Raw genomic sequence first — 57,671 nt, 5'->3', positions numbered from 1 at the left:
GGGAAATCCGCTACATAACATCGACGCCGGTTCGCCCAACCATGATGCGAATGGCAGAGGCGTCCAGTGTTGCATCAAGCTACGATGACGCAGAAATCACTATCCGTGATCAGGTGGAAGTGGTTTATGCGTTAGGGGAATAAATGCCTGTCGTTAGCAAACCATAAATAGAAAAATGGCCGCTATTGCGGCCATTTTCCTTTCTGGGATAGACATTTGTTAGGGGGAACAAATCGTCAATCAATGGAGTATACGAGCGCGAAGGGTACCTTCGATCGCTTTGAGTTTCTCCAATGCTTTTTCAGAGTGCTCGGTTTCGACGTCGATCACAACGTAACCGTACTCGGAATTGGTTTGCAGGTACTGACCAGCAATGTTGATACTTTCTTCTGCGAAGATGGTATTGATTTTGGTCAGGATACCTGGCTTGTTCTGGTGAATGTGCAGCAGGCGCGACGTGCCAGTGTGCTCAGGCAACGATACTTCTGGGAAGTTCACAGAAGACAGGGTTGAACCATTGTCTGAGTACTTCACCATCTTACCAGCCACTTCGATGCCGATATTTTCCTGTGCTTCCTGAGTTGAACCACCGATGTGTGGTGTCAGGATCACGTTATCAAACGCTTGCAGCGGAGAAGTAAATGGGTCGCTGTTGGTTTTCGGCTCTGTTGGGAATACGTCTACTGCCGCACCGCCAATGTGACCGCTTTCCAATGCGCCACACAGCGCATCGATATCAACCACTGTACCGCGCGCGGCGTTGATGAAGATCGCGCCCGGCTTCATGCGCGCAAACTCTTCGCTACCCATCATGTCTTGGGTTGAGTCGGTTTCCGGCACGTGAAGGGTGATCACGTCACTCTTGTTCAGAAGCTCTGACATTGACGCCACTTGCGTCGCATTACCCAGTGAAAGCTTGTTTTCAATGTCGTAGAAGAAAACACGCATACCCAGGTTTTCCGCCAGAATACCCAGTTGGGTACCGATGTGACCGTAACCAATGATACCCAGGTTTTTGCCACGTGCTTCGAACGAACGGTCCGCTGACTTCATCCACTCACCGCGGTGAGCCATAGCGTTCTTCGCTGGAATGCCACGAAGCAGAAGAAGAATCTCGCCAAGAACCAGTTCGGCAACACTACGGGTGTTTGAGAAAGGTGCGTTAAATACTGGGATACCGCGCTTCGCTGCCGCAGTCAGGTCAACCTGGTTGGTGCCAATACAGAAACAACCCACTGCTACCAGTTTTTGCGCTTTCGCAAACACTTTCTCAGTCAGTTGGGTGCGGGAACGAATGCCCACGAAATGCGCGTCAGCAATTGCCGCTTCAAGCTCTTCACCGGCTAGAGAGCCTTTGTGATATTCAATATTGCTGTAACCTGCACCCTGAAGAACTTCCAGTGCAGTTGGGTGAACACCTTCAAGGAGAAGGATTTTTATTTTGTCTTTTTCAAGCGACACTTTAGCCATTGCAGTTCTCATCCTTAAAAAAAAACCTGTCGTTAAATTCGGTTTCCGTCTTCCAGACGTCAAAGGCCGCTTTTTGATAGGATTATGTCGGCCTTGTACAATTAGTGACTAAGGTAACAAAAATTTATTTGCATGGGTAAGAATATTACGTAATAAGTGCGAAAAAAAACGGCGCCATGAAGGCACCGCTAACTTATTGAGTTACTTATACGCAAACGTTTGGCTTTTGCTTCAAAAAAACTGAAGTGTTAACCCATTAACGCTTAACTGTTTTTAGCTTTTTACTACACCGTTTGCAGTACCTTCCAGCACTACATCTGCGCCACGGTTTGCAAACAGGCCAACAGTCACTACGCCCGCAATCGCGTTGATCTTGTCTTCCAGTTCTTTGGCATTGGTGATTTGCAGGTTGTGCACGTCCAGAATCACGTTGCCATTATCGGTGATACAACCTTCGCGGTAGCAAGGATCGCCGCCCAGTTTGACCAGTTCACGCGCCACGTAAGAACGCGCCATTGGGATCACTTCCACTGGCAGAGGGAATTGACCCATCACATCCACTTTCTTGCTGTCGTCGATGATACAGATAAATTTCTCGGAGATCGCCGCCACGATTTTTTCTCGCGTCAGTGCAGCACCACCGCCTTTGATCATTTCGTTGTTTGGATTTATCTCATCCGCACCATCAACATAAATGTCCAGACTCGCCACTTCGTTTGCATCAAAGACCGGAATGCCAATCTTCTCCAGACGCTCGGTAGATGCAACTGAACTCGACACTGCACCTTTGATTTGCTCTTTCATGGTTTCGAGGGCATCGATGAAGTGATTAACGGTGGATCCAGTGCCAACACCAACGATGCTGCCTTTGGTCACGTATTCCAACGCAGCCCAACCAGCCGCTTTTTTCATTTCATCCTGAGTCATGAGGATCTCCTGGGTAAATAGGGGTAATTCGCGACGCCGATTATACAGATCTGATTTTAGAGCGGGCAGATTTTTATAAACGCAGATCCCGTTATTCGGGATCGATACAGATCAGGTTAGATCGCCCACTTCCAATGCCTAGATGGCGTCAAAATCTCTGGTAAAGGCACGTCCCACGCTTCAACAGGAAGGTCATCAACCTGCTGGCAATCATGAGCGATACCAACGGGTTTTGCTCCCCGTCCTGATTCATACCAAGGTGCCAGTGTGCGATCGTAATACCCGCCGCCCATACCCAGGCGCTGCCCGCTTTTATCGAACGCCACAAGCGGTGTACAAATCGCATCAAGTTGCTGTGCAGGCAATACATCAAGCACGCTAAGTTTCGGCTCTAGAATACCGTAGCGGTTTGGTACCAAGGTGGACTTAGGATGATAGTGCAGGAACAGCAAATGCCCTTTGCTGAAAGGATGAATCACCGGCAAATAAACATCTTTCCCCTCTCGCCAGCAATGCTCAATCAGAGGCTGGGTGTCCAGCTCACCATCTACTGACAAATAAAGCGCAATTCGCTGAGCGTTGAGGATGCTGTCAGCTTGCTGAAAATGGGAAAGAAGGTTTGTCGCCGCATGACGCTGTTCGTCATCAGTCAGAGATTGCCTTTTGGCTCGGGTCGTTTTTCGCAGTTCATTGCGAAGAGAAGAAGTGTTCGCTTGCATCGGCTGTCCTTGCCGCAAAGCTAATGGGGATTGGCCCCGGAGTGCCGTTGGGATCTTTTGCCCTTGAACCCTGCGGTTCAAGGCGGATGAGAAGAACATACCGTAGGCTTCTCGGTACAAGCCGAGCCTGCTCAAAAGCATGTAACATCCCACCCTTAGATGTGCTTATCGGCTCAGGGACGCGGATCCGCTGACGCACACTCCAGGGTCAAACTGGTTCGGAAGGCTTATGCTTCCTTCGACGCGCTGTGTTTTAACAACGCCTCTTCAATCGTTTGCTGCAACAGCACAATTCGCTGTTCCATATCATTCTTATCGTCGGTGTTTTGCTGTCTTTCTGCACGCAATTCGTAGCAGATATTCAGGGCCGCGATAGTGAGCAGTTGCTCTGTATTCGTTACTTTAGTGCGCTCAGACAATTCGTGCAACCGTTGATCAAAGTCGTCTGCCGCTTCTTTCAGCGCTTGTTCCTGACCTGCCGGACAGTTAACACGCATTATTTTGCCAAGGATCTGAATTTCAACAGCTTGCGTAGTCATATTCTTTTCTGAGCTCCCTTCAAAGCGCGGTGTCGCACCCTGACGTCACGGGCGCAAACTATAGAAAATGGCAGATTAAACTTCAAGTCTATCCTATCGCGTATTGTCTCTCGACGGACTAAGCAGACGAAAAGTCGTCAATGTGATGAAAATCAGAGCTATCGTGAACCTGATTCTCGCTTTTGCTTTCTTCTATCGTGAAGAGAGGTTCAGTGACTTAGGACTAACTGGTAGTATACGGACAAGACAATTTCGGTACCCAAGGTGACCCCGTGACCCAAGTAACTTTACCTGAATACAGCAACATGGTTTCCACGCTTCGTGCTGACTCTCTGGCCGTAACGCCAGCAGAAATGCATGGCCTTCTGGCGGGAATGTTGTGCGGTGGACTAGACCCTGAGCTGGGTAACTGGATGCCGATGCTTTATGACTACACCAATGATGGTGCAGGCTGGCCACATGAGTCGAAAACACTGGCGGCAACCAGCGTTGGTCTGGCGAGCCAGCAACTCACTGGTGGTCAGATGGATTTCGAAGTGCTGTTGCCGGATGAAAGTGAATCTTTGCTTGATCGTGGTGATGCGCTGTCTGAGTGGGTAAGTGCTTTTATCGCAGGTATTGGTTTAGTCGGTATCACTGCAGGCAAACTGTCTGATGACTCCAAAGAAGTGCTGGCAGACCTGACGGAAATTGCCCAGCTTGGTATTGACGAGGACGATGATATGGAAGAGCAGGCATTGCTTTTCGAACAAGTCATCGAGCACGTCCGCGTCTGCGCAATGACGCTGCATGCCGAGCTTGGCATCAAGCCGCAGACCGAAGAAAAACCAACCCTGCACTAACAGATCACTGTCGGAGACTGACGCAGAATGGATGCTGAGCCATCAACACAAAATTTTGATGTCGTCATTGCCGGTGGCGCAATGGCAGGTGCCACTTTGGCATTGGCCATTGAGCAACTGACACAAGCAGGCTTGTCCGTGGCGGTGGTGGAAGCCGCCATTCCGGACAACAGCCACCCTGGCTATGATGCCCGAAGCATTGCCCTTTCCTATGGTAGCTGCCAGTTGCTCGATAACATTGGTGTGTGGAAAACCTTGTCACCATTTGCCACACCGATTAGCAAAATTCATGTTTCCGACCGTGGCCACTTCGGCCTAACCGAGATGAATGCCCGTGATGAAGGTCTGGATTACCTCGGTAATGTGATTGAGCTTGCCGACGCCGGGCGCGTTTTTCACCAAGCGTTGGGTAAAGCCAAAAACATCTCGCTGTTTTGCCCGGCTTTTGTCACTGATATCAAGCGCGAAATCGACAATGTCACTCTGACGCTCAATGATGGAAAAGCGCTGACAGCCAAGCTGGTAGTTGCCGCAGACGGCGCACTATCATCTTGCTGCGATATGGTGGGGATTGAACGCCATGAGCATGACTTTGAACAGGTTGCGCTGATAGCGAATGTCACCACAGAACTCGCGCATCAAGGCCGTGCCTTCGAACGTTTTACCGAAACCGGCCCTGTCGCCTTATTGCCGATGTCTGAAGGCAGAAGCTCACTGGTATGGTGCGTCAAACCTCATGAAGCGCCGGCTATGCTTTCCATGTCTGACGATGAGTTTGCACAAGCACTGCAACAGGCTTTCGGGTGGCGCTTGGGAAGGCTACTGCATGTTGGTCAGCGTGGCAGCTATCCGTTGATTCTGCGTCAGGCAACCCGTCTTATCAGTCACCGCTTTGCTGTAGTCGGGAATGCGGCACAAACGCTTCACCCCATTGCGGGACAAGGCTTTAACCTAGGCCTTCGCGATGTGGTATCGCTTGCAGAAGAAATCGCCAAAGCGCACGCTGATGGCAAAGATTGCGGTCAAATGCCTGTGCTTCAATCATACCTCGCACGACGAGAACCAGACCGCGATACCACAGTCGCCACGACATCAGGTTTGGTTCACGGCTTCTCCAACACCACAGCACCACTGATTCTGGGACGAAATCTGGGACTGGCAGCAATGTCGGTCTTTAGCGAATTGAAAGCACCATTGCTGCAACGTGCAATGGGCTTGGTAGAACGATAATGAAAATGACAAATGTAGACATCGCCATTATCGGCGGTGGCATGGTTGGCCTAACACTCGCAGCTGCACTGGCAGACAGCGGTCTTCGCATCGCAATCATCGAAGGCAAAATGCCGGAGCCTGAACTCTCTCCCCTGCCCGACCTTCGCGTTTCTGCGTTGAGCCGCGCCAGTGAGCGTATTCTGAAAAACGTCGGCGCGTGGGAAGGCATTCAATCCCGCCGCTCAAGTCCATATCAAAAAATGTCGGTATGGGAACAAGACAGCTTCGCCGCAATTGATTTCGATGCGATGGATTTGGGTCAACCCAACCTTGGTTACATCGTTGAAAACCGCGTTATTCAGCTGGCACTGTTTGAGCGCGTAAAGCAGCAACACAATGTCACCCTATTCTGCCCAGACCGCTGCGCCAACATGATGTTTGGTGAAACAGAAGCCTGGCTAACCCTTGAATCGGGCAGCGCCATTACCGCAAAACTCGTGGTCGGTGCTGATGGTGCAAACTCCTGGGTACGCAACCAGCTATCGATTCCATTAACCCATTGGGATTATGGACATAGTGCACTGGTCGCCAATATTCGGACCGAAGAGCCACATGATGGTGTCGCACGTCAGATTTTCACTCCGGATGGCCCGCTGGCTTTCCTGCCGCTGTCTGAACCAAACCTGAGCTCGATCGTTTGGTCGCAATCACCGGAAAATGCCGATGCTCGTTGCTCCATGCCTGAAGACGAGTTCAACAAAGCCTTGAGCGCTGCATTCGATCTCCGCCTCGGCCTTTGCTCGGTTGAAGGTGAACGTGCGTCCTTCCCGTTGAAGATGCGTTACGCGAGAGACTTCGTGGTCGAGCGCGTCGCCCTGATTGGCGACGCCGCCCACACTATTCATCCGCTAGCGGGTCAAGGGGTGAACCTGGGTCTTTTAGATGCCGCCACCCTGGCGCAAGAGCTGATTCGCTTAAGTGATGAAGGCAAAGATATTGGAGAGAAAACCAACCTCCGCGCTTTCGAACGCTGGCGTAAAGCTGAAGCCGCGCAAATGATTGCGGCAATGCAAGGGTTCCGCGATTTGTTTGCAGGCGAAAACCCAGCAAAGAAACTCATTCGTGGTATTGGTCTAATGGCAGCCGCCACACTCCCGGGTATCAAAACCCAGTTTATTAAGCGGGCACTTGGGCTGACAGGTGATTTGCCAAAACTAGCGAAGAAGTAGATTTATTTAAGGACCTAGAAATAGCATTCATACCATTGTGAAACGACAAAACGGCACTGAGCATTTTCATTTCCTCGATTCTGCTCTTCTCCTAGGACCTTCTGTCCTAACCACATAAAAAAACGGCGCCTTTCGGCGCCGTCTTCAATCTAAATCCGTTAAGGGTAAGCGATTACGCTTGGCCTTTAACTTCTTTCAGACCGTTGTAAGGTGCTTTGCCAGCCAGTGCTTCTTCGATACGAATCAGTTGGTTGTACTTAGCAACACGGTCAGAACGGCTCATAGAACCAGTCTTGATTTGGCCAGCCGCAGTACCTACCGCCAGGTCAGCGATAGTTGCGTCTTCAGTTTCACCTGAACGGTGAGAGATAACAGCAGTGTAGCCTGCGTCTTTAGCCATCTTGATTGCAGCCAGAGTTTCAGTCAGAGAACCGATCTGGTTGAACTTGATCAGGATAGAGTTAGCTACGCCTTTCTCGATACCTTGAGCCAGGATCTTAGTGTTAGTTACGAACAGGTCGTCACCAACCAGCTGGATTTTGCCGCCCAGCAGTTCTGTTTGGTGCTTGAAGCCATCCCAATCAGACTCGTCCAGACCGTCTTCGATAGAAACGATTGGGAACTGATCTACCAGGCCAGCCAGGTAGTGGTTGAACTCTTCTGAAGTGAAGGTTTTGCCTTCGCCTTTCATGTTGTAGATGCCAGCTTCTTTGTCGAAGAACTCAGATGCTGCACAGTCCATCGCCAGAGTGATGTCTTTGCCCAGCTCGTAGCCAGCTGCTGCAACTGCTTCTGCGATAACTTCCAGTGCTTCTGCGTTAGATTTCAGGTTAGGCGCGAAACCACCTTCGTCACCAACTGCAGTGTTGTAGCCTTTAGACTTCAGTACTTTCGCCAGGTTGTGGAATACTTCCGCACCCATGCGAACTGCTTCTTTCAGAGTTGCAGCGCCAACTGGCTGAATCATGAACTCTTGGATGTCAACGTTGTTGTCTGCGTGCTCACCACCGTTGATGATGTTCATCATTGGCAGAGGCATAGAGAATACGCCAGCAGTGCCGTTCAGCTCAGCAATGTGCTCGTACAGTGGCATGCCTTTCGCAGCAGCTGCTGCTTTTGCGTTCGCCAGAGAAACAGCCAGGATTGCGTTTGCACCGAACTTAGATTTGTTCTCAGTACCGTCCAGGTCGATCATGATCTGGTCGATTTCTGCTTGGTTTTTCGCGTCTTTACCTTCCAGAGCGTTAGCAATTGCGCCGTTTACTGCATCAACTGCTTTCAGAACGCCTTTACCCAGGAAACGTGCTTTGTCGCCGTCACGCAGTTCCAGTGCTTCGCGAGAACCGGTAGATGCACCAGATGGAGCAGCTGCCATACCTACGAAACCACCTTCCAGGTGAACTTCTGCTTCTACAGTTGGGTTACCGCGTGAGTCAATGATTTCACGGCCCAGAACTTTAACGATCTTAGACATTGTGTTTCCTCTCGTATGTCAATAGCTTAAGAATGCGAAAAGCGGCCGCACAACCTTCGCGACCGCTTCCTTTTTTCAGTTACAGCTCACCACGCTGATTTTTACCTGCCGCTGCCACGAAGCCTTCAAACAGAGGGTGGCCATCGCGTGGAGTAGAGGTAAATTCAGGGTGGAACTGGCACGCCACAAACCATGGGTGCGCAGGGTTTTCGATGATTTCAACCAGCTTTTTATCCGCAGACAGGCCAGATACAACCAGACCCGCTTCTTCAATCTGCGGACGCAGCACGTTGTTCACTTCATAACGGTGACGGTGACGCTCGTGAATCGTCGCGTTGCCGTACAGCTCACGTGCTTTAGTACCTTCTTTCAGGTGACACAGCTGCGCGCCAAGACGCATGGTGCCGCCCAAATCTGATTTTTCAGTACGCTCTTCAACTTTACCTTCGCCATCCACCCACTCGGTGATCAGGCCAACAACAGGGAACTTGCTACCCTTGTCGAATTCAGTAGAGTTCGCGCCTTCCATGCCTGCAACGTTACGCGCGTATTCGATCAGCGCAACCTGCATGCCCAGACAGATGCCAAGGTAAGGCACTTTGTTTTCGCGAGCGTATTTCGCTGCCAGAATCTTGCCTTCTACACCACGGTCACCAAAGCCACCTGGAACAAGAATCGCGTCCAGACCTTGCAGTGCTTCGTCGCCTTTTGTTTCTACGTCTTGAGAGTCAACATACTTGATGTTCACCGTCAGACGGTTTTTCAGGCCACCGTGTTTCAGTGCTTCGTTTACAGACTTGTATGCATCTGGCAGTTCGATGTATTTGCCAACCATACCGATAGTCACTTCACCGGTTGGGTTCGCTTCTTCAAAAATAACTTGTTCCCATTCAGACAGGTCAGCTTCTGGCGCTGTGATGCCGAAACGGGTACAAATCAGGTCATCAAGACCTTGAGAACGGATCAGTGAAGGGATCTTGTAGATGGAATCTACGTCCTTCATCGAAATCACTGCTTTTTCCTGCACGTTACAGAACAGCGCAATCTTAGAGCGCTCGTTCGCAGGAATCACACGATCACTACGGCAAACCAGAATGTCTGGCTGAATACCGATAGACAGCAGTTCTTTCACTGAGTGTTGGGTTGGTTTGGTTTTCACTTCACCGGCTGCTGCCAGATAAGGAACCAGCGTCAGGTGCATGAACATCGCACGCTCGCGACCCAGTTCTACCGCCAATTGACGGATAGCTTCAAGGAACGGCAGTGATTCGATATCACCTACGGTGCCACCGACTTCAACGATAGCAACGTCGTGACCTTCGCCACCGGCAAGCACGCGTTCTTTAATAGAGTTGGTGATGTGTGGAATAACCTGAATGGTCGCACCCAGGTAGTCGCCGCGGCGCTCTTTGCGCAGTACGTCAGCGTATACACGGCCTGACGTAAAGTTGTTGCGTTTGGTCATCTTGGTACGGATGAAACGCTCATAGTGACCCAAATCCAGGTCAGTCTCGGCACCGTCTTCCGTAACGAATACTTCACCGTGCTGGGTTGGGCTCATGGTGCCCGGGTCCACGTTGATGTAAGGGTCAAGCTTCATCATGGTCACTTTAAGACCACGTGCTTCTAGAATTGCCGCCAATGACGCTGCTGCAATACCCTTACCTAGGGAGGAAACCACCCCGCCCGTAACAAAAATGTAATTCGTTGTCATGCTAAACCTGAGAGTTGGATTTAGGGGAAATTATTGGAAATCTGGACGGGACGACATATTACCAGAGCCAGAAACTTCCCACAACGTGAAAACTATCACACAGAACGCCGTTTTTTTTTGTCGTAAATCAATTGAGTGATTTACGTCGATTTGTTGCCCTCGTCACGCTTTACTTCTTGCCACAGATTTTCAAGCTCATCTGGCTCACTTTCCTGCAAATTTTTACCATTATTACGTAATTTCATTTCAATTTTACGAAAGCGACTTTCGAATTTCATATTCGCTTTTCGAAGTGCCATTTCCGGATTAGTGCCAAGGTGGCGGGCAAGATTGACCGCGGCAAAAAGTAAATCGCCGACTTCTCCATCGACGCGTTCTTGGTCGACATCCACCATCAAGGCTTCTTCCATCACCTCATCAAGCTCTTCCTGCACTTTTTCGGCGACAGGGCCGACTGAATCCCAATCAAAGCCGAAACGCGCACAACGCTTTTGCAGTTTCGCTGCACGGCCCAATGCTGGAAGTGAGGTTGGTACATCATCCAAAATACTGAGCTCTGCATCTGGTTTGGCTTTGGCGGCACGTTCCTGCGCTTTTATGCCTTCCCAGTCTGCTTTTTCCAGCGGGTTACCATCGGCATCCTTTTCACCAAAAACATGAGGATGGCGACGCACCAGCTTGTCGCACATTGCGCCGGCAATGTCTTCAAATTCAAATAGACCCTGCTCTTTTCCGAGTTGACTATAGAACACAATCTGAAACAGCAGATCGCCCAGCTCATCGCGAACATCTGCCCATTCCTGACGTTCAATCGCATCCACTGCTTCAAAAGTTTCTTCGATGGTGTAAGGAATTATAGAATCGAAGGTTTGCTTCTTGTCCCAATCGCAGCCGTTTTGCGGGTCCCTGAGGGTAGCCATAATTTCCAGCAATTCTTGCATTCGCGACATTTTTTTCATCTGTTACCCGCCCAAAAGAAAAGGGAAAGCAGCGCTTTCCCTTTATAGAAATTGAATATTGTTAGCGAAGCCGTTTGGCTTCATGCACGTCTTTGACTTGCTCCAAGCGGGAGATCACCCGGCTCAGCACTTCAAGGTCACTCAGCTCTAAATCAAAGTCCATGATGGACATTTGCTGTTTGTAGTCGACCCGGCTTTGCATGCCAGAAACTTTCGCTTTTTCATTCAGCAAGACATTGGTGAGATCTTTAATCAAACCACTTCGCTCGGATGCAGAAACACGCACTGTGATTTGATAGTTGCCGATATAGCCGCCGCCCCACACCGTCTCGATAAGGCGCTCCGGTGCATGATGGCGAAGTTCAGCCAATTGCTCACAGTCTGCACGGTGCACTGAAATACCACGGCCTTGCGTTACGTAGCCTTCGATTTCGTCACCCGGAATTGGCTGACAGCATCGTGCAAGGTGTGTCATCAGGTTGTCCACACCTTCAACGACAACGGCATCTCGGCGTGGTCGTTTGGTTGTGGTCTGCGTTTCGGCCTGCTCCAGCTTGGCGCGAAGCTGCTCATCTTCCTGTTCTTTGGTCAGTTTGTTGACCACAGAGTTGATGTAATTCACCACCTGGTTGATGCGCAAATCACCGCTACCAACACCCGCGTAAACTTCATCAAGGCTGTTAACATTGAAGCGCTTCATGGCGAGAGTGGCATCTTTGCTCGCGGCACCAATCTTCGCGAGTTCAGCATCGAGAATTTCTTTACCTGCCTCGACGTTCTTCTCTCGTGCTTGCTTACGGAACCAAGCATTAATCTTGGCGCGTGCACGGCCTGACGTCACAAAGCCAAGGCTTGGGTTCAGCCAATCACGGGAAGGGTTTGGCTCTTTCTGGGTGATGATTTCGACCTGATCGCCCATGTTGAGGTGATAGGTGAACGGTACGATACGCCCTTCCACTTTGGCCCCGATACAACGGTGACCCACTTCAGAGTGGATGTGGTAAGCGAAATCCAAAGGTGTCGCGCCGATTGGCAGGTCAACCACATCACCTTTTGGTGTAAAGGCATAGACGCGGTCATCAAATACCTGGCTACGAAGTTCATCCAGCATTTCGCCGGAATCAGACATCTCTTCTTGCCAAGCCAGCAGTTTACGCAGCCAGGTAATCTTCTCATCGTAACCGCTCCGGCCAGCGGAAGACCCTTCTTTGTATTTCCAGTGCGCCGCAACGCCAAGCTCAGCATCATCGTGCATCTGCTTGGTACGGATTTGGATTTCTACCGTTTTGCCTTCAGGTCCCAATACGACAGTGTGAATCGATTGGTAACCATTTGGTTTAGGGTTCGCCACGTAGTCATCGAACTCTTTCGGCAGATGGCGGTACTTGGTGTGAACGGCACCCAGCGCGGCATAACAGTCCTGAAGCTGATCAGCGATGATGCGCACAGCACGCACATCAAACAGCTCATCAAATTCCAAGCCTTTTTTCTGCATCTTACGCCAGATGCTGTAGATGTGTTTCGGGCGGCCATAGACCTGCGCGTTGATGTTGGAATTTTCCATCGCGCTTTGAAGATCAGACACAAAGGTGTCGATGTACTGCTCACGGTCAATACGGCGCTCTGCCAGCTGTTTGGCAATTTGTTTGTAGGTCAGCGAATGCTGGTAACGGAACGCGTAATCTTCGATTTCCCACTTGAGCTGACCGATACCTAAGCGGTTAGCAAGCGGTGCGTAGATGTTTGCACATTCTTTGGCAACAGCCTGACGCACTTCGTCAGACTCGTTTTTCACTTCACGCAGATAAGTAATGCGCTCAGCCAGTTTGATGACCACGCAGCGGAAGTCATCCACCATGGAGAGCAACATACGGCGCACATTATCCACCTGCGCAGCCGTCGCTTCTTCATTGTTGGCGTTCAGATGGCGAATCGCCGCCATTTCCTGAACCCCTTCCACCAGCTTGGCGATATTGTTTCCGTAGTGCTCTTTGAGCAACTCATTGCTGAGCACGTCATATTCCACCATGGGGAACAGCAACGCGGCCAACAAAGTCTCCTTGTCCATACTCAAGGTGACAAGGATTTCAATCATCTCTCGACCACACCAGAGAGGCTGCGCGAGCGTTTGCTCATCGCCCAGCGTCTGGCAATGGTGATAGGCTTTGGTTAAAGCCTGAGATACGGCAGCCTCCTGGGCAAGACCTTCCACCCAGCGTTCAAGCACAAATTCTTTATTGTCGTTTAGGTGCGCGCCACGAATTGCGACCATTTCACTATCCTGTTTTTCTTATCCTTAAACGGGCAACCATCATGCTTGCCCGGTGGACGACTCAATCTTTGACAAACAGCGCCATCGACTCCAAGTGCCCTGTATGTGGGAACATGTCCAACATGCCCAACCTAACCAATTGATACCCGTTATCCAAAAGCACCTGACTGTCACGTGCTAATGTTGCCGGGTTGCAGGAAACATACACTACCTGCTCAGCTCCAGATTGTGCCACATAAGGCATAACCCCTAAAGCACCAGCACGTGCCGGATCGAGCAAAATTTTGTTGTAGCTTTCACGTCCCCAGACAGTTTCAGCCGCATCCAGTTCCAGATTGGCATGATAGAAACGCGCATTGCCTTGCTGATTACGCATCGCATTGTCTGATGCGCGCTGCACCATCTCTTCCACGCCTTCAATGCCGACGACGGTTTTTACCTTCGCAGCCAGCGGTAAGCTGAAGTTGCCCAGGCCACAGAAAAGATCGAGCACAGCATCGTCTTCTGTTAATGACAGCCAATCCAGCGCCTGCGCAATCATCTTTTCATTGATATCCGCATTAACCTGAATAAAGTCCTGCGGCTCAAAGGCCAGCGTCAGCTCGCCAAGTGTGTAATTGGGCTGCTCACCGAGGACGCGCTGCACGGCAGCATCGGCTTGTTGCAGGTAGTAAATCAAACCGTGTTGTTCTGCGAAGCCTTTCAGCGTCGCCTGATCGTCGTCATGCAGCTGCTTGATGGCTCGAACCAAAAGCACTCGACCTTGATTGGAGGCCACCAGCTCAATATGACCAATGATACGACGTCCACGAAGACCATCCAGCAGAGAATAAATGTCTGGCAGTAGCACATTTAGCTCTGCATCAAGCACCGGACAGTCTGTGACGGTCACAATGTCATTGGCGCTGCGTTGACGGAAACCCATTTCAAGCTCGCCACTTTTGCTCACTTTGACACTCAGGCGTGCACGACGACGGTAGCCTTTTTCCTTAGACACCACCGGCGCGTCTTGCTCAAGCTCCGCGGAAGCAAATTTCTTCATCAATTGGGACAACGTTTCCTGCTTGGCATCAATCTGGGCTTGATGGCCCAGGTGCTGGAGATTACAGCCACCGCAAGTACCGTAATGCTGGCAAAATGGCTTGATGCGCTCTGCGCTTGGCTTAGTGACTTTGATAAGACGGGCACGGGCAAATTGGCGCTTATCTTCTGTCAGCTGTAGCAGCACTTCCTCGCCCGGCAATGCGCCAGCAACAAACACAGGCTTTTTACCGTCAAACGCCACACCATCACCTTGATGATCGAGACGAGCGATGGTCATTGCCTTGTGTTTGGTATCAAGAGTCTTTTTCTTCTGTGGCTTAAAAAAACGCGCCATGACTTATGTTCCAGCTTTCGCAGCAAACTGAGGTGCAGTCTGCGCATAGATTCGAATATTGGCGACCAGTCAGTTGTGATAACCTGCTGAATTCTCGCCATCAGCTTTGATGTAGCAGCGCACCACCGTTTAGAATGATCTTTAGGTACGCCGCAAAATTGGCGGCAATTCTCCCACAGAATAGACAGCATGACCAAATACGGACTTCGCGCCAGAGTAATCACCCTAACCCTTGCCCCGACGCTAATCATCGGCATATTGCTGAGCGCCTATTTCATTAAAAACCGCTATCAGGAACTGGAGCAGCAACTCGCAGTAGCCGGGCAGGCGATTATCGAACCCTTGGCAATCGCCAGTGAAATCGGCCTTGCCAATGAAAGCCGGGAAAATGTGCGGCGACTGATTGGTCACACGCACCGTCAGCACAGTGAATACATCCGAAGCATTGCAGTGTTCTCCAGCCAGAACGATCTGTTTGTCACCTCCAACTATCACCGCAACCTCGACTTGCTGGCGGTGCCCCGTGGGCAACCCTTACCTGAGCGACTGGAAGTCATCCACCTGAAAGATGCTCTGTTACTCCGCGCGCCCATCCGAGCAATAGCAAGTTTTAACAACCCACTGGTACAGGAGCAGCCAATTGGCTACATCACCATGGAGATGGACCTTTCCACGGTGAAGCTCAAGCAATATCAAGAGATCATCTCCGCTGGCGTGGTGTTGATTCTCGGCCTGATCCTTTCTTGTTTCTTCGCCTATCGCCTGCTGCTTGATGTCGAAATGCCGATCAAGCAGATGATAAGCATGATCGACAGAATCCGTCGCGGGCATCTCGATGTTCGGATTGAAGGCAAATTACTCGGTGAGTTAGATACCCTGAAAAACGGGATCAACGCGATGGCGATTTCGCTGTCGGAATATCACCTGGAGATGCAGCAAAGCATCGATCAGGCGACTTCGGATTTACGCGAAACTTTGGAGCAGTTAGAAATCCAGAACGTTGAGCTGGATATTGCCAAGAAAAACGCGCAGGAAGCTGCACGGGTGAAATCAGAGTTCCTTGCCAACATGTCACATGAGCTCAGAACACCACTGAATGGCGTGATCGGCTTTACCCGCCAAATGCTGAAAACCCACCTTTCCAGCAGCCAGCAAGATTATCTGCAGACCATTGAAAAATCAGCCAACAACCTGCTGACCATTATCAATGACATTCTGGACTTCTCGAAACTGGAAGCCGGTAAGCTGCTGCTGGAAAATATCCCGTTTGATTTTGAAGATTCACTGGAAGAAGTGATGCGCCTGCTTGCGCCAATGGCGCACGAAAAAGGCCTGGAGCTCAATCTTCGAATCGACCCTCGCATTCCTGCGGGCGTGATTGGCGACCCGCTTCGCATCCAGCAAGTGCTCACTAACCTGATTGGTAACGCCACTAAATTTACTGAGCGCGGTCATATCAGCGTCAGCGTAGAGCTCAAGCAGCAGCGCGACGAACGCCTTGAACTTCAGTTTGTTATCCGTGATACCGGTATCGGTATTTCTGAGCGTCAGCAATCGCAGCTGTTCCAGGCTTTCCGTCAGGCAGATGCCAGCATCAGTCGTCGATATGGTGGTACCGGCCTTGGTCTGGTGATCACCCAGAAACTGGTGCAGCAAATGGGCGGCGATATTGGGTTCTCCAGCCGTTTGCATCAGGGATCAACCTTCTGGTTCACCATGTCCCTGATCCAAACTGATCTGCCGCTGGTGCACCCTATCGACAGCGACGCCCTGCAAGGGCAATCACTGATGCTGATTGAACCTGACCATGAAAGCCGTTTGATGATGCGTGAACGTCTGGCGCATTTCGACATCGCATTGAGCGATTTCGCTGAATTGCCTGAAACGTCTGAGCGTGTGTCCTCTGTACTGATTTGTGTTGATGCCGTCGATGTGCCGGAAAGCGATGCGCTGATTGCACAGGCAAAACGCGCAGAAGCCTTCAGTGAGCGCGTCATTTTCTGTTTGCCGACGACAGAGCTTGCGCTGTCAGAAGCCCTGCTCGCTTCCGGTGTAGCGGCTTGCCTCGCCAAGCCGCTGTCTGTGCGAAAACTCATCGAGCAATTACAGGGTGAACAGCAATCCCTTGCCTTACTGCCGCCAGCGGTTGAAGTGCACACCGACAAAGCGCCACTGACGGTCATGGCAGTGGATGACAACCCAGCCAACCTCAAACTCATCACCGCTTTGTTGAAAGAGCGCGTAACCACTGTGTTTACCGCATCCGATGGTAAAGCCGCTCTCGACTGCGCACAGAAGCAACATTTCGACCTCATCCTGATGGATATCCAAATGCCGGAAATGGACGGTGTGACGGCTTGTCAGGAAATACGCAAAACACCGCTCAATCAACACACGCCTGTGGTGGCCGTGACAGCCCATGCCATGACAGGCGAGCGCGAACGCTTGCTCAACGAAGGGATGGACGACTACCTGACCAAACCGATTGAAGAGCATATTCTCGAGCAGGTACTGCACCACTGGACGCATCCGCACAGCGGTGAAGTTCAGCCCAATTCGCCACTGATCACGCCAAATAAGCTGGGCGACACCCTCAGCATTGACTGGTCTTTGGCAATGAAGCAGGCAGCAGGCAAAGAGGATCTCGCCAGAGAAATGCTGCAGATGCTGGTGCGTTCTTTTGATGAGGTCGAAGAGAAAGTCAATCTGGCGCTGAAAGACAGCAAAGCCGACTTGAGCGCTGTGATCCACAAACTCCATGGCAGCTGCGCCTACAGCGGTGTACCAAGGCTCAAAAACCTTTGTCATGAACTGGAAACCCAGCTTAAAAAAGGCGCAACGACCGAAGACATCGAGCCAGAGCTTTTTGAATTGTTAGATGAGATTCAGAACATTCGGGAGCAATCGCCCCATTATCTGGATGAGACTGTCTGACAGAAACGAAAAAGGCGGGGTTTCCCGCCTTTTCTTTACCTGTTGATCCTGCGTCTTATGCCTCGGCGCAGATTTTCGCTAGGGTATCGAGCCTTCTTACTGGCTCATCCACATACGGGTTGTCGGTGTCCCATGCATAGCCCGCCAGAATTGAACATACCATGCGTTTGATTTTCGGATCCGGGCTTGGGTAGAAAATCACATCCTGCAATGTGCCCTTATACCAACCTTCCACGTAGCAGCGGAAAGTATCGACACCGCGCAAAAGTGGTTTCTCGTACTCGTTCAGCCAATCCACTTTTTCACCAGATAGCTGACGACTCAGAGAATTGACGGCAAGTTCAGCAGATTTCATCGCAATGGTCACGCCGGAAGAAAATACCGGGTCAAGAAACTCACCCGCATTACCGAGCAGCGCAAACTTATCTGTAGCCAGCGTGCTCACATTCGCAGAATAGCCACCAATCATACCCGGCTGGTTGGGATATTCTGCATTCCCGAGTAATTGCGCGAGCCAAGGTTCTTCACTCGCCAGTTGTTTGATAGCCGCTATGTGGTCATCGGGATAATTCGCAAAAAAGTCCGGCTCACCAACAATGCCGAAAGAACAGGTACCGTTGCTAAATGGGATCAGCCAATACCAGACATCATGATTATCAGGATGCACAGAGATCAGAATCTTGTCTCTGTCATATTCAGTCGCATCAATGTTGTCGACGATATGGGTAAAGATCGCCTGTCGTGGCGGAAGGCATGACGGACTCTCCAGTTCAAGCAGTCTTGGCAACACACGGCCAAAACCGCTCGCATCAAGTATAAAATCCGCCTGAAGCTGGTAGGGTTCACCCTGCGCGTCTTTTACATAAAGAACAGGCTTGTCAGCATTCACATCCACCGCTTCAATCTCGTGTTGATAGCGAATGGTCACACCTTGCCTTTCTGCATCATCAGCCAACACTTTGTCGAACACTGCCCGCTGAACCTGATAGGTTGTACCTGCGCCCGGTGAGAACTTGTCAGTAAAATCAAAGCTGATATAGCGTCCTTCGCGATTAAACGCCGCACCGTTTTTAAACTGAAAACCCGCTTCGTTGACGGCATCCAGCATGCCGGCTGCGCGAATAGACTCCATGCAGGCAGGCAGCAGACTTTCACCAATAGAGAATCGGGGGAATGTCGCTTTCTCAAGCACCAGTACATCAATGCCTTTCTGGTTCAGCAGCGCAGCAGCAATTGCCCCGGAAGGGCCTGCGCCAATAATTGCTACTTGAGTGGTTTCCAACTTCAAGAAATGGACTCCTTTCAACTTTTCAAAACGGTAACGACATTCGCCGTTAAAGACGGGCTTTCAATGTTAACAGGGTATGCCCCAAGCCGATATTGTCAGTTTGCTCTGCAACCTCAAAACCAGCTTCTTCGACAATCTGCAAAAACTCTTCACAGCGGTAGAAACGGCTATTTCCGTTCGCCAAACACGTAAAGTACAGCGAGGTGGCATTCAAACTGTATGAAGCTGCTTCGTATTTCTGCGCATCCCAGAAAAGCTCCAGAATATAAACCGTTGCATCAGGAGACATTGCCTGACGGACGCGGCGCAAAATACTCAAGATTTCCATTGGCGAGAAACAATCAAGGAACTGACTCATCCACCAAACGTCTGCGCCTTCTGGCAGAGAAAGAGAGTTATCCAGCGCATTGAATGGATGACCTTTAATTCGCCCTTCCAGACCATTTACTTTGGCCTGTTCCAGCGCCATTTCAATTTGCTGGGGCAGATCGATAATGGTGACTTCCACGTCTGCATCGTAATTGCAGCACTGTGTTGCCCATTTACCGGTGTTGCCTCCGATATCGAATAGCTTCTTCGGTTTGGAAGTAAACACTTTTTCAAGCAGCAAAGGGAATGAGCGATCGGAATAGAAGTGATCAAACTGGAACCAGCTTTCCTTGGCTTTGTCCGGCAGGGTTGAGAGGCCTTCATAGATCGAGCTCCACTGGCCCAACTCTTTAAGCCCTGCAGGGCTCCCCGTCTCAATCGACTCTGTCAGATGTGCCATCGCGGCATAACAAACGTCCGCCGTAAAATCCATATTGGCACGGGTCATTCCGTCGTAAAGCAGAAAATGCCCCACATTCGCCAACACATAATTTGGCGATCGCCACGTCACGATATGCGCACTGACGGCCATATCAAGCAACACCTTCACGCCATACTCAGACACACCGGTTTTTCCAGCAATCGCTGCCGCATTCAAACCCTGAGAACCTGCATCGTCCAATGCTGCTAAAACACCGAGATCCCGCAAGGTTCGCGCCGCATGAAAAACAATAGGCGCAAAAGCTAACTTTTGCGCCTCAGTTTTTGCATTCAAAGCGTTATAAGGATCCGCTTGAAATGAATTCACTCTTTAACCTACTACTTAAACGTTTTTACTGGGAAGCTGCCGCCAATACCGCCAGTTTTTTGCGGATGTCGACATCTAAATTATTGACCCAGCGGTTGTAATTACGGTGGATTTTACCGCCGCTTTCCATCAGGTTTTCTGATTCCACATAATTGATGGAGTAACTTTTATCGTTGTAAGGGATATCGATAACCGCGCGGTGCGAACGCACGAATAATTCGCCACGAATTACGCCTGGGGTGGTTTCAGTCATGATCCATCCACGATCAATACCTGATTCAATAATTGCCTGTTTCACTGACGCTGCGGGGATATTAAAAGCAACTGGAGCATCCACCACTTCTTTAATCGGTTGAACACGATTACAGCCCACCAAAGCAAAACCCATTGCCAACAAAACTAGATATTTTTTAAAGTTCACGACTGACTCCCTATTCGTTTTTAATTCCTTGGTTGCGTGATGTAGCCATTGCGATATGATCGCGTTCTGACTTCCTGCCAAGTGAAGTATTAAACACTGTTCAAGGACTCAATACCTTGATCAGCCACATAATCAAGGATGTTATAGCACCACCTATGAGCAGTATTCAATTTAATATCCAGAGACTTTATGCTTTGTCGCCGGGGTTAGAAAATCCTGAAAGTTGGACAGCTTGGCAGAAAGATCAATGTCAGTGGCCTGAAGATGCCACAGCACCTGTAGCCAGTGCCATCCCTGCAATGATGCGACGTCGCATGAGCCCGCTGAGTAAAATTGTGGTGCAGGTAGCGGCAACACTGTCAGCTGACGAGGACATCGCCTATTCGGTCTTTTCTAGCCGTCATGGTGAACTTCAAAGAACCGTCCAGTTGCTTCAGGAAATTCTGGCTGGTGAGCCAGCTTCGCCCACGGCTTTCTCGCAATCCGTACATAATACCGCTGCAGGCTTATTCACTATCGCGACGAAAAAGCCTATCCCAGTCACATCTCTCGCGGGCGGTGCTGACGGATTTCACTATGCCTTGATCGAAGCCTTCATTTACCTCAATCAACACCCAGATAAGAAAGTGTTGGTGGTCGATTTCGACGCGCCACTACCCGATATTTACGCCCAGTTCGAACCCTATACAACGGCACCTTATGCGATTGGAATAATACTCCAAGCCGGTAATCAAATTCAGGTTCAGCGCTCATCATCGGGCTCAGATACAGACATTACATCCTTGCCACAAGCGCTGGAGTTCTATCGTCAGTGGCTGGGTAGAAACGCTGACTTTGAGATGCGAAGTGCCCGTCAGCACTGGTCTTGGCAGGTAGGAGATTTTGAATGTTCCGATTAATCAGCAAATGGTGGCGGGTGTTGGCAACAGGCTTTTGTTTCAGCCTGTTCGGCCTGGGTGGCCTATTTCTGACCTTTATCGTTTGTCCTTTGATGACGTTCAGCGCGAAAAGCGCTAAAGAAAGAGAGCTCCGCGTCCAACGCATCATTCAAAAGACCTTCACCATTTTTTGTCTAACCATGAAATACACCGGTGCGATTAACTACAAAATCACCGGTGGCGATATTCTTCGCGAAGACAGTAACTGCATCATCCTCGCCAACCACCCTAGTTTGATTGACTACGTGTTGATCTCTTCCCAGCTCCCACAGTGTGACTGTCTGGTCAAATCCGCTATCTGGCACAACCCTTTTATGAAAGGCATTGTCAAAGCGGCAGGATACATCCCCAACAACAGCCCGGATGACTTGCTCGGGCGCTGCGCTGAACGACTCAGCGACGGCAATGTCCTGCTTATTTTCCCGGAAGGCACCCGAACCACACCAGGTGTTGAATCTTCACTGCAACGCGGCGCATCTCAAATTGCTGTCCGCACCCAGACCGACATCCGCTTGGTGCATATTACTGTTACACCTAGCTTTCTCACGAAAGAGAAAAAGTGGTACCAAGTTCCGGACGTACGCCCCTTTTTTCATGTTGAGGTGAAGGGTAAGATAGCGGCGAGTGAATTTACCGATTCAGATATTGCAGAAGCGACGGCAGCCCGTCGCCTCAATAGACGACTCAAAAGGGAATTATTCCCACACAATAATAAAATTGAACAGCAAACAAACATAGAAGGCTACAGTGGACACATTACACAATGAAATAAAGCAGCTGATCATTGAGGCACTCAATCTCGAAGATCTGACGGTTGAAGATATTGATACCGATGCGCCACTTTTTGGGGAAGGGCTAGGTTTAGATTCCATCGACGCGCTTGAGCTTGGACTGGCCATAAAAAAAGCTTACAACGTGGTCATTGATGCCGATGACAGCAATACTCGCGAGCATTTTTCCTCAGTGGCAAATCTAGCGAAGTTCATTTCGGCCAACAAAGCGTAATAGAAAATGACAGAAGTAAATAAAGCAGAAATATTCGAACAAGTTCGTGAGGCTCTGGTGGAATTATTTGAGCTGGATCCTGCCGACATTATTCCTGAAGCCAAACTTTACGAAGAGCTTGATCTAGACAGTATTGATGCTGTGGATCTGGTTGTTCATCTGCAAAATACCACCGGCAAGAAAATTAAACCGGAAGAGTTTAAGTCTGTACGCTCTGTACAAGACGTTGTAGATGCCGTTGCAGACTTGCTAGCAGCTTAAAATGCGAAAGTTCAGCGCACTGGCAGGCCTTCTCCTGCTCGCTTATCCCTTGGCGGTTTACGCCGGGATTTCGCACGGAGGAGTTGGCCCTGTTGCGTTGTTGCTTGGCGTCCTGTTTTTGCTTCGGATGACTTCCAGCAAGGTGCTGGGAAATAGCCCGCTGAGACATGTCGCGACGACGACAGGAATCATTGGCCTTCTGCTGGTTACTCTCAGCTATGTCTTCAAGCAACATGACTGGTTTCTTTATTATCCTGTCGCAGTCAACGCCACCATGTTTGTCGTCTTCGCCGCCAGCCTCTTCCAGCCAATGAGCATCATCGAACAGGTTGCCCGCCTTCAGGAGCCTGATTTGCCTGCTTCTGGCGTGAAATACACCCGCAACGTCACCAAAGTCTGGTGTCTGTTTTTTCTGGTGAACGGCGCAATCGCCTGGCTAACCTGCCTGATATCGCTGGAGATTTGGACGCTATATAACGGCTTACTTAGTTATCTCGCTGCCGGCGCACTCTTTGGTATCGAATTTATTGTCAGGAAAAAGGTGCGAGCTTCGTGAATCGTTTTACGCCCTTATCATCCCTCTGTCTGTCAGAGCGCGACTCGGATTTGACCGTCGCTCTGGGTGACGGTGGTAGAAAAAAGTGGGGTGCATTTACTGATGATGTGGCACAGCTCGCCTCAGTATTAAAAGCATCACCAGCGCAAAAGTGGGCGCTGGCTTTTGAAGATAGCTACCTCTTTGCCACCGCATTTTTTGCCTGTGCTCATGCAGGAAAATCTCTGGTTCTACCGGGGAATTTACAGACAGGCGCTTTAACCGAGCTTTCAATCCATTTCAACGCCATCTTGCATGACAGCCGTGTAGCAGCGCCTGCCGACATCGCATCGGTATCACTGCCTCTGTCAGACACGCACAGTACGTCTAGTTTAAAACTTGAAGCCTTTGATAGTCTGGCGCTGACACTGTACACATCAGGTTCTAGTGGCGAGCCGAAAGCGATAGAAAAATCACTGTTCCAGATTCAGGAAGAGCTCAACCAGCTTGAAGCGCAATGGGGAGCAGAGCTCGAAGGCACTCATATTCAAAGCACCGTATCGCACCAGCATATTTATGGTTTGCTGTTCCGCCTGCTGTGGCCACTTTCAGCTGGGCGTCCTTTCCAGTACCACGATCTGGTTTACCCTGAACAAGTCGTCGCAAAAGCAGATAAACAGACGGTCTTGATCAGCAGTCCTGCACTCTTGAAACGCATAATTGAACCCTCATCCGGCCAATATCGTGCGATATTTTCTTCCGGCGGGCCTCTTCCTATATCGGCGGCGCATAGCAGCCAGTCTTGCCTCGGCGCCTTACCCATCGAAGTGTATGGCAGCACCGAAACCGGCGGGATTGGTTTTCGACAGCAATCCACTGAGACCACACCATGGCATCTGTTCAGTGGCATCTGCGCTCAATTGGATGATGTGGGCTGCCTGCAACTGCTTTCCCCTTACATCGCCCCTGAACATTGGTATCAGACTGCAGATTTGTGCGAGCTTTATGACAACCATACCTTCCTGCTGAAAGGTCGTGCTGACCGCGTGGTAAAGATTGAAGAAAAGCGGGTCTCTTTGCCGGAAATCGAACAACGACTCTGCCAAAGCAATTGGATAACGGATGCTGCCAGCATTCTCCACCAGCAGGATGAAAGACAAATCATTGTCGCAGCAGTAGTATTGTCTGCAGAAGGTGAAAAGATGCTGGCTGAAACAGGGGCTGGGAAATTTAAACTGATGTTGAGACAAAGCCTCAGAGAGTGGCTTGAGCCGATTGCCATCCCGCGACAGTGGCGCTTTGTCGACGCCATTCCTCAAAACAGCCAGGGCAAACGTCAACAGCAAGCCATTGAAGCCTTGTTGAACCGGACGCAGTAACAGCACAGCTACAACGCTTACAGGAAAAACATGCAACGCAAACCCACATTACTCAACGCAGAAACCGAAGCCAACAGCGTGATCCTCACACTGAAGGTTGATAGTGGTCTGGAAGATTTCAAAGGCCACTTCCCAACGTTTCCGATTCTGCCCGGCGTCACCCAAATCGATTTAGCCATACGCTACGCCGAAGAGTATCTGTCACTTGATGGTCAGTTTGGTGGCATGGAGGTGATTAAGTTTCAAGACCCTATCCTGCCGGAAGCCGTCGTAACCCTGACGCTGACGTGGGATCCGGAGAAACGAAAGCTCTACTTCAGCTACCAATCCAACGATAGAGCCCATTCTTCAGGTCGCGTTTTAATCAGCGAGGCGAAATGAGCCATTACTCACCTTGCTTTCTCATTCCCTGCTACAACCACGGTGCCGCCATTGGTGCTGTGGTCGATGCGCTAAAAGCGTTTGAACTGCCGATTGTTATTGTGGATGACGGCAGTGAAGAGCCCACCAAAACGGTGCTGGATACGCTCTCACAGGAGGATGACGTGACGCTTCACCGCCTTGAAGAAAACCAAGGCAAAGGCGGCGCAGTGATGGCAGGCTTGAAGCAGGCGCAAATACTGGGCTTCACCCATGCACTTCAAATCGACGCTGACGGACAACATGATCTCACCGCGGTACCCGCGCTAATTGAAGAATCTCAAACGCATCCAGACTCCCTGATTTCCGGCAAACCTATCTACGATGAATCCGTACCCAAATCCCGATTGTACGGACGTTATATCACCCACTTCTGGGTGACGCTGGAAACCCTGTCGACCACCATCAAAGATTCCATGTGTGGATTCAGAGCCTACCCGCTTGCCCAGACACTCAAAGTGATTGAAGCGTCTTCACCTGGCAAACGAATGGACTTTGACATCGAAATCATGGTGCGCCTCTACTGGGATGGCTGCGATATTCGGTATATCGACACCAAAGTGATTTATCCCGAAGACGGCTTGTCGCACTTTGATGCGTTTAAAGACAACGTTCGCATCAGCAAAATGCACAGCCTGCTGTTCTTTTCCATGTTGCCAAAAATCCCCCGATTGCTGGCAATGAAACGGAGGAACAGCCAGCACTGGTCCGCCAGAAAAGAACGCGGCACCATTCTGGGCATCAAATTACTTCTGGCCACATACAGCCTGTTGGGCAGAAAAGCTTTCAGCCTGATGCTGAAACCTGTGATGTATTACTACTGGTTAACAGGCAAAGTCGCGCGGGAAGCCTCTGAAGATTACCTGCAAAGAGTTGCCACCTATACCGGTGAAAAGCCACTAAGCAGTTACCACCACCTGCTCTCTTTTGGCGAAACCATGCTGGATAAACTCGCGGCCTGGAAAGGGGACTTTGACGTTTCCAATCTCACCATTACCGGCGGTGAACACTTTCATCACCTGGTGGAAGACAAGCGCGGCGCAGTGCTGATCGGTTCCCACCTTGGCAATATCGAGCTTTGTCGCGCCCTCAGTCGTCGTCACTCAGGCGTCAAAATCAACGCGCTGGTGTTTACTGAGCATGCTGAGCAGTTCAATTCAGTGATGGATGAAGTGAACGCTGACGCTTCGGTTAACCTGATGTCGGTGTCGAACCTTGGCCCTGAAACTGCCATCATGCTCCAGCAAAAAATTGATGATGGCGAATGGGTCGTCATTGTCGGCGACAGAACGTCGGTGACCCGTGAAGGGCGCGTGGTCATGGCAGATTTCCTAGGCGAACCTGCACCTTTCCCACAAGGGCCTTTCGTGCTGGCGTCGGTGCTGAAAGCCCCTGTTCTTTTGTTGTTTGGCCTTCGTGATGAGCAAAGCCAAACACCGCACTTCAATGTGCACTTTGAACCGTTTTATGACCCAATTCGACTGCCCCGCGGAAAGCGTGAAGAAGCGCTTCAGGAAGTGGTCAATCAATACGCAAAGCGCCTTGAGCACTACACCCTCAAAGCCCCTTTGCAGTGGTATAACTTTTTTAAATTCTGGCAGTTAACGAGCAGCAACAATGACAAGTCACACGGATAACACCATCGTTTTCGGGGAAGCGCCCCTTACCATTGAATCTGTTGTCGCGATTGCCAATGGCAGCCGCGCCACATTGAATCCTTCCGAGGAATTTACGGCGCGAATTGACCGAGGCTCTCGATTCCTTGAACGCCTGTTGAAAGAAGAAGGCGTGATTTATGGCGTGACCACTGGCTATGGCGACTCTTGCACCGTGGCAATCCCGCCAGCGCTCGTTAATGAACTGCCGCTGCACCTGACCCGTTTCCATGGCTGCGGTTTGGGCGACAACCTCGACCACGTACAAAGCCGTGCGGTACTGGCAACCCGCCTCAACTCGCTGGCGCAAGGCGTGTCGGGCGTGACCATGGAGCTGCTGAGCCAGTTGGTCACCTTGATCAATCACGACATTTCCCCGCGCATTCCGCAGGAAGGCTCCGTCGGCGCCAGCGGTGATTTAACACCGCTGTCCTATGTTGCTGCAGCTCTGATTGGCGAACGTGAAGTGATTTACAAAGGCGAGCTACGACCGACTGCAGAAGTCTTTGCCGAGTTAGGTATCGAACCTATCATGCTGAAACCCAAAGAAGGTTTGGCGCTGATGAACGGCACGTCAGTGATGACCGCACTGGCCTGCCTCGCTTACAAGCGTGCAGAATATCTGGCGCAACTTTCTACCCGAATCACCGCCATGGTGTCGCTGGCAATGCATGGCAATGACTTCCATTTTGATGAAGCCTTGTTTGCCGTCAAACCTCACCCTGGTCAGCAGCAAATTGCCAAATGGCTGCGTGACGATTTGCAGGCAGACAAACCGCCTCGCAACAGCGACCGACTGCAAGATCGCTACTCGCTGCGCTGCGCGCCTCACGTGATTGGCGTGCTGCAGGACACCCTGCCTTGGGCTCGCCAGATGATCGAAAACGAACTCAACAGCGCCAACGACAACCCAATCATTGATGGTGACAACGAGCGCGTGTTGCATGGCGGTCACTTCTACGGCGGCCATATTGCTATGGTGATGGACTCGCTGAAAACCGCTATTGCCAACATTGCTGACCTGCTTGATCGCCAGATGGCGCAGCTGATGGACTATAAGTTCAACAACGGTCTGCCGTTTAACCTCACTGGCGCTGAAGGCGGTCGCAAGCCCATTAACCACGGTTTCAAAGCAGTACAAATTGGTATCTCTGCCTGGACGGCAGAAGCGTTGAAACACACCATGCCTGCGAGTGTCTTTTCACGCTCGACCGAATGTCATAATCAGGACAAGGTCAGCATGGGCACCATCGCTTCCCGTGATTGTCTGCGCGTATTACAGCTGACCGAACAAGTCACCGCAGCCAGCCTGTTGGCTGCCACGCAAGCACTGGAAATTCGCCGTAAGCATGGCGAACTGGATTTGAATCATTTCAGCCCAGCACTTCGCACCATGACAAAACACGTGCTGGATGAGTTTGAGATGGTGATTGAAGACCGCCCACTTGAGCAAGATCTTCGCCGTTTCGTTGATAACATTCAGCGGCAGGCTTGGGAGCTTTACTAATGACTGAGCGCACACTTAACGCCGAAGTGGTTCTCATGACATCCTTTCAGGATGCCGACCCGATGGGCGTTATCTATCACGGCAATTACTTCCGCTACTTTGAGGAAGCCCGCCGCGTGATGATGGAAAAGATTGATTATGGCTACCTGGCCATGAGTGCCTCGGGCTACATGTGGCCGATCATCGACACTGCCGTGCGCTACGTAAAACCTATCCAGTTCAATCAGGAAATTCGTGTCACTGCGACATTGACCGAGTACGAAAACCGTCTCCGCACTGACTACGTCATTTACGATGCGGAAAGTGGCAAACGCCTGACCAAAGGGCATACCACTCAGGTGGCAGTGTCTATCGCTGAACAGGAGATGTGTTTTGTCTCGCCTAAAGCTCTGACAGACCGACTGGAGGCATACTTCAATGCTGCGTAAGCTTGTCACTGCGCTGTTGACCTTCAGCCTGATGATATCGAGCCCCCTGACTTGGGCATTTGGACTTTCTGATCTGCAAAACACGCTGGAAAAGTCAGCCGTGATCAGCGGTGACTTCGAGCAAACCAAAGATATCGCGATGCTTAGCAAGCCTTTGGTATCAAACGGCAACTTCGTCTTGAGTGAAAAAGAGGGGCTGCTTTGGCTTCAGGCCACACCGTTTCCCGTCACCCTGATTTTGTCTGATCAAACACTTCGCCAGAAAATGCCAGGGCAACCGGAGCAGGTCATCCATGCCAAAGATAACCCGATGGCGTTTTACTTCAGCGACCTTTTCCTTGGTCTGTTCCATGCGGATGCAGATGTCCTGAACCAACAATTTAGCTATGAGCTGGATGGCAGCCCTGAAGCGTGGACACTTGTTCTGACCCCAACCGAGGCGCCACTGACAAAAGTCTTCAGTCAAATCACTTTATCAGGCGGTCACAACATTGATGTCCTGACGATGGAAGAGCTCCGCGGTGACAAAACCACAGTGACTTTCAGCAATATCCAACACGCATCAGCGCTGACTGACGAGGAGCGCCGTGCGTTCAACGACTAAAGCCATACTATGGCTGATTGCCCTGTTTCTTCTCGCAACCACCGCGATACTGCGCCACCCAAGCGGCGCAGCGATGCTCGACACCAACATCCTTAACCTGCTTCCTGAAAACCAGCAAGATCCCCTGGCTCAGAAAGCCTTTGATGAGGTGGCTGGCAGCATGGAAGATCAGGTACTGTTCCTTGTCTCCGCCGACACTCAAGAACAGGCCCTAAAAGCCGCCCGCGCTTTTGAAGCAGAACTTCAAACACTGCCACTTTTCAGCAAAATAAATGGCAAATTGTCTGATGAAGAGCAATCAGCCTGGGTCAGCACCTATGCGCCTTACCGATACCAATTGCTGACTCAGGAACAACGCGAGATCCTCAAGCACTCGCCTGCCATCCAGACCGCCAAGGTCATCCAACAGGTATACAACCCTTTTTCCGGGGTGACTGGCGCTGAACTTTCAGGCGACCCCTTTTTGCTGTTCCGCGATTACCTGCAAACAATGAACAAGCAAAACCAGCGCTTTTCCATCACAGAAGGTTATCTGACCACAGAGCAAGACGGCACATTTTATATTCTGCTCCGCGGCACGCTTTCCGGCTCAGCCTATGCCATGCAAACCCAACAACAGCTGGCAGAGCTCGCCCAATTAGAGGATGCCAATGCCGCGCAGTTTGATGCTCAAATCTTCCATACCGGCGTGGTGTTTTATGCGGCTTTTGGGACTGACAGCGCTAAATCTGAAATCAGCACCATCGGCGTTGGCTCTCTGCTCGGCATCCTGCTTTTGGTGCTTTGTGTCTACCGCAGTCTTTTACCTGTCAGCCTGACCTTACTGTCGATTGGTACTGGCGTCGTGACGGCTTTTTCCGTCTGTCTTCTGGTGTTTGGACAAATTCACCTGTTCAGTCTTGTCATCGGCGCCAGCCTGATTGGTGTCTCGATAGACTATGCCTTCCACTACCTGACCGACCGCCTCGCGTCCGGCGCATCTTGGCGCTCAGAAGAGGGACTAAAACGCGTTTTCGTTCCCATCACCTTTGGCCTGATTTCCACGCTGATTGCTTATCTCAGCATGTTAGTTGCCCCTTTCCCGGGGTTGCAGCAACTTGCATTGTTTTCTGCAGCAGGCCTGATTGGCGCTTACCTGAGTGTGATTTTTTGGTATCCGCTGTTGGCGAAACGTCCAGCCAGATACCAGACACTGCCTCTCGCAAATTCAAGTAAGGGCTACCTGATGCTATGGCAACGCCCATTAGTGCGAATGGTCATGCCTGTTACTGCCTTGCTGGTCACTCTGATTGGCTTTTTTAACGCAGACTACGACGACAATATCCGCCAACTGCAATCCCTGCCACCGTCCTTGCAGGAGCAGGAATCGGTCATCAAGTCAGTGACTGGCCTCAGCAGCTCCCAGCCGATGCTACTGGTCAAAGGAAGCAGCGATCAGCAAGTGCTGGAGAATGCTTACGCTCTCGCGCCGGCACTTGAAAAGCTTCGACGTGAAAACGTCCTCTCCGGTTATCAAAACCCCGCGGACTTGGTAGCACCGGCTTCGGTACAGCGAGAGAACTTTGCTCTTGTTCAATCTCTTTATCAGTCAGAAGGTGAAAAGCTCGCTGCACAAATTGGCTTGGCGACGCCGCCACAACTCCCGGGCGACATTGATATTCTGACACCCGCGAAAATGCTTAACGCTCCAAGCAGTGAGCTGTTCTCATCGCTGTGGCTGCAGCCTGCTGAAGGGCAATATGCCGCTATTGTGATGCTGCAAAACGTAACTGACATGACCGCCATCAAACAAGCGATAGCACCTTTCCCAGAGGTGAGTGTACTTAACAAAGCTGAAGAAGTTTCCAGCCTGTTTGGTCAGTACAGACTGCGTATTTCCATGTTGATGGGCATCGCCTGCCTGGCGATTTTGGGCGTGCTCTGCGTGCGGTTCGGCCCTCGCCGTGCGGTTTGCATTCTTACCCCGCCGTTGCTCGCGGCCGGTGTAGCCTTGACCGCAGGCGCTATCAGTCCAGTTCCTATGAATTTGTTCAACCTGCTGGCACTGTTTCTCGTGCTGGGAATTGGTATCGACTACACCCTGTTTTTCGCCGAGCACAACGACAGTTATCGCGCCTTGGTCGCCAATACCCTTGCCGCCCTCACGACCATACTCTCTTTTGGCTTGCTGTCTCTCAGCCAAACCGAAGCGATTCACAGTTTCGGTATTACTGTACTGGTGGGTATTGTTGTCGCCTGGCTACTCGCACCATTGGCCATCCAACAGCCAGAAAAGGAGCTTCATCAATGATTCGTGTTGTACTCTGTTTGGCTTTTTCTCTGCTGCTTTCTGCTTGCGCGGCAGCGCCTGATAGCAATCACGTTGAAATCGCACCCGATAAGTTTGTCAGCTTACCCGCCCCTTCAGAGTTTGAAAGCACCGTCAGCGTGAACCAGCTGATTACCGCGAAGTGGAGTGACAGTACGCAGGTGCTGCCTGTGCATCTTGAAATCACCGAATCAGACGTCGTTTTAGTGGGATTCTCCAGTTGGGGAACCCGACTACTGACGCTCAATTACGATGGACAGACTCTGGAAACCGACAACCTCACGGGTCTGGGGGCCGTGTTGCCTGATGGAAAACAGGTGCTCATGAACCTGATGTTGACCTTATGGCCGGCCACTTCGTGGCAACCACATCTTTCACCGATTGGATGGCAACTGGTTGATGATGCTACAAGCCGAACCCTGCTCGATGAGAACGGCGAAACCGTGGCGAAAATACAGTATGATGAGCCCAAGGTTGCAGGAGGAGTTCCTGCCGATATCCAGTTTGAGCAAGTGCGCCAGCACTACCAAATCCAGATTCAAACCCTCGAATAACGGAAGAACAGATCGCAATGACCGACGCAGAGACACAAACAACTCCGGTTTATATCCATGCTTGCGGGTCGCACTCCGCACTGGGTGTGCGCTCTGAAGATATCCACCGAAATCTGCAAAGCGACAAGAGTGACGGCATCGAAGCCGAACGTTTCACTCTTAATGATGGCAAGGAAGTAATCGTGGGGCGCGTCCTGGAAGACCTTCCAGAAATCCCTGCGCAATTCCAACATCAACAGACACGAAACAACTGCCTGGCCTTGTCTGCCCTTCTGCAAATTCAGGACGCCGTTGAAAACGCCATGGGTAAATACGGTGAGGATCGCGTCGCCGTTATTGTTGGCTCCAGCACCTCAGGCATTTCCAACGGTGAAATCGCCCTTAGCGGGCAATCGCAGACCGGCGAGCTGCCAGAGAATTATCACTACTACCAGCAAGAGCTGAGCAATCTTTCAGATTTTATCAGTGACTATTTTGGCCTCTCAGGCCCAAGCTATGTGGTGTCCACCGCCTGCTCATCGAGCGGAAAAGTGTTCCTTTCTGCTAAAAGGCTGCTGCAATCAGGTATGGCTGATGCCGTGATAGTCGGTGGTGCTGACACCCTTTGTCGTTTAACACTGAACGGTTTTCATGGCTTGGAATCTGTCTCTTCCGGGCTATGCCGCCCGTTTGGCGAAGGGCGCGACGGTATCAATATCGGTGAAGCCGCTGCGTTTATGCTGCTTTCTCTAGAGCGCCCGGAAGAAGCCGAGCCTATAGCATTGCTTGGCGCAGGTGACAGCTCTGATGCCCACCATATCTCAGCTCCAGAGCCGGAAGGTCGCGGCGCAGAAGAGGCCATGATGAAAGCATTGGCAGATGCCGGACTGTCGCCAGACAAGATTGGTTACGTCAATGCGCACGGCACTGCCACACCTCTCAACGATGCGATGGAGTCCAAAGCCATCAGCCGTGTATTGGGTAATAATGTCCCGGTCAGCTCAACCAAGCCGCTGACAGGTCATACACTTGGGGCTGCCAGTGCGATAGAGGCTGCCATTTGCTGGCAAATTCTTCGCCACGATCTCACGCTCCCCATCCCTGATGCACAAGCAGGTCGCGACCCAGAGATCGCGCCAATTCGTCTGGTAACAGCAAATCACAGACTGGAAAAACACGCTATTTTGAGCAACTCGTTTGCCTTTGGCGGGAACAACGTATCGCTAATTTTTGGAAAACTATGAGTTCGCAACCACAACTTCACGAGCTGCTGCCTCACGAGGCACCCATGATCCTTCTCGATACGCTGATTGATGTCGGTGATTTGCATGTGCACTGTCAGGTAACATCCAGTGAGAGCAGTTTGTTTTTCGACAAAAACATGAATGGTATTCCGGGCTGGGTGGGCATTGAGTTCATGGCTCAGTCTGTTGCAGCGTGGTCGGGTTACCAGGCTAGCAAAGACAATAAAGCACCACCTATCGGATTTTTGTTGGGCAGCCGCCGTTACAAATGCGATACCCCCAGCTTTCCTGCCGGTGCGCTTTTAAATGTGCGTGCTAACCACGTGATGGAAAGCAATGGTATGGCCGTGTTTGCCTGCACCATTGAACATGAAGGTGAGGAACTCGCATCGGCCCAGCTCAATGCGTATGTGCCTTCAGAAGAAAAGTTACAGCAAATGTTAAAAGGAACGTCCCAATGAGTCGTGATGTATTGGTTACTGGCGCAAGCAAAGGCATTGGCCGAGCTATCGCCATTCAACTTGCCAAAGACGGTTTCAATATCGTGATCCACTATGGTCGCGACAAAGCGGGCGCTGAAGCGACGCTGGCAGACATCACCGAGCTGGGTGGTTCTGGTCGTTTAATCTCTTTTGACATTGCCAACCGCGAACAATGCCGTCTTGAACTTGAGGCGGATATGGCAACCCATGGTGGATACTATGGCGTTGTGAACAATGCAGGTGTGACAGCAGACACCGCCTTCCCGGCCATGACAGAAGGTGAGTGGGATGGCGTGGTTCATACCAACCTTGATGGTTTCTATAACGTGCTGCACCCTTGCGTGATGCCAATGATTCAGTGCCGTCGCGGTGGACGCATCGTAACCATGGCATCTGTTTCTGGTCTGATGGGTAACCGCGGACAAACCAATTACAGTGCCGCCAAAGCCGGTATTATTGGTGCTAGCAAGGCACTGGCTCTGGAGCTTGCAAAGCGCAAAATCACCGTAAACTGTGTAGCACCGGGCCTTATCGACACCGGTATGGTGGACGAACACGTGAAAGAACATGCCCTTCCTCAGGTGCCATTGCGCCGAATGGGCAAACCGGAAGAAGTGGCCGGTCTGGTCAGCTATCTGATGTCAGATTCCGCCAGCTATGTCACCAGACAGGTAATCTCAGTCAATGGAGGACTGATATGAATCGCAGAGTTGTTATCACTGGCATGTCCGGTGTTACTGCATTCGGTAACGACTGGCAAAGTGTCCAGCCAAAGCTTGCGGCGATGCAAAATGCCGTTCGCTACATGCCTGACTACGAGCAATATGATGGCCTGAACACCAAACTGGCCGCGCCAGTGGAAGGATTCAGTGTGCCAAAACACTATCCACGCAAGAAAGTGCGTGGCATGGGGCGAGTTTCCCAACTCTCCACAGTGGCAACAGAAAATGCCCTCGAGCAAAGTGGCCTGATTGGCAACGAGGTGCTGACTAACGGTCAGACAGGTATTGCCTACGGCTCCTCCACAGGCAGTACACCAGCGATTGGTGCTTTCGGTGTGATGTTGAATGACAAGAGCACCCGCGCCATTACCGCGACAACCTACGTGCAAATGATGCCTCACACGACCGCAGTGAATGTGGGTCTGTTCTTTGGCCTCAAAGGCCGAGTGATCCCGACCAGCAGCGCCTGCACATCAGGCAGTCAGGCGATTGGCTACGCCTATGAAGCCATTAAGCACGGCTACCAGACCGTGATGGTGGCTGGCGGTGCGGAAGAGCTTTGCCCAACTGAATCAGCCGTTTTCGACACCCTGTTTGCCACCAGCCTGAAAAACGACGAACCGGAAAAAACACCGCGCCCGTATGACACAGAGCGCGATGGCCTGGTGATTGGTGAAGGCGCAGGCACACTGGTGCTGGAAGAATATGAGCATGCAGTTAACCGTGGCGCCAACATCATTGCCGAAATCGTTGGCTTTGCCAGCAATTGCGATGCCGCACACGTCACCCAGCCTACCAAGGAAACCATGCAGATTTGCATGGAGATGGCGCTGCGTGATGCCAATCTGGCACCGGAAAAAATCGGCTATGTTTCCGCGCACGGTACAGCCACTGAAAAAGGGGATATCGCAGAGAGCAACGCCACCGCGAATATCTTTGGCAACCAGACGCCTATCAGCTCACTGAAAAGCTATTTTGGCCACACTCTTGGTGCTTGTGGTGCCATTGAAGCCTGGCTGAGCCTTGAGATGATGAACAGTGGCTGGTTCAGCCCTACTCTCAACCTCGACAACATCGACCCAGCTTGTGGCGAACTGGACTATATCCGCGGCGAAGGGCGCCACATCGACTGTGAATACATCATGAGCAATAACTTTGCCTTTGGTGGTATCAATACGTCGATTATCTTCAAGCGTGTCTGATGATTGATAGCAAAACGCCCGCATCTGCGGGCGTTTTTGTTTGTGTGGTCGGCATTAGAGTAAAAAGCTAGTTGGTTTCTAACAGCACCGTAGCCACGGCATAACGCTTCTCATCAGCGATGGTGAGGAAAATGTTCTTCACACCACGCTCGTCGGCAAGCTTTCGCGCTACACCGGAGAAATCCACCACAGGCTTTCCAAGCTCATCGTTCGTCACTTCAAAGTCATGCAAAGTCACACCACAAGCGATCCCCGTCCCCAGCGCTTTTGAAGCGGCTTCTTTTACAGCGAAACGCTTGGCAAGAAAGCGGGCCGGGAAGTTAGAGCTGGAATAGGTTTCCAACTCGTTTTCTGTCAGCACACGTTTAGCAAACGCATCTCCGGTGCGCGCGATGATTTTCTCAAGGCGCTCAATTTCTACGATGTCAGTGCCAAGGCCAACCACAGCCATTAGCGGCGCGCTTCCAGCATCAGCGCTTTCATGTCTGCAACTGCTTTTGGCAGGCCTTCAAATACTGCGCGGCCCACAATCGCGTGACCGATGTTTAGCTCGTAAATCTCTGGAATCGCCGCAATAGGCTTCACGTTGTGGTACGTCAGGCCGTGACCAGCGTTTACCTTGATACCCAGATCGTCTGCGTAGCTTGCTCCCGCTGCGATTTTCTTCAGCTCTGCCTGCATGTCTTCTTCAGTCGTCGCTTCTGCATAATGGCCTGTGTGCAGCTCAATAAAAGGAGCACCACAGGCTTTTGCTGCGTCGATTTGCGCGCGGTCTGCATCGATGAATAGCGACACTTTAATACCCGCTGCAGTCAGCGTTTCCGTTGCAGCTTTCACTTTATCAAGCTGGCCAGCGACGTCTAAACCGCCTTCGGTGGTCAGCTCTTCACGCTTTTCAGGGACCAGACACACGTAAGCCGGCTTCACTTCCAACGCGATGTTGACCATCTCATCAGTCACTGCCATTTCCAGGTTCATGCGGGTCTGGATGGTGTCTTTCAGAATATGAACGTCGCGGTCTTTAATGTGGCGACGGTCTTCACGCAAGTGAACGGTAATACCATCCGCGCCCGCACGCTCTGCAATATCTGCAGCGTGGACAGGATCAGGGTATTGGGTGCCACGTGCATTACGAACGGTCGCGACGTGGTCAATATTGACGCCCAGATAAATGGTACTCATTGCGTTAATTTCCTTGTTCTTAACATAAAAAGCTCACGGCTTTTGAGCGGTTTGGAGCCAAGATAAGGCTTGAGGGCCAAGCGTGTAAAGCGCTTCGCCGCTTTTAGCTGTTCTGCCGTTGAGAATTGTCTTGTTGCCAGCGCTTCTAAGTCGCTGCCCGTAAAAGTGAGGTTATTGCTTTTCATCAGCGAGGCGACAAAACCTTGCTGCTCCCGGAAGATATACGTCATCGATGCATCGACTGGCTCACCGCTACCCGCGCAATGCAGGAAATCGACCCCGTATCCAAGCGAGTCCAACAAGGCGAGTTCGAAGCGTCGTAGCGCCGGTTCAGGATTGCTGTGCTGAGCTAGGTCAGTCAGCGCATTGACGTAATCAAAGAAAAGTTGATGGTACGCGGTTTCAGGCTCCACAACCCGGCTTAAGATCTCATTGAGATAAAACCCCGAAAACAGGGCATTGCCTGAAAGCGGGATCGCAAGCCCCATGGCTTCAGCATGACGCAAGGTATGCATTTCGCCGCGGCCGGACCATTTCATCAAGAGAGGAGTAAAAGGCTGGAGCGCCCCTTTTAAGGGAGAGCGTTTACCACGGGCGCCTTTCGCCATCAAACTGACGCGCCCGTGATTTTCGCTGAAAACATCCAGAATCAGGCTGGTCTCACTGTAGGGTCGTGAGTGCAGAACAAAGCAGCGCTGCAAGCCTTCCATATTGCTCCTGAATGTCTCAGCCAATGACGCTGTTAAAGGTCGTCGATGTAACCGAGGCTGCGCAGTGCGCGCTCGTCATCAGCCCAACCGGATTTCACTTTTACCCAAAGCTCAAGGTAGACCTTGCGCTCGAAAAGATCTTCCATATCGAGACGGGCTTCACGGCCGATGGTTTTGATTTTGTCGCCACCCTTGCCGATCACCATACGCTTCTGACCGTTACGCTCAACCAGGATCAGGCCATTGATTTCAAAGCCATCCGTGTCTGGGTTGTAATCAAAGCGCTCGATTTCAACGGTCACTGAGTATGGCAGTTCATCACCGGTGAAACGCATCAGCTTTTCACGGATGATTTCAGACGCCATAAAGCGCTGAGAACGGTCTGTGACGTACTCTTCCGGGAAGTACCACTCGCCTTCCGGCAGGTGGTTACGAACCAGCTTCTCGACCACATCAATGTTGGTGCCGTGTTTCGCTGAAACAGGCACCACGTCGATGAAGTCCATTTTCTCGCTGACTTCCTGAAGGTGCGGGAACAACTCGCCCTTTTCCTTCACGTTATCGACTTTGTTGATCAGCAGTACGGTTGGCAGCTCAGCTTTCTTGAGCTTGTTCAGTACCATCTCATCATCTTGTGTCCACTGTGTGCCGTCGACCAGAAACAGTACCAGCTCAACGTCAGTCAGGGAGCTTGAAGCCGCACGGTTCATCAAACGGTTGATGGTGCGCTTTTCTTCAATGTGCAGTCCCGGTGTATCCACATATACCGCCTGATAACCATCACGGGTATCAACCCCCATGATACGGTGGCGCGTGGTTTGCGGTTTACGCGAGGTAATAGACAGCTTCTGCCCAACCAGACGGTTGAGAAGTGTCGATTTGCCCACATTTGGGCGGCCTACGATGGCAATAAAGCCACAGTGGTGCGTTTCGTGCGTGTCTGTCATGAGTCCAGCTTTTGCAATGCCAGTTCTGCAGCCGCTTGCTCTGCCTTGCGACGACTGCTGCCTTTACCTACGACAGGTCGATCCAGACCTGCTACTTCACATTCCACCGTAAATTGCTGGTTATGCGCTTCGCCTTGTACCTTAGTCACATTATAGGCAGGCAACGGCTTACGACGCCCTTGCAGGAATTCCTGCAAACGTGTTTTCGGATCTTTCTGGTTCGCGCCCGGCTGGATAGTTTCCAGACGTTGTTTGTACCAGCTCAATACAATTCCACGTACCGTTTCCAGATCGCTGTCGAGGTAGATAGCACCGATGATCGCCTCAACGGCGTCTGCCAGGATAGAGTCGCGGCGGAAACCGCCACTTTTCAGCTCACCCGGCCCCAGTTGCAGCACATCACCCAGTTCGAACTCGCGGCCTAGTTCAGCCAGCGTGTTACCACGAACCAAGGTTGCACGCATGCGGCTCATATCACCTTCATCAACGTTCGGGAAACGATGGTAGAGGTCGTCAGCAACGACGAAACTCAAAATAGAATCGCCCAGAAACTCTAAACGCTCATTGTGGTTTCCACTGGCGCTTCGGTGTGTCAGGGCGAGACTGAGAAGCGCCGCATCACTAAATTCATAGCCGATGCGACGCTGTAATTTATTTATAGGTGTTGTCATGTCGTTCCAAGTTAATCAATGCCGCCGATGCGATTGAAACGCACCCCGACAGGTACCCAAGACGGCAGGAAACTGTCGCCTTGTTCATCAAATTCAAAACTGATCCAGATACCGACTGCTTTACCTACCAGATTAGCCTCAGGTACAAAGCCCCAGAAGCGGCTGTCTTTACTGTTGTCGCGGTTGTCACCCATCACGAAGTACTCGCCTTCCGGCACCACCCACTCACCCAGACCCGGTGTTGGGTAATACTGACCTGCTTGATTCGACATATATGGGTTCACCAGAATCTGGTGAGGCTCAACGCCCAACTCTTCCTGCGCCTGAATCAGGTTCGCGCCACGCTGAACGAACTCACTCTTGTGAACATCATCCACTGGCACCAATTCGCAGGTCGATTCACCTTTCTTCTGGATGCACAGGCGTTTGTCTTCGCTGTAGCGAACCGTATCGCCCGGGACACCAATCACGCGCTTGATAAAGTCGATGTTTGGCTGTGGTGGGTACTTGAACACCACCACGTCACCGCGCTCTGGCTTCCCGGTTTCGACCAATTGATGGCGGAATACGGGATCTTTCAGGCCGTAAGCGAACTTCTCCACCAGGATAAAGTCGCCCACCAACAGTGTCGGCATCATAGAACCAGATGGGATCTGGAACGGCTCGTAAATAAACGAACGCAGCACCAGAACAAGGCCAATCACAGGGAACACGGAAGCTGAGGTTTCTACCCAGCTTGGCTGAGGGGCAACTTGTGCAACCTGCTCTTCACTTAACTCACCACCGTCCACATTGAGCGCTTCAGCCGCTTTTTGCTGGCGTCGCGGCGCCCATTTGAACTTATCCAGTGCCCAGATAATCCCAGTAAACAGGGTGACAAGCACCAGAATCAGCGAGAAAGTATTAGCCATCGTGTTCCCCTAAACCTTTAATCCCTTTTTATTACTTATCTTTGCCTACGTGCAGAATCGCCAGGAACGCTTCCTGAGGCAGTTCGACGTTACCGATCTGCTTCATACGTTTCTTACCTTCTTTTTGCTTCTGCAGTAGTTTCTTCTTACGGCTTACGTCACCACCGTAACACTTCGCGGTAACGTTTTTACGAAGCTGTTTCACGGTCGAGCGCGCAATAATGTGGTTACCGATTGCTGCCTGAATCGCGATGTCGAACTGCTGACGAGGGATGAATTCTTTCATCTTCTCAACCAGATCACGGCCACGGGATTGCGCCTGATCTTTGTGAGTGATGATAGCCAATGCATCCACGTTGTCGCCGTTCAGCAATACGTCAACACGCACCATGTTCGATGCTTCGTAACGCTGGAAGTTGTAATCCAGAGAAGCATAACCACGAGACGTCGATTTCAGACGGTCGAAGAAGTCCAGAACCACTTCTGCCATTGGAATATCGTAAGTCAGGGCGACTTGGTTACCGTGGTAAACCATATCAACTTGAACGCCACGCTTCTCGACACACAAGGTGATAACGTTACCCAGGTACTCTGAAGGTACCAGGATATTACAGCGTGCAATTGGTTCACCCATCACTTCGATATCATTAACCGCTGGCAATTTCGCAGGGCTATCAACGTATAGGGTGTCACCGTTGGTCTTCTTCACTTCGTACACTACGGTTGGTGCCGTGGTGATCAGATCCAGGTTGTATTCACGCTCCAGACGCTCCTGGATGATTTCCATATGCAGCATGCCAAGGAAACCACAACGGAAACCAAAGCCCAGTGCTGCTGAGTTTTCTGGCTCGTAGAACAGTGACGCATCGTTCAGGCTCAGTTTGCCCAGTGCATCACGGAAGTTTTCGTAGTCATCAGACGAAACAGGGAACAGACCTGCATAAACCTGAGGCTTCACTTTCTTAAAGCCTGGTAGCGGTGTTTCTGCACCGTGCTTTGCGTGGGTCAGGGTATCACCCACTGGTGCGCCCAGAATGTCTTTAATACCACAAACAACCCAGCCCACCTCGCCGGTACGCAGACCTTGGGTGTCAGTTTGTTTTGGTGTGAAGATACCGATGCGATCAACGCCCCACACCTGACCGGTGCTCATGACTTTGATCTTGTCGCCTTTCTTCAGCTCGCCATTCTTAATACGAACCAGCGACACAACGCCCAGATAGTTATCGAACCATGAGTCGATGATCAGCGCTTGCAGCGGCGCTTCTGGGTCACCCTCAGGTGCCGGAACATTCTTAACGATATCTTCCAGAACCAGATCTACGCCCAGACCTGTTTTCGCTGAACAGCGGGTCGCTTCGGTCGCATCGATACCCACGATGTCTTCAATCTCTTCCGCTACGCGGTCAGGATCGGCCGCTGGCAGGTCAATTTTGTTCAGGATTGGAACCACTTCCAGATCCATTTCAATCGCGGTGTAGCAGTTCGCCAACGTCTGAGCTTCTACGCCCTGACCCGCGTCCACCACCAGCAAAGCACCCTCACACGCCGCCAGAGAACGAGAAACTTCGTAAGAGAAGTCAACGTGTCCCGGGGTGTCGATGAAGTTCAGCTGATAGGTTTCCCCATCCTGCGCTGCATAATTCAGCGTCACACTTTGTGCTTTGATGGTGATACCACGTTCGCGTTCAAGATCCATGGAATCCAGAACCTGCGCCGCCATTTCACGGTCAGTTAGGCCGCCACAGACCTGAATAAGACGGTCTGACAGAGTCGACTTACCGTGGTCAATGTGGGCAATAATCGAAAAGTTACGAATGTGCTTCATAAATGGTGTGACTAACTCGTTAGTTAAAATAAGAGGATCTTACGATCAAGTGGCGGGATTCTACCGAAATTAATGGCTAGTCGCTATCCTCTGTTGCGGCATTTATCACCGCCGCCAGGTCTATGGGATTACCAAGGATGCGTAACAGTTTAGGCGTTGCGCCTGTTTCCTGCTCCAGCTTTCGCGAAAAATGGCGTGCTACAAAGAATCCCAACCCGCCAGCAAGCAGAGAAAACAAAATGATCACGCCTTCTCCCGCAGCCATCAAATCTGCGAGAAACTGCCCGAAAACAGCCCCTGCAATCGCAAACAGCAGCGGCAGAATGTAAACCACCAGCGCTGAACGCAGTACCGTCTGCTCTTCCAAGCCAATTTCAACCAAGGTTCCCGCATCGACTGGTTTTTCTGACGGTACACGGATATCCAGCACTTTGCCCGGCAGCGCATTACTGACAATGCCCGTACCGCAATTGCTCTTGGACGCGCAACTGCCACAGCTGGTTTTCTGCTGGCAGCGAACAGTCAGATAACCCTCGCCACTGCCAGTAACCTCTGCCAATGCCGTGATCATGGCGTTGGCGTTCCTTCCGCGGCTTGTGGCGCTGTCATACGAACTGATTCAGCCACTTTTTTCGCGGTCGCTGGTGGAATGTCTCCCACGACAGTAATTTCTGCATTGCCGGAGACATGGCTGTGCAGGGTGCGGCGGCCTTTTCTCACCAGCTGCTCGCGCACTGACAGGTCATCAGCTTCTGACAGATAAACCGAGAAACTAAACAGACCATCGCTGAACATCTGGCTTTCAACTGGGCGCTCAGTGATCATCAAGCGGTGACGATTGCTGTAAATCGGCGAGAAGCCTTCCGGCAAAGAAGTGACTTGCCAACTCAAACCAGCGTCACGCTGCTTTGGTACCTGAACCACAGGCGGCAATTCGATAGCAGACATCTGCTTCATCACATCACCAATCTGCGGAGATATGACCAACGACAGTGCGCGGTATTGCTCAATGGGATCACCATCGCGATCGAGAAGATCGGCGCGGGTCAATAGCTTGGTCTTTTGGTCAATCCAAAGCACATAGGAATATCGCGCACCATCTTTGGGTGAAACGCGCACTACATCACAAGGCAACCCGGCTTCACGTGCTCGTCCCAGCGGCACGAAATCGTACATGGTCGAGAGGTGGTCAATATCGGAATGCATGATGGCAGGCAATGGTGCCACCATTTGATTGCTCGCAATGGTAAACGGGTCAATACCAGGCTCGAAGTAACTCACTTCATCACCACGGCGAATCACTTCACGCGGAGGGCCGGCAAGATAAGCGATATGACCGAATGACTCGCCGTCAACTAACGCATGGCGAAAACGGAGGGGCTCAATACTGTTTTTGCGGACCAGAATATAGGAAAGTTCGTAGTCCAATTGTTCGGTTGCCTGGCCCATCTGATGCAACAATGCCTCGGCGGGATTTTCTTCCGTCGAGGCATTCGCGACCAGACTGACCAGTGCAAAAGCACCGATCAGGAGTTGTTTCATCAATCTAGTTGCTCACTTCTGGTGTTAGCTTCTCGTCTTGTTCAATCATTTCATCAGCATTGAGACGAAGCTGCAACTCATAGTCCTGGAACATGGCGTTGACACGGCGACGCTGCTCCATCAATTGCGCTTCAGTTGGATTACCCTGCAAGGTTTCACGGCTAAGGCTTACAGGCTCAGCAGAGCCAGCCAAAGGAATGGTCTGTAAAACTGGGGGCTGTGAAGCTGCAAGAACCGGATCCAACTGCTCGCCGCCGTTGTATTGCTGAACACCAACAATCACGGCCAGTGACACTGCGGCAGCCATACCCACCTGGGTGAGTTGCTGCAACCAAGATGGCATGCCTTTTTTGGCAGCTGCCGGTGTAGGTTGTGCTTCCTGAATTGGAACAACATTGGGTGCAGAGTGCGCACCGTGCGCAGGCTCAGCTTCCAGTGCCATCGCAACATTTGATGCGATGTCCCAACTTGGGTTAGGCGTTTCTCCACGCATTACATCACGGGTGACAGCAAAGCTTTTCCATGTTTGCTGAGCCGATTGATCGTTTTCCAGCGCATCAATCATCGCTTGATCAATCTCGTCACCATCAAATAATGCGGAAAGGTTTTCTTTTTCAGCCATTTATTTCACCGTTATCAACAGGTAACACTGTTAGTGGTTCATCAGAGGACGAACACGTTTGTCTACCGCTTCCCTGGCACGGAAAATACGCGAACGTACCGTTCCTACCGGGCAGTCCATCACTTCTGCGATCTCTTCATAGCTTAAGCCATCGATCTCACGCAGGGTGATCGCCGTTTTCAGATCGTCAGGTAAAGATTCAATCGTACTGAAAACGACCTGTTTCAACTGTTCTGACAACATAAGGTTCTCAGGGTTCGAAATTTCTTTCAGTGCGCCACCATTTTCATAGTTTTCCGCTTCTTCTGCGTCAATATCGCTTGATGGTGGGCGTCTGCCCTGTGCAACCAGATAATTCTTCGCTGTGTTCACCGCAATACGGTAAAGCCAAGTGTAAAACGCACTTTCTCCGCGAAATCCCGGCAAGGCGCGATACGCTTTTATAAAAGCTTCCTGCGCAACATCAGGCACATCGCCGCTGTTGCTGACATAGCGAGAGATCAGATTGCATACCTTGTTTTGATATTTTACGACCAGCAGGTTAAATGCCTGCTTATCACCATTCTGTACGCGCTCAATTAAGGCTTGATCGGTTAACTGCTCGCTCATTCGAGCGCCTTCTCCTTATTATTGATACCAGTAGTCTGCTTTCACTGTGGCAGTGTTCACCGCTAAGGTCAGAACACTGTTAGCTACCGGTATTTCTTCTCGCTCTTTGCCACTGTGGTGCCCGGCTTCTTTTTCTGCCGCGCGGTTTTTATTGAGTGAGCACAGTGTATGAGTGAAACATTAAAAGAAAGTTCCCTAAACGGATTTCCGTCGTTATACGATTAGATCCGGATCGCAAAGTCTATCAGAATGTTTGGTCACACCCTAACCAACTCTCATTCTGCCGTTCCCACTCTGTCGCATAATGAAGCAACTGGCAACGTTCTACGTGTTGCCACATTAGTGTAAACTCACTGAAATGACTCGAACTCGTTGTTTCAGGTAGCCGGCTGACATGGCTGCTTGGGAGAAAGGAATACGTAATCAATGAGCAACCAAGAACACGTGTGTGATGTGCTGGTGATCGGCAGCGGCGCTGCTGGTCTGTCTCTGGCGCTCCATTTGGCGCCGACCCAAAAAGTGATGGTGCTGAGCAAAGGACCGCGCAGCGAAGGGGCGACCTACTACGCACAAGGCGGTATTGCTGCAGTCTTTGATGAAAGTGATTCTGTTGAATCCCACGTTGAAGATACGCTGATTGCCGGTGACGGCATTTGCGAAGAAAACGTGGTGAGCTTTATCGCCGAAAATGCCAAGGAATGCGTTCAATGGCTGATTGATGGCGGTGTCCCTTTTGATCGCGAAGAAGACAGCGACGATGATGAGCCCAAATTCCACCTAACCCGTGAAGGTGGCCACAGCCACCGACGCATTCTGCATGCTGCTGATGCAACGGGCGCTGCCGTGCAAACCTCGCTGCAAGAAAACGTAATGCAGCATCCCAACATCAAAGTGATGGAGCGCCACAACGCGCTGGATCTTATCACCCGCAAGAAAATCGGGATTTCCGGTGCTAACCGCGTGCTGGGTGCCTACATCTGGAACCGTGACCGTGAAGCCGTCGAAACCGTGCGTGCTAAGTTTGTGGTTCTTGCCACAGGCGGTGCATCCAAGGTTTACCAATATACCTCCAACCCAGATGTTTCCTCTGGTGACGGTATTGCTATGGCATGGCGCGCAGGCTGTCGGGTTGCCAATCTTGAATTTAACCAGTTTCATCCGACCTGCCTGTTCCACCCAGAGGCTCGTAACTTCCTGCTGACGGAAGCGCTACGTGGCGAAGGCGCATTTTTGCGCCGCCCTGATGGCTCCCGCTTTATGCCGGACTTTGATGAACGCGCCGAGCTTGCGCCGCGTGATGTGGTCGCCCGGGCAATTGACTATGAAATGAAGCGTCTGGGTGCGGACTGTATGTATCTCGACATCAGCCACAAAGATCCCGATTTCATCACCAAGCATTTCCCAACCATTGATGAAAAGCTGAAAACCTTTGGTTTTGATTTGACGAAAGAAGCCATTCCTATCGTTCCTGCTGCTCACTACACTTGTGGCGGGGTAATGGTAGATCAGAACGGTCAGACAGATTTGCAAGGCTTATACGCGATTGGTGAGGTCAGCTACACCGGCCTTCACGGTGCTAACCGCATGGCGTCAAACTCGCTGCTCGAATGTGTGGTTTACGCTTGGGCTGCCGCCATGCACATTGGGGAGAATGCAGGCACCGCAGAAGTTCCTCCAACGCTACCATACTGGGATGACAGTCAGGTATGTTGCTCAGACGAAGAGGTCGTTATCCAACACAACTGGCACGAGTTACGCCTCTTTATGTGGGACTACGTCGGCATTGTGCGCTCTACCAAACGTTTGGAACGCGCGCTTCGCCGTATCGAACTGCTCAAGCAAGAAACCAACGAGTACTACAGTAACTTCCGCGTTTCCAACAACCTTCTGGAACTGCGTAACCTGCTTCAGGTGGCTGAACTGATGGTGCGCTGTGCCATGGCACGGAAAGAAAGCCGAGGCCTGCATTACACCATCGATTACCCAGACAAGGCAGAAGATTCCGGCCCAACCATTCTGGTGCCAGACTTCCCTTGCTGAATCACAGATAGCAAAAAGCCCTCACAAGAGGGCTTTTTCATACCTGGCGCTATAAAGCTATCTATCTACTCAAGAGCGGAAGCTCGATACCGCTGATTCCAGCTCACGGCTTTGCGCTGCGACCCGCGCTGCTGCTTGAGCATTTTCAGTGGTCGAGACAGTGTTCTCTGATGTGATTTCCTGAATCGAATGAACGTTCTGGTTCACTTCTTTTGCCACCATGCTCTGCTCTTCAACTGCGGCGGCAATCTGGGTACTCATATCCATGATCTGCTGCATATCAATGATAATGTTATCCAGCTCTGATGCGGCTTCTTCGACATAGCTGACCGACTGTTCGCTGTCACGCTGACAATGGTTAATGCGGTCAACGACACTGTTGGTTTGCTCCTGAAGTGAAGCAATCATGGTCGCGATCTCATCCGTCGATTTGTTCGTGCGGGTAGCTAGGGAACGCACTTCATCGGCAACCACCGCAAAACCACGACCTTGCTCACCGGCACGAGCTGCTTCAATCGCTGCGTTCAGAGCCAACAGATTGGTTTGCTCCGAAATGTCTTTGATCACATCTACCACAGTACCAATCTGTTGAGAGAGCGACACCAAACTATGAATGTCATTGTTTGCAGTCCCCAAGCCGTTAGACAATGTCAGGATGGCTTCACGGGTTGTCTGCACGGTTTGATGACCTTTCTGAGCGCGGGCAAGGCTTTGGCCTGCATTCGCAGCAGCCGTTTCAGTGTTGCTGGCAATCTCACGAATCGTCGCTTCCATTTCATTGACGGCTGTCGCTGCCATATCGGCTTCTGAATGTTGACGGCCCAATGCCGCTTCAGCGTTATTGCTACGAGATTGCACATCTGAAGCGGTAGCATTCAATGTTGTGATTGAGACTTTTACACCTGCAATCAGGGTCTGACAGTGTTCCAACACGGAGTTAAAGTCTTTTGCTACCAGCGCAATCTCATCCTTGCCTTCGGCTTCTGCACGCAGGGTTAAATCGCGGTCTGCCGCCACTTGCTCCATAGTGCGGGTTAACGTGCTCAGACGGCGCTGGATAAAACGGTTGAGCAAGATACTGGCTGCGATAAGCAGCGATGAAATCACCACCAGCACTATCAAGGCGCTGATGGTCAGAGTGCGTTCTGCACTTTCCAACTCGTTGGCCAGTTGTGCACGCATGTCGTCAAAGTCAGCTTCCACCTGATGAGTTTGGCCTCGGATGTTACCTAAAAGGCCTGACTTGTGATCAAGCCCTACCTCACGGCTGACTTGCATGTAGCGCTCTACCAAAGTTTTCTGGGCGTCCAGAGAAGTCAGGCCGGTTTCACGCTTCACGTTTTGCCAGACTCGGCTGAATTCTTCAAAGCGCGCTTCATTTGCATCCACCATCAAAAGCCGGCTCAGCGTCACCAGATAAGCAATGTCATCGATTGATGGGTTGTCTTGCAGAAGCTGCTCGTTATTTGCGGTTAGCTCGCCATGAATACCCGAAGTACGGTTCAAGCCAAGTCTTTCGTAGCCCTTCGACAACGTCAGAAAACCGCTGTGGTAATTCTTCATCGCCTGAGAAACCGCACTGATTTGTGGCAAGGTGATATCCAGACGATCAGCGTCTTCTGCCAAGGTATTCAAATCGTTTTCAAACTTGGCAACGTTACCGGAGAAGCGCTCTACGTATTTAGCATCCAATCTCGCCAAAAAATCTTTTTCATTACGACGCAGGTTAAGCAAACGTACTTCAAGCTCTGCAACCAGGGATTGTTTGGTTTTCAGGTCCACCATTCGATCAGAGGCTTGCCACCCGATGAACGCGAATAAAAGTAACGACAGGGCGGAAAACGCCGTCAGACCGTATAATTTTGTTCTTATTTTCATGTCACCTCTTCCCTCTCTACTTCTTGAGTCGGCGGTAGCACTGATGCCAGCTTGAATCTTTATCGGCGCTATCAATGATTCGTTTAGACATGACGTACGCTAAAAAACAAAAAGTGAAAGAAGATCACACTTTCAACACTAGACAAACTCGACTGAGGTGACGAAAGGTCTCACTATCAAACGCATCACACGCCAACGCTAAACGGCGGCACTCAAAGGGTGAAGTCAATTCCAGAACAATCAGGTGACGACTGAAAAAGCACACCCTAGAAACATGAAAGTTATCTCCATTCCAGCGACACGCTCCGTCAATATTGAGGAAGAGCTCACCACCACGAAGCGTAAGAAAGGACAACTGCGTGTGTGCTTCACGAATCAGGAGACAAAGGAGAAGCACTTTGGCTTCGAGAGGGATGGCACTGGCAACAAACAAAGTGAAGGCTGCCAGCGCGTAGATCATACCTACCCCAACCTTCAACAGGCGGGAAGGCTGAATATCGGTATTAACGGAGTTTGCTGCGGTTGTGCTCGACAATTTTGTCTGTCATCGCCGCCAGCTCAGGCTTCTCGCTGCGGCCATGCCCCATCAACCAAGTAAACAGATCCGGATCATCACATTCCAACAACGCGACGAAATGAAGTTTTTCGTCTTCCGTCAGTGAATCAAAACATTGCTCAAAAAACGGCATGATAATGACATCAAGTTCCAACATGCCACGACGGCATGCCCACTTGATACGCGCTTTATCTTCTGCGCCCAGCATGAGTACCTCGAAAATTAGGCCAAAATAACTGGCCCAAATAGTATCAGCGAGCTGATCGCCTTGCTACGGCTCCCGGATTGAATCTTGTAACCCTGTGATCTGACCCCATATCAGTGGTATATAGACCGCAGTCGCATTAACATATAAATCCTGATTTTTAAGCGAGAAACTCCATGACGAACTGGTATCAATCACACGCTTTCAACCGTCTTCCTCTTTCTTCAGACAGCGCGTTGCCAGCCCTGTCAGTGATCGCTCTGGATAACCTTTCTCTGATCACCGCCGTCGGTCAGGATACAGTGCCATACCTGCAAGGCCAGTTGACCTGTGATTTGGTGTCACTGGAGAAAACCCGGTCAACGCTCGCTGCTCACTGTGACGCCAAAGGAAAGGTGTGGTCTGCCATTCGCCTGTTCCATCACAACGAAGGGGTGGCTTACGTTCAGCCAGCATCTGTCGCTGAAAAACAGCTGGCAGAAATTAAGAAATATGCTGTTTTCTCTAAGGTTGAATTTGCGCTTTCTGAGCAAATTCTGGTGGGTATTGCCGGTGAAAAAGCGGACAACGCTGTGGAATCACGCTTTACCGGAGAAGGCGATGTTCGCACAACCCAAACCGGTTCAGCTGTTCGCATCGATAAAAACCGCTGGTTGCTGGCAATGAACGCAGAAGAAGCTAACACACTGATTACTGAGCTGGGCGAACGCGCAACCCTGAGTGACAGCTCACTATGGACACTGTTGGAGCTTCGCGCAGCAATGCCTTCAATTGAAGAAGCGAACATCAGCGAATTCATTCCTCAGTCCATCAACTTGCAGGCGCTAGATGCCATCAGCTTTAAGAAAGGTTGTTACACAGGACAGGAAACCGTCGCACGCGCGAAATATCGTGGTATCAACAAACGCGCAGCCTATCTTCTTCAAGGTGAAGCAACAGAAGTACCGAAAGCCGGTGATACCTTTGACCGCAGTGTCGGCGAAAACTGGCGTACCGGTGGTACCGTGCTCTCTGGCTACCGTTTTGAAGACGGTCAGGCACTGGCTTTAGTTGTACTGCCAAACAACCTTGATGACGACAGCCAATTCCGCTTGGCCGACACAGAGGCGCTTTGGCAGAAAGTTGACCTGCCATACAGTCTGGAAGACGACGCCTAATGATGTCTTCAATTGATACCCCTATCCTTTCCATTTTGCGCGATGCTGACATCGCGCACCGCTTACTGCCTCATGAAAGTGAGGCAACGACCATACTCGAAGCTGCCGAGCAACGCGGTGTTAAACCAGATCAATTGGTCAAATCCATGTTGCTTCGCGATATGGGCGGGCAAATGGCATTGGCATGCGTACCGGGTACGGCGTCTGTTGACCCCAAGAAAGTCCGCGACCTTCTTGGGTGTCGGCGCATGACCATGGTCGACAGCAAGCATGTGCAGAGCATTACCGGGTATTCACCCGGCATGGTGACGCCTATTTCGGTGTTTGGCATGTTGCCAATATTCTTTGACCCAAGCCTTGCTGAGTTCGAACACATCAACATCAGCAGTGGTTCACCCATGGCAGGCGTAGAACTTCGTTTTCAGGATTTGGTCGACTTTTGTCAGCCTACCATTGCTGATATTCGACGTGATGAGACCAGTACATGAAGCCGGTTAATTGGCGCGGTGTTGATCTCAACCTTCTGGTTGCCTTCGCTGCGCTAATGGAAACCCGCAGCGTGACCCGCGCTGCCGAGAAACTCTCAATTGGCCAATCAGCCATGAGCCACAATCTCTCCCGGCTGCGCACCCTGCTCGATGACCCGCTTTTCCATCGTCAAGGCAATGAAATGCAACCGACGGCACGTGCCTTCGAACTAGAACCTGTTATCACAGCGCTTCTCGACACCATTGCCACCGATGTACTGACCCCGGTGTCGTTCGAGCCAACGCAATATTCAGGGCCAGTCCGCATCGGTCTAACCGACTATGCTGAGTTGGTTTTTGCCCCGGCGTTGTTTGATGTGTTCCGAGAGCAAGCGCCGCAGTGTCAACTCAGTTGCCGCCCAGTCGATCGGATCAACTACCGCGAGGCATTGAAAAACGATCAGGTTGATGTGGTATTGGGTGCAGTGGAAACAGAAGACCCCGTGTTATTGATGGAAGAGCTCTACACCGAAAAACATGTCTGCTTGTTTGACCCAGAATCCACGGGGCTGAATGCTCCTCTGTCATTGACCGACTACACCAAAACGCCTCACGCCTTGGTGACGGTAGACGGCCAGTTAAGCAGCCCTGTTGATAACACGCTCAAATCCCTGGGTTGCAATCGCCAGGTCGTCATGGGTTCACAACGTTTCCTTACCGTTCGTCATCTTCTCTCTGGACGCAACCTTATCTGCACTGTGGCGGAGTTGATGGCAAAACTCGACATGTTCAATGACAAGCTTGCTATCAGTGCTACGCCCATCGATGTCAGCAATTTTGTTATCCGCCAAATCTGGCACAAGAAAAATGCCACCAGCGCTAAAAACCTTTGGATACGCCAAACCATTGATAAAACAGTACGTAATCAAGTGCAGGATTTACGTGCCAGATAGATGGGCTCAATGCCTTACTTTCCATACTGTGACCAACCCCAAAGTCATACGATTACATCCCTAAAATTTTGGGTAAGTGTCATATCTGTCACACAGTAGTCATACCCCTCCCGCTATAATGCCGCCCGCCAAAGCCGAGTAAGCAGGTGACAGTTTTTCGTTGTCAGCAGGTCTTATCGGTTTAGGAAGTTGGCAGGAAATATAACCCAAGGCTCCAAAGCTTCAGGGATAAAAATAAAAAGGAATTGCGAATGCGGATGTTTCATCGTTATGTCCCGACCCTTATTGCGAAACACGTTTACCGGTTATTCAGTGGACGGATTCACATTGATGGACGGGGTGATTTCGACTTTCATCAAGGAATGGTGCAGGCGCAGTCAGATGGAAATATTGAACACTTTCGGACAGTGAAGGAGATCAACACAGAGATCCGCAAGCTGAAAGAAATGTACTGATGGCTCAGGCACGTTTAACCTGACACCTCGCTTGAAAAAACACCGCGATTGACGCGGTGTTTTTTTATCTGCAGGAAAAGGGATTATTCCTCTTCCTCGATAGAGTCCTGATACGCTTCAGCATCCAACAGCTCATTAATTTCCGCTGAATCAGTGATACGAATTTGGAATAACCAGCCATCGCCGTAAGGGTCGCTGTTTACCAACTCTGGAGAGCCTTCCAAGTCTTCATTGATCGCCACAATCTCACCGGTCAATGGGGTATAGATATCTGATGCTGCTTTTACCGATTCCGCCACGGCACAATCATCACCCGCATCTACCGTATCGCCCACATCCGGTAAATCCACAAATACCATGTCGCCCAGCAAAGCCTGTGCATGGTCAGAAATGCCCACGGTATACACATCGTCACCTTCTGGTCTCACCCACTCGTGAGAAGTCGTGAATTTCAGCTCAGATGGGATATTGCTCATAAATCAGATTCCTTCTAGAAAAACGTGCTGCAGCGCTCGACAAATAAGGGATAGCACACGGTGTTAGATACGCAAATTAGGAAAGCCTTGAACAGTTCGCAAGAAAAATCACCACACAAAAACCAATTGTTTTAACTCGATCAAGCCTTGCTCTTATCTCGTGAAAATCAGCCCCATTCTTCTGACATTCACTACCAAAGAAAAAACGCCAATGATCAGTCTCAATCATTGGCGTTTTTATCATGTCTCAGGTAAAAATTAGCCGTCGACTTTGTTCAGGTGAACATCCATTTGCGGGAATGGAATTTCGATACCTTCTGCGTTCAGCGCCTCTTTCATCGCTTGCAGCAGGTCAAAGTAAACTGCCCAGTAATCTGCAGTACGAACCCATGGACGAACCACCAGGTTCACAGAAGAGTCTGCCAATTCAACCACACCAATAGTTGGCTCTGGGGTAGTCAGCAAACGGGTTTCTTTCGCCAGTACATCAGCCAGCACTTGTTTGGTTTTTTGCAGGTCAGCACTGTAAGACACGCCTACAACGTAATCGATACGACGGGTGTCATGCTTGGAGTAGTTAGTGATTGGGCTTGAGATGATCGCACCATTCGGTACCACAACCATCTTATTGTCCGGCGTTTTCAGTACGGTTGAGAAAATCTGGATAGAATCCACGGAACCTGCAACACCAGCCACTTCTACATAGTCGCCTGATTTGAATGGGCGGAATGCAACAATCAACACGCCTGCTGCGAAGTTAGAAAGTGAGCCTTGCAGTGCGAGGCCAACTGCCAGACCGGCAGCACCGATAACCGCAACCACAGAAGCCGTTTGCACACCCAGACGACCCAAAGCCGCAATGAGCACGATAACGAACAGCAGGTAACGGACAAAAGTATGCACGAAGTCGACAACGGCATCGTCGAGTTCTTTCTTGCGCATGACTTTAGCAACACCATTGGCAATCGCTTTCACGATCCAGTTACCAATGATGAGAATGAGGAGAGCAGAGATGATGTTGACACCATATTGAAGCAGCAGATCCTGATTGCCGTTGAACCAGTTCATGGCTTCGTTAGTAGCATTTTCCATTGCGATTTCCTTGGTATAGTTATGCCGTGTTTAGCTTTTTTCCTAGGGTTCCACAGGACGGTACAACAAATTCCTGACGAAACTGCTCGGATAAAATCAGAGCAGAGTTTACAGTTTAAGCAGCAACAGAAAGTGTCTCAAATTTAAAACGAAAACACTGTTTTTTTGGTGTATTCACGAGACCATATGCATAAAAAAACCCCGTCGTCAGACGGGGTTTCAGCATTAAGTTTGAGCAGCAAGGCGTTTAAGCAACTTGCTTTTCTTCTTCTGGAGCAGCAGCTTTTGCCATTGCTGCGTGGTAGTGAACGTCCATCTGCGGAAATGGAATTTCAATACCCTCTTTATCCAGACCTTCTTTGATCGCTTGCATCAGGTCAAAGTAGGTTGACCAGTAATCTTCTGTTTTCACCCACGGGCGCACAACGAAGTTAACTGAAGAGTCCATCAGCGCATGAACACCGATAGTGGGTTCAGGATCTTGCAGTACGCGCTCATCCGCTTTCACGATGCGGGTCAGTACTTCTTTAGTCTTCTGCAGATCAGCCTTGTAAGACACACCAATAATGAAATCGATACGACGTGTCGCATGACGTGAGTAGTTGGTGATTGGACTGGAAATGACAGTGCCGTTAGGAACCACTACCATTTTGTTGTCTGGGGTCGTCAGTACTGTAGAGAAGATCTGGATAGACGCCACAGAGCCTGCCACACCGCCTACTTCTACATAATCACCGGATTTGAACGGACGGAAAGTCACAATCAGCACACCAGCTGCGAAGTTCGACAGTGAACCTTGCAGTGCCAGACCGATAGCCAGACCCGCCGCACCAATAACCGCAACGATAGACGCAGTTTCAACACCCACACGACCCAACGCCGCAATCAGCACAATCGCGAACATCACATAGCGAACCATGTTCTCGATAAAATCGACAACTGTTTGGTCCAGATCGCGTTTCTTTAATACTGCAGCGACAGAGCCTGCCACTTTCTTCACTACCCAGTTACCGATGAACAGAATAAGTAGCGCAGTCACAACGTTCACTGCGTATTGGATCATCAACTCTTGGTTGGAGGCCAACCAGTTCATCGCTTCAGTTGCTGTTTGTTCAACAGACTCAACAGCGTTTTGCTCAGTCATTTACATCTCTCACAAAAGTAATACCAATCGTAGTAAATATCTGCTCATCCTAGCTTGTTAAAATACTCGATAACTGCGTTGAAAAATTTGATTGTAGAATAACTACTTATCGAAATTTTCCGCCTTGTTCTCGAGCATTTTTCCTGCGCTATTTCTGACCATCTACCTACTGTGATTGGTATAAAAAAACCAAACCACCTCAAGACGTTGAAAGCTAATCTTCGGCTTTCTATCTCTTGAGGTGGCTAGGGAATCTGGCCGCTATCAATCAGGTTGAATAACAGCCATAAAAAAACCCGCTAAATTTAGCGGGTTTCATCACGATTTGTAATTAAATTTTTTAAATAAAACTTAAATTACAGTACGTCGATCGCGTTAAGATCTTTGAACGCTTGCTCAAGACGCGCAACCATACCTTCTTGACCAGCACGCAGCCATACGCGTGGATCGTAGTATTTCTTGTTAGGTGCATCTTCGCCAGTTGGGTTACCGATTTGACCTTGCAGGTAATCGTGGTTTTTCGCTTCGTACTGACGGATACCATCCCAAGTCGCCCACTGAGTATCAGTGTCGATGTTCATTTTGATAACGCCGTAAGAGATAGACTCTTCGATTTCTGCTTGAGAAGAACCAGAACCACCGTGGAATACGAAGTTCAGCGCGTTAGGTGCGATACCAAATTTCTCTGCACAGTATGCTTGAGAATCACGCAGGATGGTTGGAGTCAGAACAACGTTACCTGGCTTGTAAACGCCGTGTACGTTACCGAAAGACGCAGCGATAGTGAAACGGTGGCTGATAGCGTTCAGTTTCTCGTATGCGTATGCAACGTCTTCTGGAGAAGTGTACAGCTCAGACGCGTCCATGTGAGAGTTGTCTACGCCGTCTTCTTCACCACCAGTACAACCCAGTTCGATTTCCAGAGTCATGTTCATCTTTTCCATGCGAGCCAGGTACTCAGCACAGATTTCGATGTTTTCTTCCAGAGATTCTTCTGACAGGTCAATCATGTGAGAAGAGAACAGTGGCTTACCCGTTGCAGCGAAGTGCTCTTCACCTGCAGCCAGCAGACCGTCAATCCATGGCAGCAGTTTCTTAGCTGCGTGGTCAGTGTGCAGGATAACTGGCACACCGTAAGATTCAGCGATAGCGTGAACGTATTTAGCACCCGCTACTGCGCCTTTGATTTGTGATTCCTGACCTTCCAGCTTCAGGCCTTTACCTGCGAAGAACGCAGCGCCGCCGTTAGAGAACTGAACAACAACTGGTGCTTTAACTTTCGCAGCAGCTTCCAGTACTGAGTTGATAGAGTCAGTGTTTACTACGTTTACCGCTGGAAGAGCGAACTTGTGCTCTTTAGCAATTTCAAACACTTTCTGAACGTCGTCACCAGAGATAACGCCAGGTTTTACGAAATCAAAAACTTTAGACATAACAATAGTCCTATTTACTCTGTTGTCTTGAGTGAAATCCTATCCAAGCCGGTCTTTCCTACCGACTTGTTTCAATTCGGCAAACGTTTGCGAACAGTGCTGCGCATTGTACCCAAACGTGATTCTAAACACATTATTTTTTGCGTTTAGATATGCATTCCAATGATTACAAAGTTATCAAAGATGCATAAAAAACGGGGGCAGTCACCCCCGTTCGTCATTACGCTTTAGCGCGAGTTTCCAGCATTTCTACTGCAGGCAGTACTTTACCTTCAACGAACTCAAGGAATGCGCCGCCACCGGTAGAGATGTAAGAAACGTCAGCTTTGATACCGAACTGGTCGATAGCTGCCAGCGTGTCACCACCACCTGCAACAGAGAAACCTTCAGAAGCAGCAATCGCTTCAGAGATACCTTTAGTACCTGCTTCGAAGTTCTTGAATTCGAATACGCCTACTGGGCCGTTCCACAGAATGGTTTTTGCATTCTTCAGGATTTCAGCCAGCGCTTGAGTTGAGTCTGGACCCAGGTCGAAGATCATGTCGTCGTCCTGAACTTCAGAAACGTGCTTGATTTCTGCTTCTGCGTTCTCGTCGAATGCTTTTGCACATGCAACGTCAGTCGCGACTGGAATCGCACAGTCATCCATCAGTTTCTTAGCAGTCTCAACCAGGTCTGCTTCGTACAGAGACTTACCTACGTTGTGGCCTGCTGCTGCGATGAAGGTGTTCGCGATACCACCACCAACAACCAGTTGGTCAGCGATTTTAGACAGAGATTCCAGAACAGTCAGTTTGGTAGAAACTTTAGAACCACCAACGATTGCCACCATTGGGCGCGCTGGGTTGTCCATTGCTTTGCCCAGTGCTTCCAGTTCGTTTGCCAGCAGAGGACCGGCACATGCGATTGGAGCGAACACACCAACACCGTAGGTTGATGCTTGTGCACGGTGAGCAGTACCGAACGCGTCCATCACGAATACGTCACACAGTGCAGCGTATTTCTTAGACAGTTCGTCTTCGTTTTTCTTCTCGCCTTTGTTGAAACGTACGTTTTCTAGAACAACCAGCTCACC

The 57,671-nt window shown here is 50.6% G+C and carries 58 protein-coding genes and 1 other RNA gene (2 of these 59 only partly in view); 27 read left to right on the top strand and 32 right to left on the bottom strand.

Going from position 1 to position 57,671, the window contains the following annotated elements; genetic code table 11:
- Positions 1-143, top strand: partial view of an oxidative stress defense protein gene (locus tag D515_RS07770; RefSeq protein WP_002537573.1) — the final stretch only. 556 nt of this gene lie to the left of the window's left edge; only the last 143 of its 699 coding nucleotides appear in the window; its start codon lies off the left edge, out of view; it ends in the stop codon at positions 141-143.
- 97 nt (positions 144-240) lie between these two features.
- Here the strand turns inward: D515_RS07770 and serA are convergent, their stop codons facing one another.
- The 5 genes from serA to zapA all read right to left on the bottom strand — a co-directional run bounded on the left by serA (position 241) and on the right by zapA (position 3,655).
- Positions 241-1,470, bottom strand: coding sequence for a phosphoglycerate dehydrogenase (gene serA, locus D515_RS07765; protein ID WP_002537572.1), 1,230 nt, complete (start codon positions 1,468-1,470; stop codon positions 241-243).
- A 273-nt stretch (positions 1,471-1,743) separates the two neighbouring features.
- Complete coding sequence (rpiA, locus tag D515_RS07760) at positions 1,744-2,397, bottom strand: ribose-5-phosphate isomerase RpiA (RefSeq protein WP_002537571.1); 654 nt, start codon at positions 2,395-2,397, stop codon at positions 1,744-1,746.
- 116 nt (positions 2,398-2,513) lie between these two features.
- The gene (locus D515_RS07755) at positions 2,514-3,116 is read right to left on the bottom strand and encodes a 5-formyltetrahydrofolate cyclo-ligase (protein WP_002537570.1); all 603 of its coding nucleotides are present in this window, start codon (positions 3,114-3,116) and stop codon (positions 2,514-2,516) included.
- 29 nt (positions 3,117-3,145) lie between these two features.
- A non-coding RNA gene (gene ssrS / locus D515_RS25225) (6S RNA) lies at positions 3,146-3,328 on the bottom strand.
- Positions 3,329-3,343: 15 nt separating this feature from the next.
- Positions 3,344-3,655: a cell division protein ZapA gene (gene zapA / locus D515_RS07750; protein WP_002537568.1), complete on the bottom strand. Its 312-nt coding sequence runs from the start codon at positions 3,653-3,655 to the stop codon at positions 3,344-3,346.
- 272 nt (positions 3,656-3,927) lie between these two features.
- On the opposite strand from zapA, the gene D515_RS07745 reads away from it, so the two are divergent.
- Genes D515_RS07745 through D515_RS07735 form a run of 3 tightly spaced genes read left to right on the top strand, consistent with a single transcriptional unit; the run spans position 3,928 to position 6,938 of the window.
- The gene (locus D515_RS07745; protein ID WP_002537567.1) at positions 3,928-4,497 is read left to right on the top strand and encodes a YecA/YgfB family protein; all 570 of its coding nucleotides are present in this window, start codon (positions 3,928-3,930) and stop codon (positions 4,495-4,497) included.
- A 27-nt stretch (positions 4,498-4,524) separates the two neighbouring features.
- Positions 4,525-5,727, top strand: a complete 1,203-nt coding sequence (gene ubiH, locus D515_RS07740) for a 2-octaprenyl-6-methoxyphenyl hydroxylase (protein WP_002537565.1) — start codon at positions 4,525-4,527, stop codon at positions 5,725-5,727.
- On the top strand, positions 5,727-6,938 hold the full coding sequence (locus tag D515_RS07735) for an FAD-dependent 2-octaprenylphenol hydroxylase (RefSeq protein ID WP_002537563.1): 1,212 nt from the start codon (positions 5,727-5,729) through the stop codon (positions 6,936-6,938). The genes ubiH and D515_RS07735 overlap by 1 nt, the downstream gene beginning before the upstream one ends.
- Before the next feature lie 172 nt (positions 6,939-7,110).
- Here the strand turns inward: D515_RS07735 and eno are convergent, their stop codons facing one another.
- The 5 genes from eno to rlmD all read right to left on the bottom strand — a co-directional run bounded on the left by eno (position 7,111) and on the right by rlmD (position 14,735).
- Entirely contained in the window at positions 7,111-8,412 is a 1,302-nt protein-coding gene (eno, locus tag D515_RS07730; protein WP_002537562.1) for a phosphopyruvate hydratase, read from the bottom strand.
- A 79-nt stretch (positions 8,413-8,491) separates the two neighbouring features.
- A complete protein-coding gene (locus tag D515_RS07725) occupies positions 8,492-10,126 on the bottom strand; it encodes a CTP synthase (protein WP_002537561.1) in 1,635 nt (544 codons plus the stop codon).
- A 140-nt stretch (positions 10,127-10,266) separates the two neighbouring features.
- Entirely contained in the window at positions 10,267-11,085 is an 819-nt protein-coding gene (gene mazG / locus D515_RS07720; protein ID WP_002537560.1) for a nucleoside triphosphate pyrophosphohydrolase, read from the bottom strand.
- A gap of 61 nt (positions 11,086-11,146) precedes the next feature.
- The gene (gene relA / locus D515_RS07715) at positions 11,147-13,357 is read right to left on the bottom strand and encodes a GTP diphosphokinase (protein WP_002537558.1); all 2,211 of its coding nucleotides are present in this window, start codon (positions 13,355-13,357) and stop codon (positions 11,147-11,149) included.
- Positions 13,358-13,418: 61 nt separating this feature from the next.
- The gene (gene rlmD / locus D515_RS07710; RefSeq protein ID WP_002537557.1) at positions 13,419-14,735 is read right to left on the bottom strand and encodes a 23S rRNA (uracil(1939)-C(5))-methyltransferase RlmD; all 1,317 of its coding nucleotides are present in this window, start codon (positions 14,733-14,735) and stop codon (positions 13,419-13,421) included.
- Positions 14,736-14,924: 189 nt separating this feature from the next.
- Between rlmD and barA the strand changes: the two genes are divergently transcribed.
- Complete coding sequence (gene barA / locus D515_RS07705) at positions 14,925-17,669, top strand: two-component sensor histidine kinase BarA (RefSeq protein WP_002537556.1); 2,745 nt, start codon at positions 14,925-14,927, stop codon at positions 17,667-17,669.
- A gap of 55 nt (positions 17,670-17,724) precedes the next feature.
- Here barA and D515_RS07700 read toward each other — a convergent pair whose 3' ends face one another.
- Genes D515_RS07700 through D515_RS07690 form a run of 3 tightly spaced genes read right to left on the bottom strand, consistent with a single transcriptional unit; the run spans position 17,725 to position 20,462 of the window.
- Positions 17,725-18,957, bottom strand: a complete 1,233-nt coding sequence (locus D515_RS07700) for an NAD(P)/FAD-dependent oxidoreductase (RefSeq protein WP_002537554.1) — start codon at positions 18,955-18,957, stop codon at positions 17,725-17,727.
- A 46-nt stretch (positions 18,958-19,003) separates the two neighbouring features.
- Positions 19,004-20,074, bottom strand: a complete 1,071-nt coding sequence (locus D515_RS07695) for a methyltransferase (RefSeq protein ID WP_002537552.1) — start codon at positions 20,072-20,074, stop codon at positions 19,004-19,006.
- A gap of 25 nt (positions 20,075-20,099) precedes the next feature.
- Positions 20,100-20,462 carry a hypothetical protein gene (locus tag D515_RS07690; protein ID WP_039849761.1) on the bottom strand — a complete coding sequence of 121 codons (363 nt, stop codon included), beginning with the start codon at positions 20,460-20,462 and terminating at the stop codon, positions 20,100-20,102.
- Positions 20,463-20,650: 188 nt separating this feature from the next.
- On the opposite strand from D515_RS07690, the gene D515_RS07685 reads away from it, so the two are divergent.
- Genes D515_RS07685 through D515_RS07605 form a run of 17 tightly spaced genes read left to right on the top strand, consistent with a single transcriptional unit; the run spans position 20,651 to position 35,718 of the window.
- Positions 20,651-21,394: a beta-ketoacyl synthase chain length factor gene (locus D515_RS07685; RefSeq protein WP_002537549.1), complete on the top strand. Its 744-nt coding sequence runs from the start codon at positions 20,651-20,653 to the stop codon at positions 21,392-21,394.
- A complete protein-coding gene (locus D515_RS07680) occupies positions 21,382-22,200 on the top strand; it encodes a lysophospholipid acyltransferase family protein (RefSeq protein ID WP_002537547.1) in 819 nt (272 codons plus the stop codon). Before D515_RS07685 ends, D515_RS07680 begins: the two co-directional genes overlap by 13 nt.
- Positions 22,181-22,438 (top strand): phosphopantetheine-binding protein, encoded by a 258-nt coding sequence (locus D515_RS07675; RefSeq protein ID WP_002537546.1) that lies wholly within the window; start codon positions 22,181-22,183, stop codon positions 22,436-22,438. Before D515_RS07680 ends, D515_RS07675 begins: the two co-directional genes overlap by 20 nt.
- A 6-nt stretch (positions 22,439-22,444) precedes the next feature.
- Complete coding sequence (locus D515_RS07670) at positions 22,445-22,699, top strand: acyl carrier protein (RefSeq protein ID WP_002537544.1); 255 nt, start codon at positions 22,445-22,447, stop codon at positions 22,697-22,699.
- Between the two features lies 1 nt (position 22,700).
- Positions 22,701-23,255, top strand: coding sequence for a COG4648 family protein (locus tag D515_RS07665; protein WP_002537543.1), 555 nt, complete (start codon positions 22,701-22,703; stop codon positions 23,253-23,255).
- Entirely contained in the window at positions 23,252-24,613 is a 1,362-nt protein-coding gene (locus D515_RS07660; protein ID WP_002537542.1) for an AMP-binding protein, read from the top strand. The genes D515_RS07665 and D515_RS07660 overlap by 4 nt, the downstream gene beginning before the upstream one ends.
- Positions 24,614-24,643: 30 nt before the next feature.
- A complete protein-coding gene (locus tag D515_RS07655; protein WP_002537541.1) occupies positions 24,644-24,994 on the top strand; it encodes an ApeI family dehydratase in 351 nt (116 codons plus the stop codon).
- Entirely contained in the window at positions 24,991-26,670 is a 1,680-nt protein-coding gene (locus tag D515_RS07650) for a glycosyltransferase family 2 protein (RefSeq protein WP_002537540.1), read from the top strand. The genes D515_RS07655 and D515_RS07650 overlap by 4 nt, the downstream gene beginning before the upstream one ends.
- A complete protein-coding gene (locus D515_RS07645; protein ID WP_002537537.1) occupies positions 26,651-28,195 on the top strand; it encodes an HAL/PAL/TAL family ammonia-lyase in 1,545 nt (514 codons plus the stop codon). The genes D515_RS07650 and D515_RS07645 overlap by 20 nt, the downstream gene beginning before the upstream one ends.
- Complete coding sequence (locus tag D515_RS07640; protein WP_002537536.1) at positions 28,195-28,623, top strand: acyl-CoA thioesterase; 429 nt, start codon at positions 28,195-28,197, stop codon at positions 28,621-28,623. The genes D515_RS07645 and D515_RS07640 overlap by 1 nt, the downstream gene beginning before the upstream one ends.
- Positions 28,613-29,227 (top strand): outer membrane lipoprotein carrier protein LolA, encoded by a 615-nt coding sequence (locus D515_RS07635; RefSeq protein ID WP_002537535.1) that lies wholly within the window; start codon positions 28,613-28,615, stop codon positions 29,225-29,227. The genes D515_RS07640 and D515_RS07635 overlap by 11 nt, the downstream gene beginning before the upstream one ends.
- Positions 29,211-31,517 (top strand): MMPL family transporter, encoded by a 2,307-nt coding sequence (locus D515_RS07630; RefSeq protein WP_002537534.1) that lies wholly within the window; start codon positions 29,211-29,213, stop codon positions 31,515-31,517. The genes D515_RS07635 and D515_RS07630 overlap by 17 nt, the downstream gene beginning before the upstream one ends.
- The gene (locus D515_RS07625) at positions 31,514-32,089 is read left to right on the top strand and encodes a DUF3261 domain-containing protein (protein ID WP_002537533.1); all 576 of its coding nucleotides are present in this window, start codon (positions 31,514-31,516) and stop codon (positions 32,087-32,089) included. The genes D515_RS07630 and D515_RS07625 overlap by 4 nt, the downstream gene beginning before the upstream one ends.
- A gap of 17 nt (positions 32,090-32,106) precedes the next feature.
- Entirely contained in the window at positions 32,107-33,312 is a 1,206-nt protein-coding gene (locus D515_RS07620; protein WP_002537532.1) for a beta-ketoacyl-[acyl-carrier-protein] synthase family protein, read from the top strand.
- A complete protein-coding gene (locus D515_RS07615) occupies positions 33,309-33,773 on the top strand; it encodes a hotdog family protein (RefSeq protein ID WP_039849742.1) in 465 nt (154 codons plus the stop codon). The genes D515_RS07620 and D515_RS07615 overlap by 4 nt, the downstream gene beginning before the upstream one ends.
- Entirely contained in the window at positions 33,770-34,495 is a 726-nt protein-coding gene (locus D515_RS07610; protein WP_002537530.1) for a 3-ketoacyl-ACP reductase FabG2, read from the top strand. Before D515_RS07615 ends, D515_RS07610 begins: the two co-directional genes overlap by 4 nt.
- Entirely contained in the window at positions 34,492-35,718 is a 1,227-nt protein-coding gene (locus D515_RS07605) for a beta-ketoacyl-ACP synthase (RefSeq protein WP_002537529.1), read from the top strand. Before D515_RS07610 ends, D515_RS07605 begins: the two co-directional genes overlap by 4 nt.
- Positions 35,719-35,785: 67 nt before the next feature.
- Here D515_RS07605 and acpS read toward each other — a convergent pair whose 3' ends face one another.
- From acpS to rpoE, 11 genes are all read right to left on the bottom strand, one after another.
- A complete protein-coding gene (gene acpS / locus D515_RS07600) occupies positions 35,786-36,169 on the bottom strand; it encodes a holo-ACP synthase (protein ID WP_002537528.1) in 384 nt (127 codons plus the stop codon).
- Positions 36,169-36,900 (bottom strand): pyridoxine 5'-phosphate synthase, encoded by a 732-nt coding sequence (gene pdxJ, locus D515_RS07595; RefSeq protein WP_002537526.1) that lies wholly within the window; start codon positions 36,898-36,900, stop codon positions 36,169-36,171. The genes acpS and pdxJ overlap by 1 nt, the downstream gene beginning before the upstream one ends.
- Positions 36,897-37,610 carry a DNA repair protein RecO gene (gene recO, locus D515_RS07590; protein ID WP_002537525.1) on the bottom strand — a complete coding sequence of 238 codons (714 nt, stop codon included), beginning with the start codon at positions 37,608-37,610 and terminating at the stop codon, positions 36,897-36,899. The genes pdxJ and recO overlap by 4 nt, the downstream gene beginning before the upstream one ends.
- Before the next feature lie 32 nt (positions 37,611-37,642).
- Entirely contained in the window at positions 37,643-38,557 is a 915-nt protein-coding gene (era, locus tag D515_RS07585; protein ID WP_002537524.1) for a GTPase Era, read from the bottom strand.
- A complete protein-coding gene (gene rnc / locus D515_RS07580) occupies positions 38,554-39,228 on the bottom strand; it encodes a ribonuclease III (protein ID WP_002537523.1) in 675 nt (224 codons plus the stop codon). Before rnc ends, era begins: the two co-directional genes overlap by 4 nt.
- Before the next feature lie 11 nt (positions 39,229-39,239).
- Complete coding sequence (lepB, locus tag D515_RS07575) at positions 39,240-40,139, bottom strand: signal peptidase I (protein ID WP_002537522.1); 900 nt, start codon at positions 40,137-40,139, stop codon at positions 39,240-39,242.
- A gap of 31 nt (positions 40,140-40,170) precedes the next feature.
- A complete protein-coding gene (gene lepA / locus D515_RS07570) occupies positions 40,171-41,967 on the bottom strand; it encodes a translation elongation factor 4 (protein ID WP_002537521.1) in 1,797 nt (598 codons plus the stop codon).
- A gap of 76 nt (positions 41,968-42,043) precedes the next feature.
- Positions 42,044-42,538, bottom strand: coding sequence for a SoxR reducing system RseC family protein (locus D515_RS07565; RefSeq protein ID WP_002537520.1), 495 nt, complete (start codon positions 42,536-42,538; stop codon positions 42,044-42,046).
- Positions 42,535-43,509, bottom strand: a complete 975-nt coding sequence (gene rseB, locus D515_RS07560) for a sigma-E factor regulatory protein RseB (RefSeq protein WP_002537519.1) — start codon at positions 43,507-43,509, stop codon at positions 42,535-42,537. Before rseB ends, D515_RS07565 begins: the two co-directional genes overlap by 4 nt.
- 4 nt (positions 43,510-43,513) lie before the next feature.
- Entirely contained in the window at positions 43,514-44,131 is a 618-nt protein-coding gene (locus D515_RS07555) for an RseA family anti-sigma factor (RefSeq protein WP_002537518.1), read from the bottom strand.
- A 30-nt stretch (positions 44,132-44,161) separates the two neighbouring features.
- Entirely contained in the window at positions 44,162-44,740 is a 579-nt protein-coding gene (rpoE, locus tag D515_RS07550; protein ID WP_002537517.1) for an RNA polymerase sigma factor RpoE, read from the bottom strand.
- 426 nt (positions 44,741-45,166) lie between these two features.
- Here rpoE and nadB point away from each other — a divergent pair, with 426 nt between their 5' ends.
- Entirely contained in the window at positions 45,167-46,780 is a 1,614-nt protein-coding gene (gene nadB / locus D515_RS07545) for an L-aspartate oxidase (protein ID WP_002537516.1), read from the top strand.
- A gap of 69 nt (positions 46,781-46,849) precedes the next feature.
- On the opposite strand, the gene D515_RS07540 is transcribed toward nadB, so the two are convergent.
- From D515_RS07540 to D515_RS07530, 3 genes are all read right to left on the bottom strand, one after another.
- Positions 46,850-48,658, bottom strand: coding sequence for a methyl-accepting chemotaxis protein (locus D515_RS07540; protein ID WP_002537514.1), 1,809 nt, complete (start codon positions 48,656-48,658; stop codon positions 46,850-46,852).
- 124 nt (positions 48,659-48,782) lie between these two features.
- Positions 48,783-49,193 carry a protein YgfX gene (locus D515_RS07535; RefSeq protein ID WP_239643953.1) on the bottom strand — a complete coding sequence of 137 codons (411 nt, stop codon included), beginning with the start codon at positions 49,191-49,193 and terminating at the stop codon, positions 48,783-48,785.
- Positions 49,162-49,422, bottom strand: coding sequence for an FAD assembly factor SdhE (locus D515_RS07530; protein ID WP_002537511.1), 261 nt, complete (start codon positions 49,420-49,422; stop codon positions 49,162-49,164). The genes D515_RS07535 and D515_RS07530 overlap by 32 nt, the downstream gene beginning before the upstream one ends.
- 173 nt (positions 49,423-49,595) lie before the next feature.
- Here D515_RS07530 and ygfZ point away from each other — a divergent pair, with 173 nt between their 5' ends.
- From ygfZ to D515_RS07510, 4 genes are all read left to right on the top strand, one after another.
- On the top strand, positions 49,596-50,576 hold the full coding sequence (gene ygfZ, locus D515_RS07525) for a tRNA-modifying protein YgfZ (protein WP_002537510.1): 981 nt from the start codon (positions 49,596-49,598) through the stop codon (positions 50,574-50,576).
- A complete protein-coding gene (locus D515_RS07520; RefSeq protein WP_002537508.1) occupies positions 50,576-51,064 on the top strand; it encodes an aminoacyl-tRNA deacylase in 489 nt (162 codons plus the stop codon). Before ygfZ ends, D515_RS07520 begins: the two co-directional genes overlap by 1 nt.
- Positions 51,061-51,996 carry a LysR family transcriptional regulator gene (locus D515_RS07515; protein ID WP_002537507.1) on the top strand — a complete coding sequence of 312 codons (936 nt, stop codon included), beginning with the start codon at positions 51,061-51,063 and terminating at the stop codon, positions 51,994-51,996. The genes D515_RS07520 and D515_RS07515 overlap by 4 nt, the downstream gene beginning before the upstream one ends.
- A 251-nt stretch (positions 51,997-52,247) precedes the next feature.
- Positions 52,248-52,451 carry a DUF1107 family protein gene (locus D515_RS07510; RefSeq protein ID WP_002537506.1) on the top strand — a complete coding sequence of 68 codons (204 nt, stop codon included), beginning with the start codon at positions 52,248-52,250 and terminating at the stop codon, positions 52,449-52,451.
- A gap of 83 nt (positions 52,452-52,534) precedes the next feature.
- On the opposite strand, the gene gcvH is transcribed toward D515_RS07510, so the two are convergent.
- The 5 genes from gcvH to D515_RS07485 form a co-directional block, all read right to left on the bottom strand.
- The gene (gene gcvH, locus D515_RS07505; protein WP_002537505.1) at positions 52,535-52,927 is read right to left on the bottom strand and encodes a glycine cleavage system protein GcvH; all 393 of its coding nucleotides are present in this window, start codon (positions 52,925-52,927) and stop codon (positions 52,535-52,537) included.
- A 258-nt stretch (positions 52,928-53,185) separates the two neighbouring features.
- On the bottom strand, positions 53,186-54,019 hold the full coding sequence (mscS, locus tag D515_RS07500) for a small-conductance mechanosensitive channel MscS (protein WP_002537503.1): 834 nt from the start codon (positions 54,017-54,019) through the stop codon (positions 53,186-53,188).
- A 247-nt stretch (positions 54,020-54,266) separates the two neighbouring features.
- Entirely contained in the window at positions 54,267-55,163 is an 897-nt protein-coding gene (gene mscS / locus D515_RS07495) for a small-conductance mechanosensitive channel MscS (protein ID WP_002537502.1), read from the bottom strand.
- 356 nt (positions 55,164-55,519) lie between these two features.
- Positions 55,520-56,596, bottom strand: coding sequence for a class II fructose-bisphosphate aldolase (fbaA, locus tag D515_RS07490; RefSeq protein ID WP_002537501.1), 1,077 nt, complete (start codon positions 56,594-56,596; stop codon positions 55,520-55,522).
- 220 nt (positions 56,597-56,816) lie between these two features.
- Positions 56,817-57,671, bottom strand: the 3' portion of a protein-coding gene (locus D515_RS07485) for a phosphoglycerate kinase (RefSeq protein ID WP_002537500.1). The gene runs 309 nt beyond the window's last position; the window shows 855 of its 1,164 coding nt (coding positions 310-1,164); its start codon lies off the right edge, out of view; the stop codon is at positions 56,817-56,819.

It is taken from the genome of Grimontia indica (genome assembly GCF_000333895.2).
In the GTDB taxonomy this organism is placed as follows: Bacteria; Pseudomonadota; Gammaproteobacteria; order Enterobacterales; family Vibrionaceae; genus Enterovibrio; species Enterovibrio indicus.
The sequence above is the reverse complement of the archived record's forward strand: the minus strand, read 5'-3'. Positions and strand labels throughout refer to the sequence as shown.

Excerpts from the sequence above, each read along its gene's own strand:
- serA (WP_002537572.1), bottom strand. The coding sequence starts at position 1,470 with ATGGCTAAAGTGTCGCTTGAAAAAGACAAAATAAAAATCCTTCTCCTT.
- rpiA (WP_002537571.1), bottom strand. The coding sequence starts at position 2,397 with ATGACTCAGGATGAAATGAAAAAAGCGGCTGGTTGGGCTGCGTTGGAA.
- D515_RS07755 (WP_002537570.1), bottom strand. The coding sequence starts at position 3,116 with ATGCAAGCGAACACTTCTTCTCTTCGCAATGAACTGCGAAAAACGACC.
- zapA (WP_002537568.1), bottom strand. The coding sequence starts at position 3,655 with ATGACTACGCAAGCTGTTGAAATTCAGATCCTTGGCAAAATAATGCGT.
- ubiH (WP_002537565.1), top strand. The coding sequence starts at position 4,525 with ATGGATGCTGAGCCATCAACACAAAATTTTGATGTCGTCATTGCCGGT.
- D515_RS07735 (WP_002537563.1), top strand. The coding sequence starts at position 5,727 with ATGAAAATGACAAATGTAGACATCGCCATTATCGGCGGTGGCATGGTT.
- eno (WP_002537562.1), bottom strand. The coding sequence starts at position 8,412 with ATGTCTAAGATCGTTAAAGTTCTGGGCCGTGAAATCATTGACTCACGC.
- D515_RS07725 (WP_002537561.1), bottom strand. The coding sequence starts at position 10,126 with ATGACAACGAATTACATTTTTGTTACGGGCGGGGTGGTTTCCTCCCTA.
- mazG (WP_002537560.1), bottom strand. The coding sequence starts at position 11,085 with ATGAAAAAAATGTCGCGAATGCAAGAATTGCTGGAAATTATGGCTACC.
- relA (WP_002537558.1), bottom strand. The coding sequence starts at position 13,357 with ATGGTCGCAATTCGTGGCGCGCACCTAAACGACAATAAAGAATTTGTG.
- rlmD (WP_002537557.1), bottom strand. The coding sequence starts at position 14,735 with ATGGCGCGTTTTTTTAAGCCACAGAAGAAAAAGACTCTTGATACCAAA.
- barA (WP_002537556.1), top strand. The coding sequence starts at position 14,925 with ATGACCAAATACGGACTTCGCGCCAGAGTAATCACCCTAACCCTTGCC.
- D515_RS07690 (WP_039849761.1), bottom strand. The coding sequence starts at position 20,462 with ATGGGTTTTGCTTTGGTGGGCTGTAATCGTGTTCAACCGATTAAAGAA.
- D515_RS07685 (WP_002537549.1), top strand. The coding sequence starts at position 20,651 with ATGAGCAGTATTCAATTTAATATCCAGAGACTTTATGCTTTGTCGCCG.
- D515_RS07680 (WP_002537547.1), top strand. The coding sequence starts at position 21,382 with ATGTTCCGATTAATCAGCAAATGGTGGCGGGTGTTGGCAACAGGCTTT.
- D515_RS07670 (WP_002537544.1), top strand. The coding sequence starts at position 22,445 with ATGACAGAAGTAAATAAAGCAGAAATATTCGAACAAGTTCGTGAGGCT.
- D515_RS07665 (WP_002537543.1), top strand. The coding sequence starts at position 22,701 with ATGCGAAAGTTCAGCGCACTGGCAGGCCTTCTCCTGCTCGCTTATCCC.
- D515_RS07655 (WP_002537541.1), top strand. The coding sequence starts at position 24,644 with ATGCAACGCAAACCCACATTACTCAACGCAGAAACCGAAGCCAACAGC.
- D515_RS07650 (WP_002537540.1), top strand. The coding sequence starts at position 24,991 with ATGAGCCATTACTCACCTTGCTTTCTCATTCCCTGCTACAACCACGGT.
- D515_RS07645 (WP_002537537.1), top strand. The coding sequence starts at position 26,651 with ATGACAAGTCACACGGATAACACCATCGTTTTCGGGGAAGCGCCCCTT.
- D515_RS07640 (WP_002537536.1), top strand. The coding sequence starts at position 28,195 with ATGACTGAGCGCACACTTAACGCCGAAGTGGTTCTCATGACATCCTTT.
- D515_RS07635 (WP_002537535.1), top strand. The coding sequence starts at position 28,613 with ATGCTGCGTAAGCTTGTCACTGCGCTGTTGACCTTCAGCCTGATGATA.
- D515_RS07625 (WP_002537533.1), top strand. The coding sequence starts at position 31,514 with ATGATTCGTGTTGTACTCTGTTTGGCTTTTTCTCTGCTGCTTTCTGCT.
- D515_RS07620 (WP_002537532.1), top strand. The coding sequence starts at position 32,107 with ATGACCGACGCAGAGACACAAACAACTCCGGTTTATATCCATGCTTGC.
- D515_RS07615 (WP_039849742.1), top strand. The coding sequence starts at position 33,309 with ATGAGTTCGCAACCACAACTTCACGAGCTGCTGCCTCACGAGGCACCC.
- D515_RS07610 (WP_002537530.1), top strand. The coding sequence starts at position 33,770 with ATGAGTCGTGATGTATTGGTTACTGGCGCAAGCAAAGGCATTGGCCGA.
- D515_RS07605 (WP_002537529.1), top strand. The coding sequence starts at position 34,492 with ATGAATCGCAGAGTTGTTATCACTGGCATGTCCGGTGTTACTGCATTC.
- acpS (WP_002537528.1), bottom strand. The coding sequence starts at position 36,169 with ATGGCTGTGGTTGGCCTTGGCACTGACATCGTAGAAATTGAGCGCCTT.
- pdxJ (WP_002537526.1), bottom strand. The coding sequence starts at position 36,900 with ATGAGTACCATTTATCTGGGCGTCAATATTGACCACGTCGCGACCGTT.
- recO (WP_002537525.1), bottom strand. The coding sequence starts at position 37,610 with ATGGAAGGCTTGCAGCGCTGCTTTGTTCTGCACTCACGACCCTACAGT.
- era (WP_002537524.1), bottom strand. The coding sequence starts at position 38,557 with ATGACAGACACGCACGAAACGCACCACTGTGGCTTTATTGCCATCGTA.
- rnc (WP_002537523.1), bottom strand. The coding sequence starts at position 39,228 with ATGACAACACCTATAAATAAATTACAGCGTCGCATCGGCTATGAATTT.
- lepB (WP_002537522.1), bottom strand. The coding sequence starts at position 40,139 with ATGGCTAATACTTTCTCGCTGATTCTGGTGCTTGTCACCCTGTTTACT.
- lepA (WP_002537521.1), bottom strand. The coding sequence starts at position 41,967 with ATGAAGCACATTCGTAACTTTTCGATTATTGCCCACATTGACCACGGT.
- D515_RS07565 (WP_002537520.1), bottom strand. The coding sequence starts at position 42,538 with ATGATCACGGCATTGGCAGAGGTTACTGGCAGTGGCGAGGGTTATCTG.
- rseB (WP_002537519.1), bottom strand. The coding sequence starts at position 43,509 with ATGAAACAACTCCTGATCGGTGCTTTTGCACTGGTCAGTCTGGTCGCG.
- D515_RS07555 (WP_002537518.1), bottom strand. The coding sequence starts at position 44,131 with ATGGCTGAAAAAGAAAACCTTTCCGCATTATTTGATGGTGACGAGATT.
- rpoE (WP_002537517.1), bottom strand. The coding sequence starts at position 44,740 with ATGAGCGAGCAGTTAACCGATCAAGCCTTAATTGAGCGCGTACAGAAT.
- nadB (WP_002537516.1), top strand. The coding sequence starts at position 45,167 with ATGAGCAACCAAGAACACGTGTGTGATGTGCTGGTGATCGGCAGCGGC.
- D515_RS07540 (WP_002537514.1), bottom strand. The coding sequence starts at position 48,658 with ATGAAAATAAGAACAAAATTATACGGTCTGACGGCGTTTTCCGCCCTG.
- D515_RS07530 (WP_002537511.1), bottom strand. The coding sequence starts at position 49,422 with ATGCTGGGCGCAGAAGATAAAGCGCGTATCAAGTGGGCATGCCGTCGT.
- ygfZ (WP_002537510.1), top strand. The coding sequence starts at position 49,596 with ATGACGAACTGGTATCAATCACACGCTTTCAACCGTCTTCCTCTTTCT.
- D515_RS07520 (WP_002537508.1), top strand. The coding sequence starts at position 50,576 with ATGATGTCTTCAATTGATACCCCTATCCTTTCCATTTTGCGCGATGCT.
- D515_RS07515 (WP_002537507.1), top strand. The coding sequence starts at position 51,061 with ATGAAGCCGGTTAATTGGCGCGGTGTTGATCTCAACCTTCTGGTTGCC.
- D515_RS07510 (WP_002537506.1), top strand. The coding sequence starts at position 52,248 with ATGCGGATGTTTCATCGTTATGTCCCGACCCTTATTGCGAAACACGTT.
- gcvH (WP_002537505.1), bottom strand. The coding sequence starts at position 52,927 with ATGAGCAATATCCCATCTGAGCTGAAATTCACGACTTCTCACGAGTGG.
- mscS (WP_002537503.1), bottom strand. The coding sequence starts at position 54,019 with ATGGAAAATGCTACTAACGAAGCCATGAACTGGTTCAACGGCAATCAG.
- mscS (WP_002537502.1), bottom strand. The coding sequence starts at position 55,163 with ATGACTGAGCAAAACGCTGTTGAGTCTGTTGAACAAACAGCAACTGAA.
- fbaA (WP_002537501.1), bottom strand. The coding sequence starts at position 56,596 with ATGTCTAAAGTTTTTGATTTCGTAAAACCTGGCGTTATCTCTGGTGAC.